Origin of the sequence: Leifsonia stereocauli, assembly GCF_038432415.1 — a bacterium.
Lineage (GTDB): Bacteria > Actinomycetota > Actinomycetes > Actinomycetales > Microbacteriaceae > Orlajensenia > Orlajensenia stereocauli.
The window spans coordinates 1,703,133-1,760,803 of the sequence record NZ_JBCAUN010000001.1 but is presented as its reverse complement, the minus strand read 5'-3'; the positions used below and the strand labels follow the sequence as shown (position 1 = coordinate 1,760,803).

Annotated in this window: 44 protein-coding genes (2 of these 44 cut by a window edge); 25 read left to right on the top strand and 19 right to left on the bottom strand. The window is 67.9% G+C overall.

The annotated features are described in order from the left end of the window. Window positions 1-142, bottom strand: partial view of a class I SAM-dependent methyltransferase gene (locus tag AADV74_RS08450; RefSeq protein WP_342113008.1) — the start only. It extends 620 nt beyond the left edge of the window; the window shows 142 of its 762 coding nt (coding positions 1-142); its start codon is at window positions 140-142; the stop codon falls past the left edge of the window. 158 nt (window positions 143-300) lie between these two features. Between AADV74_RS08450 and AADV74_RS08445 the strand changes: the two genes are divergently transcribed. Then, a complete protein-coding gene (locus AADV74_RS08445; RefSeq protein ID WP_342113118.1) occupies window positions 301-1,461 on the top strand; it encodes an acyltransferase family protein in 1,161 nt (386 codons plus the stop codon). A gap of 59 nt (window positions 1,462-1,520) precedes the next feature. Here the strand turns inward: AADV74_RS08445 and AADV74_RS08440 are convergent, their stop codons facing one another. After that, window positions 1,521-3,596 (bottom strand): acyltransferase family protein, encoded by a 2,076-nt coding sequence (locus tag AADV74_RS08440; RefSeq protein WP_342113007.1) that lies wholly within the window; start codon window positions 3,594-3,596, stop codon window positions 1,521-1,523. Between the two features lie 121 nt (window positions 3,597-3,717). Between AADV74_RS08440 and AADV74_RS08435 the strand changes: the two genes are divergently transcribed. From AADV74_RS08435 to AADV74_RS08405, 7 genes are all read left to right on the top strand, one after another. Then, window positions 3,718-4,632 carry a class I SAM-dependent methyltransferase gene (locus AADV74_RS08435; protein ID WP_342113006.1) on the top strand — a complete coding sequence of 305 codons (915 nt, stop codon included), beginning with the start codon at window positions 3,718-3,720 and terminating at the stop codon, window positions 4,630-4,632. A gap of 49 nt (window positions 4,633-4,681) precedes the next feature. Continuing rightward, window positions 4,682-5,290: a dTDP-4-dehydrorhamnose 3,5-epimerase family protein gene (locus tag AADV74_RS08430; RefSeq protein WP_342113005.1), complete on the top strand. Its 609-nt coding sequence runs from the start codon at window positions 4,682-4,684 to the stop codon at window positions 5,288-5,290. A 3-nt stretch (window positions 5,291-5,293) separates the two neighbouring features. Beyond that, window positions 5,294-6,154, top strand: a complete 861-nt coding sequence (rfbA, locus tag AADV74_RS08425; RefSeq protein ID WP_342113004.1) for a glucose-1-phosphate thymidylyltransferase RfbA — start codon at window positions 5,294-5,296, stop codon at window positions 6,152-6,154. Between the two features lie 173 nt (window positions 6,155-6,327). Beyond that, the gene (locus AADV74_RS08420; protein WP_342113003.1) at window positions 6,328-9,528 is read left to right on the top strand and encodes a glycosyltransferase; all 3,201 of its coding nucleotides are present in this window, start codon (window positions 6,328-6,330) and stop codon (window positions 9,526-9,528) included. Window positions 9,529-9,648: 120 nt separating this feature from the next. After that, the gene (locus AADV74_RS08415) at window positions 9,649-10,464 is read left to right on the top strand and encodes an ABC transporter permease (RefSeq protein ID WP_342113002.1); all 816 of its coding nucleotides are present in this window, start codon (window positions 9,649-9,651) and stop codon (window positions 10,462-10,464) included. Beyond that, complete coding sequence (locus AADV74_RS08410; protein WP_342113001.1) at window positions 10,461-11,189, top strand: ABC transporter ATP-binding protein; 729 nt, start codon at window positions 10,461-10,463, stop codon at window positions 11,187-11,189. The genes AADV74_RS08415 and AADV74_RS08410 overlap by 4 nt, the downstream gene beginning before the upstream one ends. After that, a complete protein-coding gene (locus tag AADV74_RS08405; RefSeq protein ID WP_342113000.1) occupies window positions 11,186-12,319 on the top strand; it encodes a glycosyltransferase in 1,134 nt (377 codons plus the stop codon). The genes AADV74_RS08410 and AADV74_RS08405 overlap by 4 nt, the downstream gene beginning before the upstream one ends. On the opposite strand, the gene AADV74_RS08400 is transcribed toward AADV74_RS08405, so the two are convergent. Then, window positions 12,251-13,177 carry a hypothetical protein gene (locus AADV74_RS08400; RefSeq protein ID WP_342112999.1) on the bottom strand — a complete coding sequence of 309 codons (927 nt, stop codon included), beginning with the start codon at window positions 13,175-13,177 and terminating at the stop codon, window positions 12,251-12,253. The genes AADV74_RS08405 and AADV74_RS08400 overlap by 69 nt on opposite strands. Next, window positions 13,167-14,108, bottom strand: coding sequence for a glycosyltransferase family 2 protein (locus AADV74_RS08395; protein ID WP_342112998.1), 942 nt, complete (start codon window positions 14,106-14,108; stop codon window positions 13,167-13,169). Before AADV74_RS08395 ends, AADV74_RS08400 begins: the two co-directional genes overlap by 11 nt. 132 nt (window positions 14,109-14,240) lie before the next feature. On the opposite strand from AADV74_RS08395, the gene AADV74_RS08390 reads away from it, so the two are divergent. Beyond that, complete coding sequence (locus AADV74_RS08390) at window positions 14,241-17,060, top strand: YfhO family protein (protein ID WP_342112997.1); 2,820 nt, start codon at window positions 14,241-14,243, stop codon at window positions 17,058-17,060. A gap of 8 nt (window positions 17,061-17,068) precedes the next feature. Here AADV74_RS08390 and AADV74_RS08385 read toward each other — a convergent pair whose 3' ends face one another. From AADV74_RS08385 to AADV74_RS08365, 5 genes are all read right to left on the bottom strand, one after another. Further along, entirely contained in the window at window positions 17,069-17,893 is an 825-nt protein-coding gene (locus AADV74_RS08385) for a glycosyltransferase (RefSeq protein ID WP_342112996.1), read from the bottom strand. A gap of 26 nt (window positions 17,894-17,919) precedes the next feature. After that, the gene (locus AADV74_RS08380; RefSeq protein ID WP_342112995.1) at window positions 17,920-19,155 is read right to left on the bottom strand and encodes an ABC transporter ATP-binding protein; all 1,236 of its coding nucleotides are present in this window, start codon (window positions 19,153-19,155) and stop codon (window positions 17,920-17,922) included. A 2-nt stretch (window positions 19,156-19,157) separates the two neighbouring features. Next, a complete protein-coding gene (locus AADV74_RS08375) occupies window positions 19,158-20,048 on the bottom strand; it encodes an ABC transporter permease (protein WP_342112994.1) in 891 nt (296 codons plus the stop codon). Between the two features lie 115 nt (window positions 20,049-20,163). Further along, window positions 20,164-21,132 carry a GDP-mannose 4,6-dehydratase gene (locus tag AADV74_RS08370; protein ID WP_342112993.1) on the bottom strand — a complete coding sequence of 323 codons (969 nt, stop codon included), beginning with the start codon at window positions 21,130-21,132 and terminating at the stop codon, window positions 20,164-20,166. A 7-nt stretch (window positions 21,133-21,139) separates the two neighbouring features. Continuing rightward, entirely contained in the window at window positions 21,140-22,123 is a 984-nt protein-coding gene (locus tag AADV74_RS08365) for a GDP-mannose 4,6-dehydratase (protein WP_342112992.1), read from the bottom strand. Window positions 22,124-22,323: 200 nt separating this feature from the next. Here AADV74_RS08365 and AADV74_RS08360 point away from each other — a divergent pair, with 200 nt between their 5' ends. Next, window positions 22,324-24,294: a glycosyltransferase gene (locus AADV74_RS08360; RefSeq protein WP_342112991.1), complete on the top strand. Its 1,971-nt coding sequence runs from the start codon at window positions 22,324-22,326 to the stop codon at window positions 24,292-24,294. A 17-nt stretch (window positions 24,295-24,311) separates the two neighbouring features. On the opposite strand, the gene AADV74_RS08355 is transcribed toward AADV74_RS08360, so the two are convergent. Further along, window positions 24,312-25,658, bottom strand: a complete 1,347-nt coding sequence (locus AADV74_RS08355) for a glycosyltransferase (RefSeq protein WP_342112990.1) — start codon at window positions 25,656-25,658, stop codon at window positions 24,312-24,314. 73 nt (window positions 25,659-25,731) lie between these two features. Between AADV74_RS08355 and AADV74_RS08350 the strand changes: the two genes are divergently transcribed. The 3 genes from AADV74_RS08350 (at window position 25,732) to AADV74_RS08340 (ending at window position 31,129) form a co-directional block, all read left to right on the top strand. Continuing rightward, window positions 25,732-27,555 (top strand): glycosyltransferase family 2 protein, encoded by a 1,824-nt coding sequence (locus AADV74_RS08350; protein WP_342112989.1) that lies wholly within the window; start codon window positions 25,732-25,734, stop codon window positions 27,553-27,555. Window positions 27,556-27,625: 70 nt separating this feature from the next. Then, on the top strand, window positions 27,626-29,026 hold the full coding sequence (locus tag AADV74_RS08345) for a glycosyltransferase family 4 protein (RefSeq protein WP_342112987.1): 1,401 nt from the start codon (window positions 27,626-27,628) through the stop codon (window positions 29,024-29,026). Between the two features lie 144 nt (window positions 29,027-29,170). Continuing rightward, window positions 29,171-31,129 (top strand): DUF7657 domain-containing protein, encoded by a 1,959-nt coding sequence (locus AADV74_RS08340; protein ID WP_342112986.1) that lies wholly within the window; start codon window positions 29,171-29,173, stop codon window positions 31,127-31,129. Between the two features lie 63 nt (window positions 31,130-31,192). On the opposite strand, the gene AADV74_RS08335 is transcribed toward AADV74_RS08340, so the two are convergent. Together AADV74_RS08335 and AADV74_RS08330 are read right to left on the bottom strand one after the other, a co-directional pair. Beyond that, entirely contained in the window at window positions 31,193-34,183 is a 2,991-nt protein-coding gene (locus AADV74_RS08335) for a hypothetical protein (protein WP_342112985.1), read from the bottom strand. Window positions 34,184-34,277: 94 nt separating this feature from the next. Further along, a complete protein-coding gene (locus AADV74_RS08330) occupies window positions 34,278-35,180 on the bottom strand; it encodes a glycosyltransferase family 2 protein (RefSeq protein WP_342112984.1) in 903 nt (300 codons plus the stop codon). 69 nt (window positions 35,181-35,249) lie between these two features. Here AADV74_RS08330 and AADV74_RS08325 point away from each other — a divergent pair, with 69 nt between their 5' ends. From AADV74_RS08325 to AADV74_RS08310, 4 genes are all read left to right on the top strand, one after another. Further along, entirely contained in the window at window positions 35,250-36,512 is a 1,263-nt protein-coding gene (locus AADV74_RS08325; RefSeq protein WP_342112983.1) for a lipopolysaccharide biosynthesis protein, read from the top strand. Window positions 36,513-36,545: 33 nt separating this feature from the next. Then, a complete protein-coding gene (locus tag AADV74_RS08320; protein WP_342112982.1) occupies window positions 36,546-37,715 on the top strand; it encodes a glycosyltransferase family 2 protein in 1,170 nt (389 codons plus the stop codon). A 7-nt stretch (window positions 37,716-37,722) separates the two neighbouring features. Continuing rightward, window positions 37,723-38,700 carry a glycosyltransferase family 2 protein gene (locus AADV74_RS08315; RefSeq protein ID WP_342112981.1) on the top strand — a complete coding sequence of 326 codons (978 nt, stop codon included), beginning with the start codon at window positions 37,723-37,725 and terminating at the stop codon, window positions 38,698-38,700. A 178-nt stretch (window positions 38,701-38,878) separates the two neighbouring features. Beyond that, window positions 38,879-39,634, top strand: a complete 756-nt coding sequence (locus AADV74_RS08310; RefSeq protein WP_342112980.1) for an HAD-IIB family hydrolase — start codon at window positions 38,879-38,881, stop codon at window positions 39,632-39,634. Window positions 39,635-39,681: 47 nt separating this feature from the next. On the opposite strand, the gene AADV74_RS08305 is transcribed toward AADV74_RS08310, so the two are convergent. The 3 genes from AADV74_RS08305 to AADV74_RS08295 all read right to left on the bottom strand — a co-directional run bounded on the left by AADV74_RS08305 (window position 39,682) and on the right by AADV74_RS08295 (window position 43,583). Further along, a complete protein-coding gene (locus AADV74_RS08305) occupies window positions 39,682-40,983 on the bottom strand; it encodes an O-antigen ligase family protein (protein ID WP_342112979.1) in 1,302 nt (433 codons plus the stop codon). A gap of 13 nt (window positions 40,984-40,996) precedes the next feature. Beyond that, complete coding sequence (locus tag AADV74_RS08300; RefSeq protein ID WP_342112978.1) at window positions 40,997-42,343, bottom strand: O-antigen ligase family protein; 1,347 nt, start codon at window positions 42,341-42,343, stop codon at window positions 40,997-40,999. Between the two features lie 61 nt (window positions 42,344-42,404). Further along, window positions 42,405-43,583 (bottom strand): acyl-CoA dehydrogenase family protein, encoded by a 1,179-nt coding sequence (locus AADV74_RS08295; RefSeq protein ID WP_342112977.1) that lies wholly within the window; start codon window positions 43,581-43,583, stop codon window positions 42,405-42,407. Window positions 43,584-43,713: 130 nt separating this feature from the next. On the opposite strand from AADV74_RS08295, the gene manA reads away from it, so the two are divergent. After that, window positions 43,714-44,946, top strand: a complete 1,233-nt coding sequence (gene manA, locus AADV74_RS08290; protein ID WP_342112976.1) for a mannose-6-phosphate isomerase, class I — start codon at window positions 43,714-43,716, stop codon at window positions 44,944-44,946. 8 nt (window positions 44,947-44,954) lie between these two features. Here the strand turns inward: manA and AADV74_RS08285 are convergent, their stop codons facing one another. Both AADV74_RS08285 and AADV74_RS08280 read right to left on the bottom strand, forming a co-directional pair. Then, entirely contained in the window at window positions 44,955-46,982 is a 2,028-nt protein-coding gene (locus AADV74_RS08285; RefSeq protein WP_342112975.1) for an acyltransferase family protein, read from the bottom strand. Between the two features lie 116 nt (window positions 46,983-47,098). Further along, window positions 47,099-48,058, bottom strand: coding sequence for a GlxA family transcriptional regulator (locus AADV74_RS08280; protein WP_342112974.1), 960 nt, complete (start codon window positions 48,056-48,058; stop codon window positions 47,099-47,101). Window positions 48,059-48,145: 87 nt separating this feature from the next. Between AADV74_RS08280 and AADV74_RS08275 the strand changes: the two genes are divergently transcribed. From AADV74_RS08275 to AADV74_RS08255, 5 genes are all read left to right on the top strand, one after another. Beyond that, a complete protein-coding gene (locus AADV74_RS08275; protein WP_167756905.1) occupies window positions 48,146-48,304 on the top strand; it encodes a hypothetical protein in 159 nt (52 codons plus the stop codon). A gap of 85 nt (window positions 48,305-48,389) precedes the next feature. After that, window positions 48,390-49,361, top strand: a complete 972-nt coding sequence (gene galE, locus AADV74_RS08270; RefSeq protein WP_342112973.1) for a UDP-glucose 4-epimerase GalE — start codon at window positions 48,390-48,392, stop codon at window positions 49,359-49,361. A gap of 301 nt (window positions 49,362-49,662) precedes the next feature. Then, the gene (locus AADV74_RS08265; RefSeq protein ID WP_082510074.1) at window positions 49,663-49,983 is read left to right on the top strand and encodes a WhiB family transcriptional regulator; all 321 of its coding nucleotides are present in this window, start codon (window positions 49,663-49,665) and stop codon (window positions 49,981-49,983) included. Between the two features lie 110 nt (window positions 49,984-50,093). Beyond that, complete coding sequence (locus tag AADV74_RS08260; protein ID WP_342112972.1) at window positions 50,094-53,267, top strand: glycosyltransferase; 3,174 nt, start codon at window positions 50,094-50,096, stop codon at window positions 53,265-53,267. Next, window positions 53,257-54,708 (top strand): DUF5719 family protein, encoded by a 1,452-nt coding sequence (locus AADV74_RS08255; RefSeq protein ID WP_342112971.1) that lies wholly within the window; start codon window positions 53,257-53,259, stop codon window positions 54,706-54,708. The genes AADV74_RS08260 and AADV74_RS08255 overlap by 11 nt, the downstream gene beginning before the upstream one ends. A gap of 62 nt (window positions 54,709-54,770) precedes the next feature. Here the strand turns inward: AADV74_RS08255 and AADV74_RS08250 are convergent, their stop codons facing one another. Then, window positions 54,771-55,214 carry a metallopeptidase family protein gene (locus AADV74_RS08250; RefSeq protein WP_056164491.1) on the bottom strand — a complete coding sequence of 148 codons (444 nt, stop codon included), beginning with the start codon at window positions 55,212-55,214 and terminating at the stop codon, window positions 54,771-54,773. A 46-nt stretch (window positions 55,215-55,260) separates the two neighbouring features. Here AADV74_RS08250 and AADV74_RS08245 point away from each other — a divergent pair, with 46 nt between their 5' ends. Further along, a complete protein-coding gene (locus tag AADV74_RS08245; protein ID WP_342112969.1) occupies window positions 55,261-55,479 on the top strand; it encodes a DUF3499 family protein in 219 nt (72 codons plus the stop codon). Between the two features lie 78 nt (window positions 55,480-55,557). After that, window positions 55,558-57,033, top strand: a complete 1,476-nt coding sequence (gene ahcY, locus AADV74_RS08240) for an adenosylhomocysteinase (RefSeq protein WP_425287265.1) — start codon at window positions 55,558-55,560, stop codon at window positions 57,031-57,033. A 117-nt stretch (window positions 57,034-57,150) separates the two neighbouring features. Here the strand turns inward: ahcY and AADV74_RS08235 are convergent, their stop codons facing one another. Then, window positions 57,151-57,671 carry the 3' portion of an RDD family protein gene (locus AADV74_RS08235; RefSeq protein ID WP_342112967.1) on the bottom strand. 331 nt of this gene lie beyond the right edge of the window, so the window shows 521 of its 852 coding nt (coding positions 332-852); its start codon lies beyond the right edge, outside the window; it ends in the stop codon at window positions 57,151-57,153.

Genomic DNA, 57,671 nt, shown 5'->3' with positions numbered 1-57,671 from the left:
CCTCGCCGATGCCCACTTCGACGATGGTCGCGGGTGCGAGGGCCTTCATCACACGCCGGACCACTCGCCAGCGCAACAGGGCTCTGGGTGCGAGCGGGGGAAGTGCGGATGCCGGTACTGCCGGGGCGTTGCTCTGCGTCACGGTATGCGCCTTTCCGAGGTCACTGCCATACTGCCCTGTCCTCCGGCCTCGCGCCATGGCGAGGCCGGCCCCGGGTGGGCGTCGACGGGCGGGAGTCGGTTATCCTGTCGCGACGGCACTGATCGTCGGCGCATCGCCAACGCGTCACCACCCTCCCACTGCATACCTCCGGACGGTTCCCCATCGACAATCCCCGCGGGCGATTCGCCTCCCTCGATGGACTCCGTGGTGTCGCGGCCGTCATCGTGCTCGTGCACCACTGCTTCCTCATGATCCCCGCCCTGGCGGGGCCGTACTACGGGAACCCGTCCGCTGCCGGTGCCCTGTCCTGGCTCGTGTACTCGCCGCTTCACGTGATCTGGGGCGGGACCGAGGCGGTCTATCTCTTCTTCGTGCTGTCGGGACTGGTACTCGGGCTGTCGGTCCGGTCGCGGAACTTCTCGTGGGCGGGGTACTTCCCGTCTCGCCTCGTGCGCCTGTACGTGCCCGTCGCTGCCGCCGTCGTCCTGGCACTCGTCAGCATCAGCCTGGTGTCACGTCTGCCAGTGGCGGACAGCGCGTGGTTGAACGCCCGGCCCGATGGCTACACTCCGGCGGGTCTCGTCCAGGACCTGACTCTCATCGGCGGGGTATCCCGCACGATCAGCCCTCTGTGGTCGTTGCAGTGGGAGATGTTGTTCTCCCTGCTCCTCCCGGTCTACGTCCTCATGGCGGCGCGAGCCCATCTGTGGGTGCAGCTCGCCGCCACTGCGGCACTCGTCACGGTGGGAGCGGTGATCGGCAGTGGAATCCTCGTGTATCTGCCGATGTTCGCTGTCGGCACCGCGCTCGCCGCGAGGTGGGACGAGATCGGGGCCTGGTGCAGGGGCCTGTCCACCGCGACCTGGATCGTCGCGCTGTGCGCGGCGCTGCCGGCGATGGTGTCGTATTGGCTGATCGTTCCCCTGCTGCCGTCCTCGCTGGCCAGATCGGTGTCCCTCCCGATCGCCCTGGCCGGAATCACAGCTCTCATCCTCGCCACGGCCTACTTCGAGCCGATTCGCAGCCTGCTCTCGACGGCGATCTTCCGTTGGTTCGGCATCATCTCCTTCAGCCTCTATCTCGTGCACGAACCCCTCGTCATCGCCTCGGGGTTCCTCTTCGCTCGTCCGGCTGTCGCCATCGTCATCGCCGTACCGGTGAGCATCGCGGTCGCGTACGTATTCCATCTGGCCGTCGAGCGACCCGCGCATCGACTGTCGCGGACCCTGCGGACCCGCTACGGCGCCGCAGCCGAGCCGGTGCCGGTGACGGCGCCTCGGCAGGATGCCGTCAGCTGATCACCATCTGCATGCCGCTCGGACCACCGCCGGCTTCAGGGCTGCAGGACCACTCGCCGTCAGCCCAGGGCGGCGGCGATCCGTTCGCCCAGGTACGGGGCGAGGGTGCGAGCGTAGGTCGCGGTGATGTGCTCGGGGTCGAGGTAGACGATGACGCCGCCGATCGCCATCGGGCACTCGGTGGCCGTGCAGTAGAAGTCGGTCATGTCGACCACCGACGCACCGGGCGTGCGCGCTGCAGCCTCGGCGTTTCCGTCGAAGGCGGCCAACGCGCTGGCACGATCGGTCACACATCCCGTCGCACCTGAAGCGGACTCCTGCTCGACGCAGAGATTGCCCTCGCGGGTGGCACGCGGATTGTCGCGGATGGCGATGATCGGCAGACCCCGTGCGGAGACGGGGGCCCAAGCCTCCGTGAGACCCTCGACCGTGGCGTCCTCGATGGACTCGCCATCGGCGAGGACGGGCGCGTTGGTCGTCGCCGAATGGGTCGTGATCACGCCGTCGAGGTCGGCGGTCTCGTTGATACGCTGCGACACCGCTGCACGCCAGGTCCGGCACGGCTCGATGTCGAAGTCCTTCGTCGCCTGTTCCCTCGTCGTCCAGTAGCATCCGGACTTCCCGGCGACATCGATGCGCCAATTGTGCGACTTCGCGATCTCGGCATACGCGGCGATGAGGGTGTTGTTGTGCGAGTCCCCGACGGCGAACAGGTGCCGGTCGTACCCGCGCTCGGGCCCGAGGGTGCACACGTGCAGTTGGGCGTCGCCGAGACGAGCCCAGCATTCCGGCCGATTGCTGTCATCGGCTGCGACGTTCGCGGGGTCAGGGGTCAGCCGCGTCGGAGCCGGAACTCCCGAGCAGTCGCGAGCCGGGTCCATGGACCGCGCTCCGAAGCACTCCGACCCGGTCGCGGAAGCCGCGACGTCGTAGTTCTCGACGTCGATCGCGTTCTTGATGCGGGGCACGGCGGAGAGCGCCAGCACGACGACCATCGCGACACCCAGCACGATCGCCACCGATCGAGGACGCCGCCTGCCCAGCAGGCGCGGTGAGAAACGCACGGGGTCCTCGATGAACCGGGTCGAGCCCCAGGCGAGCACGAGGGCGGCGATGAGCAGCGCGACCTTCTCGATGGTCGTGAGCGCGTGCCCTGTCGCGAACGGGAGCAGGACCAGGAGCGGCCAGTGCCAGAGATAGGCGCCGTAGGAGACTCGGCCGAGGAAGGCGACGGGCGCGAACCGACCGAGGGTCCCCATGAAGGTGCCGGAACCGGCCGCGATCACGGCCACGGTCGCCAGCACGGGGAGCATGGCCGCCCATCCGGGGAAGGCGGTGGAGCCACTGAACAGGAACGAGGCGGCGACGATCGATGCGAGGGCGATGATCGCCGCCGTCGAACCGATCCGACGACCGAGTTGCACGGATGTGAACGCCAGGAGCGCTCCGGCCCCGAACTCCCAAGCCCGGGTGAACGTCGAGAAGTAGGCGATGCTGGAGATCGCCGACGTCGCCCACAGCGAATAGACGAAGGATGCCGCCACGCAGGCGGCGACCGCCACCAGCAGCGTTCGCCGCGCCTCCCACCGTCTCCACCGGGCAAGAGCCACAGCGCCGATGATCACGAGCGGCAGCAGGATGTAGAACTGCTCCTCCGCCGAGAGGGTCCAGAAGTGCTGGACGGGGGACGGCAGATTCGACGATGCGAGGTAGTCCACTGAATTCGCAGCGAGAGCCCAGTTCTCCACATAGAGAGTGGACGCGGCGACTTCGCCCAGGAACTGGTTCCACAGGCTTCGCGGGACCAGGATGACGGTGGCAACGGCGACAGTCGACAGCACCAGGAGCGACGCGGGAAGCAGGCGTTTAGCACGCCGCGCCCAGAAGGCGCCGACCCCAACGCTGCCAGTCCGCGCGACCTCGGCGAGGAGGTGAGACGTGATGAGGAATCCGCTGATCACGAAGAAGATGTCGACGCCGATGTAGCCACCGGGAAGGCGCAACGGCCAGAGGTGGTACAGCAGGACGGACGCCACGGCGAGAGCCCTCAGGGCCTGGATCTCGGGGCGGAGAATGGTGGCGTGCGGCGTCGGATCGGGTCGGGCCACCGCTGGCTGGGTGGCCGTTTCGGTCATGCACCCATTGTAGGTTCCGGTCTCCGGGCGCACGACGCGCCGGTGATCCGAGCTCCACTGCGGGGTCCTCTCCGGTTCGGCCGATACGCTGGAGCACCGACACAGGGAGGTGGCACTCGTTTTGATACACACGTCCGAGACCCGCAACACCGTCAGCAGCACGCCGATCTCGATTACGAGTGCGGCGTCCTTCGCCAAGCCGGTCCACCTGGTGCCGTCGGCGTGGCATGAACACGCTCCCTTCGCGGCCTGGATCGTCGAAGCAGTCGCACCCGACCTGGTCGTCGAACTGGGAACGCACAACGGGTTCTCCTACTTCCAGTTCTGCGAGAGCATCGCCAGGAGCGGCCTGGACACCAGGGCCATCGCTGTCGACACCTGGGTGGGCGACGATCACGCGGGCTTCTACGGCGAAGACGTGTACGAATCCGTCAAGCGGATCAACGATGCCGACTACGCCCGCTTCTCCACGTTGTTCCGAGGCACCTTCGATGAGGCGCTGTCGGCGGTCGATGACGGTTCCGTCGACCTCCTCCACATCGACGGACGGCACGGCTATGCCGATGTGCGACACGACTTCGACTCCTGGCGGCCGAAGCTGTCGGCTCGCTCCGTCGTTCTGTTCCACGACATCGCCGAGTACGACAACGGATTCGCCGTCTGGCAGCTCTGGGAGGAGCTCACCGAGGAGTTCCCGGGCTTCGGATTCCGCCACGGGCACGGCCTCGGCGTGTTGGTCACGGGTGCGGAGCCGAGCCATGCGGTGCGCACCTTCCTCGAGGACGCCGCCATCCAGCCCGAACTCGTGCGCAGCATCTACGAGGGCCTCGGAGCGCGGGTCGAGCACGACTACGAGGACTCCCTGCGGGTCATCGAGGCGACCCGGCGTATCGCGCAGCTCGAGGGGGAGGTCCACGCGGGGAGGGCAGAGGTCATCGGCCTCCAGCAGCAGTTGGCGGATCTCCGGGGCAGCACGTCGTGGAAGGTGACCAAGCCTCTGCGCGCTGCCCGCTCGCTCGGCCGATCAGACGGGTAGCCCCGCGACCCGGACATCACCCGTTCGGTATCTTCGTTAGACTTCCGGAGTGCAGATCCGCGAATTGACGATCCCCGACAGCTATGAGATCACCCCGAAGCAGTTCGGCGACGACCGTGGAGTCTTCCTCGAGTGGTACCGCTTCGACCGCCTGGAGGAGACGATCGGGCACCCGCTCTCACTCGCACAGGGCAACACGTCGGTCTCGAAGCGTGGCGTGGTCCGCGGAATCCATTTCGCCGACGTGCCGCCGAGCCAGGCCAAGTACGTGACGGCGACGCACGGCGCCGTGATGGACTTCGTCATCGACATCCGCGTCGGATCGCCGACATTCGGCCAGTGGGATTCCGTACTTCTCGACGACACCGACCGCCGCGCCATCTACATCTCGGAGGGCCTGGGCCACTGCTTCATCGCACTCACCGATGACGCGACTGTCAGCTATCTCGTGACGTCCACCTTCAATGCTGGGCGTGAGCACGGGATCAACCCGCTCGACGGCGATGTCGCCCTCGACTTCGGCATGGACGCCGACCAGCTGTTGCTGTCCCCGAAGGACACGGATGCTCCGAGCCTCGCCGAGGCCTCCGCATCCTCACTGCTCCCGACCTGGGACGAGGCACGGGCTTACTACGACTCACTGAACAAGGGGAACTGACCGATGCGCGGCATCATTCTGGCTGGGGGATCCGGCACGCGGCTCTGGCCCATCACCAAGGGCATCTCGAAGCAGCTCATGCCCATCTACGACAAGCCGATGATCTACTACCCCTTGTCGACGTTGATGATGGCCGGCATCCGCGAGATCCTCATCATCACCACTCCCGAGTACAACGAGCAGTTCAAGTCCCTTCTCGGTGACGGCTCCGACCTGGGGATTCGGCTCGAGTACGCCGTGCAGCCTTCGCCCGACGGTCTCGCACAGGCGTTCATCATCGGCGAGGAGTTCATCGGCGATGACAGCGTCGCGCTCGTGCTGGGCGACAACATCTTCCACGGAACGGGTCTGGGCTCCTCGCTGCAGGCGAACACCGAGATCGACGGAGCCCTGATCTTCGCCTACCAGGTGAGCGACCCGACGGCCTATGGCGTCGTGGAGTTCGATGACGCGTTCACCGCCCTCTCCATCGAGGAGAAGCCGGCCGTGCCGAAGAGCAGCTACGCGGTACCCGGCCTCTACTTCTACGACAACACGATCGTCGAGATCGCCAAGACGATCGAGCCGAGCGACCGTGGCGAACTCGAGATCAGCACCGTGAACGAGCGGTATCTGCAGTCGGGCAGACTGCGCGTGCAGGTGCTCGATCGTGGGACGGCCTGGCTCGACACCGGAACCTTCGAGTCGATGATGCAGGCGTCGGAGTACGTGCGCGTCATCGAGGATCGGCAGGGATTCAAGATCGGCTGCATCGAGGAGATCGCGTGGCGCCAGGGATGGATCGATGACGAGCAGCTGGCCGCCCTCGCCCGCCCTCTCATCAAGAGCGGATACGGCTCCTACCTCGCCAGCCTCGCCGGCTGACGCCTTGAGCCATTGCCGTCCGCGACCTCGACGGCGCGTGCCGCTGGTAGAGTCTGTTGGATGTCCTCCGGGACGGTCATCGAGTAAGGAACCCATGAAAACCGCCGCGTCCACGAGCCAGAACGCACCTCTCGTCCCGACGTCGGATCCAGCCCGGCGTGTCTGGTAGCGGTATGGGCCTGCCCCCTGTTCTTCACGACGGTCTCCGACGGTCGCTGGAGACCGCCCACGGCGCCATGAATCGCCGGTTCCCGGAGAGCGCCCGGCGTGTCCGCGGCCGTCAGATCGAGTACGTCCTCCAACGCTCCGGCCTGTTCGATCAGGAGTACTACAGCGCCCAGCTGGGGCGCGAGTTCCCGAACCAGCGTGCGGCGATCCACCACTACGTGACGGCGGGTGCTGAGGCCGGCTTCTCCGTCTCGCCCCTCATCGAGGACGAGTGGTACGCGGCAGCCGCCAAGAAGGACGGGCCGGCGATCTACAGCGTCCTGTTCGACATCCCCTTCCCCCTGACGAGTTCCTCCCCGCTGTTCGACACCGTCGCCTACTGCGTGGAGTCGGGGATCACCCCGCCGTCCACTCTCGGGGCCCTGCAGCACTTCATCGCCACCGCCACCGACGACTCCCCGTTGCCCATCAGTGCATCCGAGCGGGCGCGACGGAGGACAGGCTCCTGGGGGGTCGAACGTCGCAAGGCCATCGAGCGGGCTCAGGCGTTCGCGTCCCAGTCCGCCGCCCAACGCACGCGGCAGCATCCACTGACGGCGGAGGATTCCCAGCTGTCGGTCGCGTGGGCGCAGGCCCACCGCTCGGCGGCGGTGGGTGCGCCCCCGGCGCCCGGAGCCCGCCCGAGTGTCTCGATCGTCATGCCGGCGCGCAACAGGGCCAGCATGATCGGGGACGCCATCAGCTCCGTGCAGGCGCAGACGCGCGGCGACTGGGAGCTGATCATCGTCGACGATGGGTCGGACGACGACACTCTCGCGGTCATCGAGAGCGAGGCGAGTCGCGATCCGCGCATCGTCGTGGTCAGCCAGCCTGCGCTCGGTGTGTCGGCGGCTCGCAACACCGCTGTCGCGCACGCCCACGCCGATGTTGTCGCCTTCCTCGACTCCGACAATTCGTGGATGCCGGACTTCCTCGATCTGGCCCTCGCCGGCATGCAGGAATCGGGATCGCGGTTCGTCTTCACGGCACTGACCCGGCACCAGCCGAACGGCGTGGTGTTCTATCAGGGCCTCCCGACCGATCACCAGCACCTCCTCGACGGCGGCAACTCCATCGACCTGAACATCATGGTCGTCGACGTCGAGCTCATCAAACAGGCCGGTGGATTCGATGTCGGCATCCGCCGCTGGGTCGACTACGACCTCATCCTCCGTCTCGCCGAGATCGAGGCGCCGCATTTCCTCCCGTTCATCGGCGCCGACTACAACGACGGCACGAACGCCCATGACCGCATCACCAGCCGAGAGCCGGAGGGCTGGGAGAAGGTCGTCATCGCGAAGAACCTGATCAGCTGGCCCACAGCCGAGCGGGTCCATGATCGGGTGTCGATCGCCATGCCCATCTTCGAGGACTGGGCGATGACCGATCGCGCCGTTCGGGCCGTTCTGGCCAACTCGGGAGAGACCGATCTCGAGTTGATCCTGGTGGACAACGGGTCCCGACGCTCCGTCGGTGCGATCCTGCAGGGTCTCTGGGGTGCCCACCCACAGGTCCGCTTCCATCGGCTTCCTCGGAACCACAACTTCGCCCTCGCCTCGAACTACGCCGCCGCCGCGTCGACCGGTGAGTTCATCGTGTTCCTCAACAACGACACCGAGGTCACGAGTGGCTGGCTCCAGCCGCTGCTGGAACGCCTGCGTGCGGATCCGGATGTCCTGGGTGTCCAACCCGTGCTGCTCTACCCCGACGACACCATCCAGGCAGCAGGCACCGTGTTCGGCGGGCCCCGGATGCTGCCATGGCACTTCCTGGCCGGGCATCCGCGGGAGGACGTAGACCGCGCGGGCGACCACGACTTCGCGGCCATCACCGCCGCCTGCATGGCCATGCGCGCCGATGACGTGATGCAGTCCCGAGGCTTCGACACCATCTTCGAGAACGGGTTCGAGGATGTCGACCTCTGCCTCCGGCTCGGGGAGACGCGCGGCGGCCACTTCGTCGTGGCGCGGGACGCGACCGTCTACCACCACGAGAGCAAGTCGCCCGGCCGGTTCCGCCGCGGCGAGCAGAACCGCAAGATCTTCCTCGAGCGCTGGGCCGACTCCCTCAGCATCGACGACAGGTGGCGCTACGCGTCGGCCGGATTCGACGTCGCGCACGTGGATCCCGGGCACTCCTACCAGACCGCGCGCGTGGCTGACTCCCGTCCCGTCGTCGTGCGCCCACCGCGCACGATCGAGAGCGGAGCACGAGCGGGGCAGCCGCAACTCCGTTGGGCGATCAAGACCGCAGCCCACGCGGGTCCGAGAGGTGATTTCTGGGGCGACACATTCTTCGCCGCCGATCTCGCGCGCGCGCTCGAGACCAGCGGGCAGGAGGTCGTCGTCGATCGACGGGACGCGCACGAGCGTGCAGCCCGCCATCTGGACGACGTGGTCGTCGTCCTCCGCGGACTCGACGTGGTCGTGCCCCAGCCCGGCGCCGTGAATGTGCTGTGGATCATCAGTCACCCCGAGCTCGTCACCGCCGAGGAGGTGAGGTCTTTCGACCTCGTCTATGCGGCGAGCGAGTTGTGGGCTGCACATGCTTCTGCCAAGTTCGGCAAACACGTCGCGCCCCTGCTGCAGGCCACCAACAGTTCGCGCTTCACCCCCGCTGTGGGCTCGCCCGACACGGGCCACGAGGTCGTCTTCGTCGGATCCACCAGAGGTGTCGAGCGTCCGATCGTCCAGTTCGCCGTGGACTCCGGCGTTGAGCCGGCGATCTACGGTCCGGGATGGGCCGGTCGCATCGACCCGGCCCTCGTGCACGCCGAGCGCGTCAGCCCCGACGAGGCCGCCAGGCTCTATCGCAGCTCCTCCTGGGTGCTGAACGACCACTGGCCTGACATGGCGGCACTCGGCTTCCTCTCCAATCGCGTGTTCGACGCGTTGGCAGCCGGCGCCCGGGTGATGTCGGACGAGATCAACGGGATGCCGGACGATCTGGCGGGATTCGTCACCGTCGTCCGCTCGGCCGATGACATCGCCGCCAACGTGGCCGAACGCACATCCTGGCCCTCCGCCGACGACGTCATGCTGGCCTCCGAGCACGTGCGCCTCCACCACAGTTTCGAAGCTCGGGCCGAGACGCTGCTCACCGACGTGCTCCTGGCCCGTTCGGCGCACCCCCGCGGCGTGCAGGCGGAACGAGTTCACCCGGCCTGAGTCCGGTACGACGGGGACCCGACCGGGATCCTGAACGTCGCGCGAAAGACTGTGGTCTAAACTATTGCGGCTCCAGTCACCCGAAGAGAGTAGAAAAAGCGATTGAGTGTTTTAGCCGATATGAGGAACTCGCGAGAGCTCTTCATCAACATGGCTCAGCGGGAGATCAAGGGAAAGTACAAGCGTACGATCCTCGGGCAGTTGTGGTCCCTCATCAACCCGCTGGCCGCGATGGTGATCTACACGATCGTCTTCGGATTCATCCTGCGGGTCAACCCGCTTCCCGGTGACCCGTCCGGTCTGGACGTCTTCCCGCTGTGGCTCCTGTCGGGTCTATTGCCGTGGACGTTCTTCACGGCCGTCGTCACCGGCGGTATGGGAACACTTCTCAGTCATGCCGGGCTGATCAAGAAGGTCTACTTCCCGCGTATGGTGCTGGTCTTCTCGACCGCGGCAGCAGCAGCGTACAACTGGGCGTTCGAGATGGTGGTGCTCGTCGTCGCCCTCATGATCTTCGGCTCCTTCGTGCTGCCGTGGCTGCCGCTCGTGATCGTCTTCATGGCCGTCCTCGCCGCCTTCGCCGTCGGGCTCGCCCTCATGTTATCGATCGCGAACGTGTTCTTCCGAGACACGCAGTACCTCATGAGCATCGTGCTTCAGATGTGGATGTACCTGACGCCGATCATCTACCCCATCCAGCTGGTGTCGTCGCAGTCCGACGCGATCGGTCCGCTCTTCGGAGACGTGACGATCCTCAGCCTCTATCGACTCAATCCCATGGAGCGTTTCGTCAGTGTCTTCCGCAATCTCCTCTACGACAACCGCATGCCGCTCGTGAACGACATGCTCTTCTGCGTGGTGGCGGCCATCATCTCGCTGGTCGTCGGCTACCTCGTCTTCTCGCGCCACTCCCGCAAGCTGGCGGAGCTCCTGTGAGCGAGGCTGTCGTCATCGACGACGTCTCCAAGAGCTTCCGCATGTACAAGGAGCGCAATCAGAGCCTGAAGTCCGCCATCATGCGGGGGCGCATCTCCTCGCACACCGACTTCTGGGCGCTGCGGAACGTGTCGCTCGAGATCCCGCACGGCTCGACCTTCGGACTGATCGGCGACAACGGATCCGGCAAGTCGACGCTGCTCAAGTGCGTGGCCAAGATCCTGCATCCGGAGACGGGCACCATCACGACGGACGGACGCCTGGCGGCGCTGCTGGAGGTCGGGTCGGGGTTCCACCCCGAACTGTCCGGTCGCGAGAACGTGTTCCTGAACGGGTCGATCCTGGGGATGAGCAAGAAGGAGATCACCCAGCGTTTCGATGAGATCGTCGACTTCTCGGGCGTTGAGGAGTTCATCGACCAGCCCGTGAAGAACTACTCCTCCGGCATGTACGTGCGGTTGGGGTTCTCGGTGGCCATCAACGTGGATCCCGACGTCCTGCTCGTCGATGAGGTTCTGGCCGTCGGGGACGAGGCGTTCCAGGCGAAGTGCCGCCAGAAGTTCGCGGATTTCAAGAAGCAGGGAAAGACGGTCGTGGTCGTGAGTCACAGCATGGGAACCATGCAACAGATGTGCGACAAGCTCGCCTGGCTGCACCACGGCGACCTCAAGGCCGTCGGAGACGCGCCGGATGTCATCGCGAAGTACCGCGCGCGCCAGCCGTGACGCCCGTGGCAGGTGACGGGAAGGGGCGGCCCTCCCTCGCGATCGTCACCTGCTACAGGCATCCGGACTACGTCAGGGCGATCACGCTCCGCGCGGCAGCTGAGCAGTCCGGTCGGTTCTCGACCGTGACCGTCGTCAAGAACAGCGCGCGGGGGCTGCGTCGCTACGGCCAGGTCGCCGCACAGCTGTGGCGCCTGCGCCGCGCGCGGCCCGACGCGTACCTCGTCACATTCCGCGGCTACGAGATCCTGCCGGTCGTACTGCTGCTCGCCGGACGACGGCCCGTCTACTACGACGAGTTCATCAACCCGGTCGAATGGTTCGTCCACGAGCACCACCACTTCGGGGAGCGGTCGCTCCCGGCCCGGCTGCTGAGGCAGGTCTTCCGGATGATGATGCGCCGCACCGCCGGCGTCCTGGCCGACACCGAGTCGCACGCCGCCTACTCCGCATCGCTCATGGGCCTGTCACGAGGGCTCTTCCATGCGATCCCCGTGTCGACGGACGAGGAGCACTTCTCTCCCGGGTCGACGACGGCGCGCAGCGCCGGGGTGTTCACGGTCCTCTACTACGGCTCGATGCTTCCCCTGCACGGCGTCGACGTGGTCCTGGACGCGGCGGTTCGCCTCGCGGCCGACGAGGGCATCAGGTTCCATCTCGTCGGAGGCGACGAGGAGACGATGGAGGCGATCCGGCGAGCGGTCGAGGCCGGCGCCAGGATCGACTACACGGAATGGGTGGACTACGCGGAGCTGCCAGCGCTGTTCTCGCGCAGCGATCTCATGCTCGGGGGGCCGTTCGGCGTCACAGTGCAATCGCGGTTCGTCATCACCGGCAAGACCTACCAGTTCCTCGCGAGCGCTCTCCCCACGGTCATCGGCGAGAACCTCGAGAGCCACGTGTTCTCGCATCGTGGTGACGCGCTCATCGTGCGACGCGGCGACGGGGCGGCACTGGCCGCGGAGATCGCCTGGGCGAGCGTCCATCGTGATGAGCTGACGGCCATCGGATCGTCCGGACGAGTCCTCTACGAGGAGCGGTTCAGCAACGCCGACGTCGCATCACTCCTCGGTCGCGTCATCCTTCCGGAAGATCCCGCGCAGGTGGAACAGGCTCGAGACGCCGAATAGCGCACCGAGGAAGACGGCGTAGAAGGCTCGATCGACGATCCCGGCGGCCACGATCGTGTCCAGCGGCACCTGGTGGAGCGAGTGGGCGAAGACCAGGAATCCCTCGCGGATGCCGATCGCGCCCGGCGTGACCGAGACGAACAACGACAGGTTCGCTGAGCCCGAGTACGACAGGGCCTGCGCGAAGGTGTAGCTCGCGTCGGAGACGGCGTTGATCTCGACGAAGTAGACGATGGTCATCAGGAGCACCTGCACCACCACGACGACGCCGAGGGCGGCCACCCAGACCCAGCGGTCCAGGATGCCGGCCTTCCACGCGGTTCCCCAGACGATCGCCGCCCCGACCACGAGTCCCGCGACGGTGATCCAGGGGGCGGTGTTGGCGAACAGCAGCGAGCCGTTGATGACGGCGAACGCGCCGAAGTAGTACAGCGTCGCATAGGTGTAGTCGCGGAACCGCATCCCGATGCGGCCTTTCAGGTACACCGCACGGATGCCGGGCCCGCTCTGCAGGGGGCCGAAGAAGTTCGACACCGTCGAGTACACGGTGAGGAGGAAGCCCTCACGGTAGGGGAGACGATTGCTGCTGAGCCTGATGGTGGTCTCCAGCACGCCGAAGTGCGTCGTCACGATCAGCAGGTAGAGCGCCAGCAGGATCGAGATGTTCAGCCAACCGATGGAGAAGGCCTGCACCAGCAGCCCGGGGTTGAGCGCCAGGTAGACGACCAGGAAGGCGAAGAAGGAGCTGAGCACGACGATCGCGAGCACGCGTCGGTGGGCGTTGACCCAGCGCACCGGCCTGGACGTGGTGAACGCCGTCGCCCGCGCCCGGAGGCGTTCGGCGAATCTACTGGCCATACCGCTGGGACTTGATGAGCTCGAGCGTGTCCTCGTGAAGCGAGCGGTTGATGCGCGTCAGGTCGGCGATCACGCCGAGCGCGAAGGCCAGGAGCGAGCCTGTGGCGAGAATGGCCCCGATGAGGAGGGATTGGATGTGGTCACCGGGCTCCTCGACGGACAGGAGCACCACGTACCGCACGAAGGGGATGAAAGCGGCGATCCCGAAGATGATCCCGAGCCCCGCGAAGATGACGTAGGGCCGGTACATGAGGTACGCCCGGACTATCGCCGAACCCGACATGACCATGTGCTGCCAGATGTTCTTGAAGAGTCGAGACTCGCGCGTCTTCGCGTTCGTCTCGACCGGGATGCTGGTGATGGCCAGCCGCTTGTACCCGGCCTGGATGATGGTCTCCATCGTGTAGCTGAAGCGGGTCACCACGTTGAGGCGGATCAACGAGTACTTCGAGTAGGCGCGGAACCCGCTCGGCGCATCCGGCAGGTCCGTGCCCGCGGCTCGGTTGACGACCCAGCTCCCGAAGCGCTGCATCAACTTCTTGAAGCCCGAGAAGTGCTCGATCTTGGCAGTCTGCCGGTCGGCGATGACGATCTCCGCCGTGCCCGCGAGGATGGGCTGGACGAGGTCGCCGATCCGAGCCTGCGGGTACTGGTTGTCGCCGTCGGTGTTCACGACGATGTCTGCACCGTGGCGGAGGGCGTAGTCGATGCCGTCGGCGAAGGACTGCGCCAGGCCCATGTTTCGGCGATGCCGCACGATGTGGGTCACGCCGTGCGCCCGCGCGACCTCGACCGTGCGGTCCGTCGAGCCGTCATCGATGATCATGATCTGGATGTCGTCGATGCCGTCGACCTGCCTCGGAATGGACTCGAGGACGAGCGGCAGCGTCCCCTCCTCGTTGAAGCAGGGGATCTGGACGAAGAGTTTCATGAAGGCTTTCGACGGGAGGAGAAACAGGCAAAGCACAAGGATATCTCGGCAGCCGCCGCGCTCGTGCCGGGTCTGCGGCCACGTGGGTGATAATCGACTGTCGGCCGGGGGACGTGGAAGAGGTGTGCAGTCGTGACGTCACTGCGTTCCCGTGCGCCAGGTGCCGCCACCCTGCGCCGACACGTTTCTGGCGCCGGCGTGGTGGGCGTGGTCTCCTGGGCGGCCCTGGTCGTCTTCACACTGGTGAGCATCGGCACGCCGCTGCTCGGCATCGGCTCGTTCCTGGACACGAGGATGTTCGCCTCGTTCGCTCCGTGGGCGTCGGCAACGGGCGACACCAATCCGCTGCTGGTTCCATTCTTCGGCGACACCGTCGACTCGGCGGCTCCGCAGGTGATGCTGCTGGTCGACACGGCACGGGCCGGGTCGCTCGCCGAGTGGAACCCGTTCGTCGCCGGAGGCAGCGAGCTCGGGGGACTGCCGAACTCCGGCGCGTACTCACCGCTCTCGCTTCCGTGGTGGGTTCTCCCCCCGATGATGGCGGCCGGCTACGTCAAGCTGCTCGAGATCGTCGCGCTCACGGCTGGGATGTGCCTCCTCCTCCGTCGGCTTGGCGTCCACCGGGCTGCGTGGCCTCTGGCCAGCCTCGTCTTCGCCTCGAGCGGTTTCATGATCGCCTGGACGAACTGGCCACAGACCCGCGTGGCCGCATTCATCCCGCTTCTGTTCTGGGCGGTGGACCGGGTGGCCGTGCGGCCCCGGGCCGTCGACCTTCTCATCATCGGGCCCATCGTGGCGGCCATGCTGCTCGGCGGTTTCCCCGCTATCACGGGCTACGCCCTCTACGCTGCCGGCGCCTGGTTCCTCGTGCGATCGATCACCACCCATCGACGCGTGCGACCGGTTCTCGCGGCCGCCGGCGTCGCCGTGGGCGGCATCGTGGTGGGTGGCCTTCTGGCGGCGTGGCAGATGATCCCGTTCGCGATCAATGCCCTGTCGGTTCTGGACTTCGACGTGCGCGAGCAGAATCCGATGAGGCATCTCGCCTGGTCGGAGCTCGCATCCGTGCTCATCCCCGATATCAACGGAGGACCGGAACCGGTCGGGATCTGGGTTCCGGAGCATCGTGTCGAGGCTTTCTCCTACCTCGGCGCTGCGACCCTCGTTCTGATGGCCGCGGCGATCCTGGTGCGACCGAGGACGCGGTCGCGCCTGAGCGGTCGCACCTACCTGGTCTGGGCCCTGCTCATCTCGATCGCGCTGACCTACGCCGGCGGGATCCTGCTGGCCATCGTTCAGGAACTCCCGATCTTCTCGAACAACTACATTGGCCGACTGCGGGTCATGATCGGCTTCTTCGCGGCCGTCCTGGCAGCGATGGGCCTGTCCGCGCTGCTCGATCCCGTGCCCCTCAGGGTGGAGGTGCGCCTCGCGCGACGGAGCCGAGCCGCTCTGGCGGCGGCGATCGTCCGCGTCGTCGTCGTCGCCGCGGTCGCGGTGGCCGCCGTGATCCTCGTGATCGGCGCCTATCGCGCAGTCCCAGTCGATCGGCTCGATCGGTTGCGGCCCGAGGTGGGTGCGATCGCGGCGTGCGCCGTCCTGGCCGTTGTGCTCGTTGCGCTGGTGTGGCTCACGGCGGCGCGATGGTCGGTGGTCGTCGCGGGCATCATGCTGCCGCTCCTCGTCGTGTCGCCGGCGCTCTACGTCACGTCCATCTGGTGGCCGACATCGCCGAGCGAGACCTTCTACCCGTCCACCAGCACGCACGACTTCCTGGAGGAGGAACTCGGCGACGATCGCTTCGCGACCGTGGACCAGGCGATGATGCCCGGGTCGAACACCGCGTACGGGTTGCGATCGGTCGACGGCCACGGCTTCCACACCGTCGCGTGGAAGGACCTCCTGACGGCTGTGGATCCCGACATCTTCAAGTCTGCGACCTACTCCACGATGACGAGTGAGGGGCTTCCGGTGAGTTCGCGATCGCCGATACTCGATCGACTCGGTGTTCGCTACCTCGTGGTGCCGCCTGCTGTCGCAGCGATCGGAGCGATGACCGAGCCGCTTCCCGCCGACGGCGCGGTCGCCGTCGATTCCGGCGCCGGAATCGAGTCCGCCGTGTACGCCGGCCCGATCCGCGGCCTGTCCTTCGACGCATCAGGGCTCGCCTCCGGCGACGCGGGGGTGGACGTGCGGGTCGACATCCTTGACGTCGATGGTGCCGTTCTGGCCTCGACGACCACGTGGGTGCCGCAGTTCACGGGTCCTCGAAACGTCGCCATCGCGGGAGACTCGATCCCCGCCGCGACCCGGTGGACGGCACGGCTCACGCTCGACGGCATCTCCGGCCCTGTGCCGGTCGCCACGTCGGCCGGCACCCTGGCCATCGGGGTCGTCCGTCCCGTGACCGGCGACGGGATCCGGACGGCGCAGGCGGGCGATGCCACCGTCTACGAACGAACGACGGCACTGGAACGGGTGCGCTGGGCGTCATCCTCGATCGTCATCGCCGACGCAGACGATCGTGTGGAAGCCCTCGCGGACGGAGCGGTCCCTGCCGACGCGGTCGTCCTCGACACCGAGGAGGATGTCCGACCGACCGATACCGCATCGACGGCGAGCATCGAGGAGGACGATTCCGACGACGACAGCATGCGATTCTCCGTGGATGCGACGGGATCCGGCTGGCTCCTCGTCGAGGATTCGCTGCGTCGCCCGGGTTGGACGGCGTCGGTCGACGGCGTCCGGGTCGACATCGTGGCGGCCGATCATGCTGCCGGCGCCGTCCATGTGCCCGCAGGAAGTCACACTGTCGAACTGACGTACCGCACACCGGGATTCAGCGAGGGAATCGCCGTGAGCGTGGTGGGAGCTGTCGGATCCCTGCTCGCCGTCGGCATCCTGGCGCTCGTCAGGCGGCGTCGGGAACCCCGGCAGACGTCGGTCAGCTGAGGATCAGGTCAGCGGCTCTTGGTCGCGACGGCGGCTCGCAGACGGAGACCGGCGAGGAGGACGAGCCTCACGGGCGCGAGCCACGGTGACGAGTAGCGCTTCGCGAGGAAGCGCTCGGCGCTGCGGTGGTGCGCTGTGATCATCGCCGCCGACTCCGTCGATGTCGATCGGGCGCCGTGGTGGGTCGCCGAGGTCGCCGGCTCGTAGACGTTGGTCCAGCCCGCACGGCCGAGACGGAACCCGAGGTCGACATCCTCGAAGTACATGAAGAACTCCTCGTCGAATCCGCGGATGCCCTCGAAAGCCGTTCGGCGCACGAGGAGGCATGCTCCGGAGAGCCATCCCGCCTCGCGGGAGATGCCGGCGGCGTCGGCCGCGTGGTAGCGCCGGGTCCACGGGTTGCCGGCCCACACTCGCGAGAACAGCGCATGACCGATGCCGAACCTGATCGACGGGATCGCCCTGGCCGACGGATAGATCGTGCCGTCCTCGTTCAGGATGCGCGGACCGACGCTTCCGATCCGGCGATCGCCTGCCGCCCGGGCGATGAGCACGTCGAGCGCTCCGGGTTCCAGAACGACGTCGGGGTTGCTGATCAGGATCCACTCGACGGAGTCGGGGAGGGTGTCGGCCGCCGCGTTGATAGCGCCGCCGTATCCGAGGTTCGCGGTCATCGGGAGGTAGGTCGCTCCATGACCTGCTGCGATCCGGGCGGCGCCGCCCACTGACGGCAGGTTGTCGGCGACGACCATCAGGACCGGATCGAGCGAGGCCGCAGCGGCACTCTCGAGGAACTCGCCGAGTTCTCCGTCCGATCGGTAGGCGACCGTCACCACGGCACGGGAAGGACTGTCGTGACTCACCCTGACGGCACCGATTCGGCGTTGACGACGGCGTCGACATCGAACTGGACGACGCCGGCACCGGCCGGGTCCTCCTCGAAGTCGAGGTATGCGGCTGGGTTCAAGAGATCGATCGTCGTTCCGTCGATCGTCGTGGCTCCGGCGCTGAGGATGAGACGCTCGCGGCCGAAGTTGGTGTCGCGGACGTGGAAGTCGATGCGGTACTCGCCGGGCGCGGACGGCAGGTCCATCTCCAGTCCTTCGGTGTTCAGTCTGTACACGGTCTGGCCCAGCGTCGATTCGAGGGTGAACCCCGTGATCCACTCGACGCTCCTCACCACCGTCGCGTGGATGGAGATGACGAGGTCGGTGCCCCTGGCGACGGGCATGGTGCCGACCTTCGCGCCGTCGGCCGTGTGGACCGTGACGTCGTCGATCGTGACAGCCCCGTTCGCTCCAGTGTCCTCGCCGCCGTTGCGGGCCGCGGACTCCTCCTGCGCGATCACCCTGTCGCGTTCGTACCCCTCGCGCAGGACGCGGATCCCCTCGCCGACGCCCCCGTCGTGAACGATGCGCCCACCGTCGAGGACGATGGTGCGGCTGCACACGTCGGCGACCTGCTCGGCGGAATGGCTCACGAGCAGGATCGTGCGGCCCTCGCGCTGGAACTGGCGGATCTTGGTCATGCACTTCTGCTGGAAGGGTTCGTCGCCGACGGCGAGCACCTCATCGACCAGGAGGAGGTCGGGATCCGAGTGCACGGCGACAGCGAAGGCGAGTCGCACGTACATGCCGGACGAGTAGAACTTCACCTGGGTGTCGATGAACTCCCCGATGCCTGAGAATTCCACGATGTCATCGAAGACCGCATCCGTCTCCTCCGTCGACATGCCGAGGATCGAGGCGTTCAGGTAGACGTTGTCGCGACCGGACAGGTCGGAGTGGAACCCCGCCCCGAGTTCGAGCAGGGCGGCTACACGACCTCGGCGGAACACCCTGCCGTCCGAGGCGTCGATGATGCCGCCGATCACCTTGAGAAGCGTGCTCTTGCCCGAGCCGTTGTGGCCGATCAGGCCGACGGACTCACCCAGCCCGACCTCGAGGGAGATGTCGGAGAGGGCGGCGAACTCCTCCCGCGACCGCTTCCTGTTGCGGAAGTAGAGGATGCGTTCCTTGATGGACTTGTCCTTGTGCAGGACGAAGCGCTTCGAGACGCGCTCGACCCTGACGAGAGGTTCGACTGAGGCGGGCATCGTCACAACTCCTGGGCGAAATTGCTCTGCAGGCGGGAGAAGATCGACTGCGCCACGAAGAACAGCACGATGCTCGCCACGAGGGCGATCGCCATCCGCAGGGCGAGGTGGCTCGGCCAGTACTGCGTGGGGTCCTCGGCACCGGCCATCCACATGGCCTTCTGCATGCCGATCACCGCCAGCGTGACCGGGTTGGCGAGGTAGAGCTCTTCGAGCAGGGAGCCGTGCAGCGCATCGTTGACGAATCTCATCGAGTAGGTGATGGGGGAGGCCCAGAAGAAGATCAACAGCATGATCTCGACGAGGTGCTGCACGTCGCGCAGATACACGTTCAGGGCGGACAGGACCAGGGCCAGGGCGGTGCCCAGGACGACGACGATGGCGATTGACCCGACCGCGTAGAGCAGATCCCAGTGCAGCGGCGCACGGCCCAGCACGACGGTGGCCACCACGAGGATGAAGAACTGCACGAGGAAGTTGAACATCGCGCCGCCCACGGCGGCGAGGGGGAAGATCTCGCGCGGCACGTAGACCTTCTTGACCAGACCGGCATTGCCGACGATCGAGGTCGTCCCGGCGCTCACGATCTCGCTGTACAGGCCCCAGACCGTGAGGCCCGTGAAGACGAAGATGGCGAAGTCGGGGATCGCCCGGGCGGCACCCAGGAACTGGCCGATCGCGATGTAGTAGATGAGCAGCTGGGCGAGGGGCCGAACGAGCGACCAGAGGATACCGAGGCTGCTGTTCTTGTACTTGGCCCGCAACTCACGCTGGACCAGGCGACGAAGCAGCTGGCGGTACCCGTAGATCTCCCGGAACGAGGCCGCGAATCCCCGGTTGCCGCCGGATCTCCCCACTTCACGGAGCGGCTCGTCGACGGTCCGTGTGGACACGCTGACGACACGAGAACCCATGGAGCTTCCTTCCAGCTGCAAACACTGCATTCTAGCTTCCGGAGGGCCGCGGATCCTGACAGGCAGAGGACGCCGCGCGGCGTCGAACCGACCCTCAACCGGCCGAGAGATCCCTGAGATCGGACGCGACCATCTCGGCGACGATGGCAGCGAACCCCGTCGTCGGGATCCAGCCGAGCACCTCGCGTGCGCGCCGGGCGTCGCCGATCTGCGCGATGGCATCCGTCGGTCGCACGAAGGCGGGATCGGTCTGCACCAGAGGGCTCCAGTCGTCGATCCCGACGGCATCGAACGCCGCGGCGACGAAGTCACGCACGGAGTGGGGGACACCGGTGGCGACGACGTAGTCGCCCGCGGTGGTCGTGCCGGCAAGACCGATCGCGCGGGCGTAGTCGGGCGCGTGACCCCAGTCGCGGACGGCGTCGAGATTGCCGAGCGTGATGCCGTCGGAGAGGCCGAGGCTGATCCGTGCCACCCCTCGGGTGATCTTGCGCGTGACGAACGTCTCCGGGCGCCGCGGTGATTCGTGGTTGAAGAGGATGCAGCTCGACGCCTCGAGCCCGAGGCCCCGGTACACGCCGACCAGGTGGTGACCGTAGGCCTTCGCGGCTCCGTAGGGATTCGTCGGACGGACCGGCGTCTGCTCGTTCTGCGGAGAGGTCTCGGCGGCTCCGAAGATCTCCGCGCTCGACGCCTGCACGAAGCCGACCCGGCGCCCGGTGCGCTCCCGCAGGCGCCACGCGGCGTCGAGGAGTGTGGCGACCGGCAGGCCGGTCACCTCGGCCGTGTCCACCGGATGAGTCCAGGAGGCCGCCACCGAACTCAGGCCGCCCAGATTGAAGATCACATCGGGTTCGAGCAGGTCGACCAGGGCTCGCAGGGCATCCGTGTCCGTCAGGTCCCCGTCATGCAGGGTGGCCTGCGGCAGCAGGCCGGCCAGCGCGGTCCTCTGGGCGTCGTTCGAGCGGACGAGGCCGTGCACCTCCCACCCGTCTCCCACGAGCTGTTGACCCAGGTAGCTGCCGGTCTGGCCGGTGATCCCGGTGATCAGCGCGGTGGGCATGCGCGCCTCAGACCAGTCCACGCGCGACGCGGTCGACATCGGCGTCGACCATGAGGTCGACGAGCTCGGGGAAGGAGACGCTCGGGCGCCAGTCGAGTGCGGCTCTGGCCTTCGTCGAGTCTCCGATCAACAGGTCGACCTCCGCCGGGCGGAAGAAAGCGGGGTCCTGGGTGACGTGGCGCTCCCAGTCGCTGATCCCGACGCGGGCGAAGGCGCGTTCGACGAATTCGCGGACGCTGTGAGTCGCCTCCGTGGAGATGACGTAGTCGTCGGCATGCGGCTGCTGCAGCATGCGCCACATCGCATCCACGTAGTCGCCGGCGAATCCCCAGTCCCGCCGGGCCTCGAGATTGCCCATGACGAGCTCGTCCTGGAGCCCGGCCGCGATACGGGCGACGGCGAGGCTGATCTTGCGCGTGACGAACTCGGGCCCGCGCAGCGGGGATTCGTGATTGAACAGGATGCCGCTCGACGCGTGCATTCCATACGACTCGCGGTAGTTGATGGTCATGTGGTGTCCGAACGCCTTGGCGACACCGTAGGGCGACCGTGGCCACAGCAGGGTCGCCTCGGTCTGGGGGATGTGCTGCACCTTTCCGAACATCTCGGAACTGGATGCCTGGTAGAAGCGGATGCGGCCGAGATCGTCGCCGGCGTGCAGGCGAGTCGCCTCGAGCATGTTCAGCACGCCCTTGCCCGTGACGTCACTGGTGAGATGCACGTTCTCCCAGGAGTACGCGACGAAGGAGATCGCGCCCAGGTTGTAGATCTCGTCGGGGTCGGCCGATCCGATCGCGCGGATGAGGCTGGACAGATCGAGCAGGTCTCCGGTGAGGATCTTCACCTCGGGGAGCTCGGCGCGCAGGAACTCGACCTTGGGGTTGTTCTGACCACGAACGAGCCCGAAGACCTCGTAGCCCTTCGAGAGGAGCAGTCTGCTCAGGTAGTAGCCGTCCTGGCCGGTGACACCGGTGATGAGGGCTCGGGGCATGCTGTTCCAATCGCTCGACTGTCGATTCGTCGACGCCTCACGACGAGGCAGGAGTCTTTCCTGAGAGTACCGGTGTCCACTCCGGGGCGGCGGTGAGCGACAGGCCGCAACCGGGCTCACCGGGTCGGGGTCGCATAGAATGGCAACTCAGTGACGCATCCGTCCTGGGTCGGATTCGGGCGAGTGGAGGAGGGGTCACCGTGCTGAAGAAGGTGCTCCGAACGGGCGCGGGAGCCTTCGCTCGCGGCTCGGATGCCGTCGCAGCCGGAGCCACGGGGCTCTCGAGCCTGCTGCGCATCGGTCCACGCACCTATCTCGCGCAGCGCAAGCTCTACGCGGATCTCGCGCAGGAGGCCGCCGGACGCAGCGACACCTTCGCCAATGGAGTGACGACCGCCCTCACCGAGGCGCGCGCGTTCGGCTGGCATCGCACCCACTCCCACCCGACCGTGCTCGCCCTGATCGGCGTCGAGACGGGCGCGGACTCCGTCGACTGGATTCGGACGCTGCATTCGACGGTTCGTTGCCACGTCCTGGTGTCGCCGGCACAGGCCCAGAGGCTGAGCGGGCTCGACCCCGCCCTGTTCACGGTGTGCGATTTCCTCGACGCCCATGCCAGTGCTGACCTCGTCGGCATCCTGGATCACGTTCAGCGCTACTGGCGACGCTGCGACGTCGTGATCATCGATCTGGCGGAGGCGCGGGTGACCGCGACGCAGATCGTGCGCCTGCAGCACGCCGCCTACGAGTACCACCCCGACGGCGAGGTGGGCTTCGCGACGCCTGCGCACAGGGTCGACGGTTCGATCGTCGCAGGCATCGAGTACGACCGGCGTTCGTCTCGCTGGACCGCGGCGACGGGCCAGGCTGTCGACGTCGGTCAGAATCTGATCCCCCGCTACGCGCTCGCTGCGGTGGCGCACGGCTTCTACGTCACCAGCAGCGCTGTGGACAGGGTCGCCACGCCCCGTCGTGAGATCGCCTCGCTTCCGATCGACGACCAGGTCGCGGCGTTGATCGCGAGCGGCTGGCGCGCCAATGTACGTACGCTCGTCTTCCCGGCCGTGGTGCTCGACGTCGCGGTCTTCCCGCTCCCCTCCGACTCCGACGACCGCCGGGCGTGGCTCGAGGGGCGCATCGTCGACGGCACCGACGGACGCCGCCGGGTGATCTTCGTGCTCAACGCGACCTCCATCAGCGGCGGCATCCGCGCGGTCTTCGAGATCGCGAACGGCCTGGCAGCCCGCGGCCTGGACGTCGCCATCTGGTCCCTCGAGGGGGAGCCGACATGGTTCGAGCTGCAGGTTCCGGTGCGCTCATTCCGCAGCTACGAGGACCTCATGCTCTCGCTGCGGAACGAGGATGCGGTGAAGGTGGCGACCTGGTGGGAGACCGCTGACGTCGTCTGGCTCGCCAGCGTCAATCGAGGCATCCCCGTCAACTTCGTCCAGGAGTTCGAGACCTGGTTCTACCCTGACAACGCGGTGGCGCGAGCGGCAGTGGTGGCGAGCTATCGACACGAGATGGTGACGATCACCGAAGCGCGGTACCAGCAGCAGGAGCTCGCCGGGATCGGTGTCGTCGCTGAGCTCATCCCGCACGGCTTCAACCCCGAGGTGTTCCACCCGCTCCCTGACGTGGAGCGTCGCAGTGACACCGTGCTGGCCGTCGGGCGATCGTTCTTCCAGAAGAACTTCGCCATGACCCTGGCAGCGTGGAAGTCGCTCGGCGACCGCCGCCCGCGTCTCCTTTTGTTCGGCACGGAGCCCGACCTCGTGGACGACCAGCGAGCCGACTACGTCGAGCGTCCGAGCGATGCCGGCGTCAACGAGCTGTACAACACGGCCACGGTCTTCGTGCAGACGTCACGCCACGAGGGTTACTGTCTCCCCATCCTCGAGGCCATGGCGGCCGGATGCCCGGTGATCACCACGGATTCGCATGGGAACCGGGACTTCTGCGTCGCAGACGAGAACTGCATCATGGTCGGCCAGGACGACGCGGCCGGCTTGGCCGAGGCGATCGAGCGACTCCTCGCCGATCCGGCCGAGCAGGAGCGCCTGCGCGCGGCCGGGCTCGAGACCGCCGCGCGGTTCACCTGGCCGATCATCCTGGACCGGGTGCGGAGTTTCTACGACTCGTTGTCGCCCAGCGACGGACGCGACGCCTGACCGCTCACCGCTGACGCTCAGCGCCGTCGGATCGATCTGTAGGCACCGCCCAGGCGACTGCCCGACACGCGTTCCCGGAAGGCGGACCGTCGCTGGGAGACGAGCGGCATCTCGACGCCTGCGTCATCCGCCGGCACTCGGCCGGGCTGCAGCGCGCCCCAGCCGTCAGTCAGTGCATGCACCAGGCTCGCCGTCGTCGCGTCCCACCGCCAGCCGTCGCGCACGGCGTCGATGCGCTCAACGGTGGCTGAACGCAGGGCAGCGTCCGACGCCATCCGGCCGATGGCATCAGCCATGGCATCGACGTCAGAGCACGGGACGACCAGTCCCAAGCCCTCATCCCGGATGTACTCGGCGAACCAGTCGCCCTCGCTGACGACGCTCGGAAGGCGGGCCCAGAAGTGGTCGAGGATGCGCGTGCGGAACGCGAACCGGGTTTCGAGGGACGGATGGTGAGCCGACACGGCCACGTCGGCGTCGAGCAGGTAGTCCGCCCGTTCTGCAGCCGGGACCCAGGCGTCCAGGAAGATCACCTGCGTCCCCAGGACGCCCAGCTCCTGGGCGAGGGAGCGGGCACGATCGACGGCCTTGGGGCGGCCGATCACGGCGTTCGGGTGCTCGGTGCCGTAGAAGACGAGCTTGATCCGCGGGTCGTCCTGGGACAGTGCGGCAACGGCACGAATCGGCGTCTCGGCGTCGAACCAGTCCCAGATCCCTCCGGCCCAGATCAGCACGAAGTCGTCCTCGGAGATGCCGTGAGAACCCCGGAGGCCGGCGCGCGAGCGCACAGGCTCGTGATTCTCCATGCCGAAGGGCAGGAGCGGGAGGATGTCCTTCTCATCGCGCGCGTCCAGCGTGCTCGGGATCAGCCCTCCCGACGCCATCATGAAGCCGAGCCAGAAGTCTCGCTGGCGCTCGTTGGAGGTGACGAAGAGGCTGCCCGTGATGCAGCAGAAGCGGAAGTAGCGCAGCAGCTCGGCGAACTCGCGGTCCTTGTCCGGGGCGGTGTCGAAGCCGCTGATGCGCTCGGCGCCGATCGTCTCGATGGGGAGGGCGTTGTAGAAGTCGTAGATGATCCGGGTACCGGATTCGACGGCATGCCGTGCCACGTTGGTGTCGATGAACTGGCAGAAGATGGCGTCAGTGCGCTCGACGAGTACTTCGAGCTCCTCCCGCGACGAGTACTCGACAGCGGTGACGTCCGATCCGTCGAAGTCGACGACCCCGCTCCCCGCAACGCCGCTCGCGAACGTCACGTCGACGTGGGGTGCCAGCGCGCGGGCGATAGCCACGAAACGCAATCCGGGACCGGCCATGCGCGCTCCGACGACATCGGGGGCGATCACCAGCAGGCGTCGTCGCACCGGTTCGTGATCGACTTCTTCGCTCGGTAGCATGGTCTCCTGTTTCCTATGGTTCCCGGGGTGGCTCACGTTCATGGTTAGAAATCTGCCGATCGCGCTCGCGCGCCGCGTCTACAGGGTCATCCCTCCGCGTTTCCAGCAGACGGCCAAGAACCTCTCCTCCGGGTGGTTCTATCCTCTCAACACCCGCGGCCTCGGCGCGAACGCCGAGATGGTCGCGTGGTCGGCGGTGCATCGGCGGCCGGTGAGCATCGTCATTCCGAGCTACAACGACCTCCCGCTCCTCACAGAGTGCCTGAAGAGCATCGAGGAGACCTGCGGTGGGTTCGACTACGAGGTCATCATCGTCGATGACTACTGCCAGCCGGAGAACGCCGCCGAGCTGAAGAAGCTGGAGAACGATCGCATCACCGTCGTGCTGAAGGACGAGCGGCTCGGTTTCGCCGGCACGGTCAATGTCGGGATGCGTCTCGCCCGCCACGACATCGTGCTCCTCAACAGTGACATCGTCGCGAAGGCCGGCTGGCTGGAGGCGCTCCAGTACAGCGCGTACGAGATCGACGAGAACATCGGGATGGTCAGTCCGAAGCTCGTCTACCCCGACGGTCGGATCCAGTACGGCGGCACGTATTACGCCCGCGTGCTCGCGCCGCAGTGGTTCGGCCACCTGCACGTCGGCGCGCCCGCGACGAAGCCCTCGGCGAACGTGCCCGGGTACAACAGGTCGGTCTCCGGTGCCTGCGTCTACATCACCCGGTCCGCCTTCGAGCGGGTGGGGGTGCTCGACGACGAGTACTGGCTCGGGTTCGAGGATGTCGACTACGGGCTCCAGGCGTGGCGCCACGGCGTTCGCTGCTACTACCAGCCCGCCGCCATGCTGGTCCATCATGAGTCCGCGTCGCGTGGCTACAGCCAGGGATGGCGCGAACTGGCATCGATGCGGAAGTTCTGGCGACAGTGGGCGGATTCGTTCCTGACCCGCACGGTCGCGCAGCCCGTCGACGTCGACGTCGTGGTGTCCGACGCCACCGATGGACTCTGGCGGCACTACGTCGAGCAGCAGGTCGAGGCCCTCCGAGCGAGCGGGCACGCCGCCGTGATCCACGAGCTGCACTCGGATTCCGCGCCGGACGAGGACGTCATCGCCCGTCTCCAGCAGCGCGATTCGATTGCCGTGGCGGCCGACTGGAAGGCTGGAGTCACCGTCTGGCTCTCGACCGTCGATGCTGGGAAGCCCGCGTACCTCCTGCCGACCGTCGAGAGCATCTTCCACCCGACCGACCCCGGGCTCCAGGCCAGGATCATCTCGCAGTACCGCCCGGAATTCGAGTACGTCGCGCCGAACCGCTGGACCCAGCGACAGCTGCAGGCGGAGACCGCGTGGGAGGTGCCCCACAGGGTCGTACCTGCCCTCCGACCGGCACCACTCCCTGCAGCCTCCCCGGCAGGCGTCGTTGTGACCATCGGCGCCGACGCCACCGTGCGCTCCACTGTCGACCGGCTCGCGGCCGAGGTCGGTGCCACCGTCGAGCACAGGGCGGAGGCGCCGGACAGTGCAGAGGCGCTCGCGGAGCTCCGGCTGGTCGGGGCGCGGGCGATCGTCTCGCTCGGTGAACCGGTCAACAGCCTCGTGCCCATCGCCCTCATGTCGCTGGGAGCCGCTTACATAGGCCGACAGGACGAGCGGACCGGCTACGAAGTACTCGACGGCTACAACGCCCTCCTCCTCCCGGCGGACGGATCGGGACTGGAGGACGCGCTGCGCTCAGTCCTGACCATCGATGCGGTGCACGTCGAACTGCGGGAGAACGGGCATGCCACCGCCGTGCACTACGCGGAACTCTCCGGCCGCTCGCTGTCCCGAGCGTTCGCATCCATAGCGGACACGAGCGTCTGAGGCTCCGGATGCAGCACCACCACCCCCAGGGTGCGGGATCGCTCCGCCACCCCACGACAGGAGACAACCAGTGAGCACCGTCACGCCGAGCCGTTCTCGAGTGGTCGTCATCACCGGGGATCCCGTCGGGGAGAAGATGGCGGGTCCGGCGATCAGGGCCTGGCACATCGCGCGGGAACTGGCTGAGGAGCACGAAGTCCGCCTGCTGAGCATGAACCGCGTCTCCATCCAGCACCCGAACTTCGAGATCCTGGAGATCTCGCACCATCGACCGTCGTCGATCAACGAGCACGAGGCCTGGGCCGACGTCATCATCCTGCAGGGTCACGCTCTCGCCCTGTTCCCGGCGCTCGAGCGCACGGAGAAGGTGCTGGTCGTCGACATCTACGATCCGCTCCACCTGGAGCAGCTCGAGCAGGGACGTGAGCTCCCCACGCAGCAATGGGTCGATCAGGTGAGGGATGCGACCGCCTCGCTCAACCACCAACTCCAGCTGGGCGACTACTTCCTCTGCGCCAGCGAGCTGCAGCGCAATTTCTGGCTCGGACAGCTCGCTGGAGTCGGGCGCGTCAACCCGTACACCTACCAGCAGGACAATGACCTCGATCGCCTCATCGGCATCGCGCCGTTCGGTATCGCCGCCGTCGAGCCTGAGCGCACCCGCCCCGCGATCAAAGGCGTCGTCCCAGGGATCGGCGTGAATGACACGGTGATCATCTGGGCCGGAGGCATCTACAACTGGTTCGACCCCGAGACGCTCATCCGTGCCGTCGGGCTCCTCGCCGACTCGAGGCCTGATCTGCGGCTGTTCTTCATGGGGGTCAAGCACCCCAACCCCGACGTGCCCGAGATGGACATCGTGGCCAGGTGCCGCCGCCTGGCCGACGAACTCGGGCTGACCGGGCGCAACGTGTTCTTCAACGAGTCCTGGGTCGACTTCGACGACCGCCAGAACTACCTCCTCGATGCCGACCTCGGGGTGTCGACGCACTTCCAGCACATCGAGACCACCTTCTCCTTCCGCACACGCATCCTCGACTACCTGTGGGCCGGACTGCCCATCGTCAGTACCGACGGCGACTCGTTCGCGTCTCTCGTCTCGGCGAACGGTCTCGGCCGTGTCGTCCAGGAGCGCGATGAGGCCGGCCTGGCCGCTGCCCTCGAGGACGTGCTGTACGACGACGTGCTGCGCGCGGACATCGTGGCCAATGTCGGCAGGATACGGGAGGACTTCCGTTGGAGCCGGACGCTCCGGCCTCTCGTCGAGTTCTGCCGCGCACCCTCACACGCGGCCGACAGGCTGCCCCCGAACCGGCATCACCGGGGCGCGCACGGTGTCGTCGGTCCGCGCGTCATCAGGGCCGGGTGGCGTCGCGACGTGGGGCGCACGATCCACTACCTCCGAGCCGGCGGGGTGAGGGCCGTCTACGGCAAGGTCGCTCAGCGGGTTCGCAAGCGGTCTGCGGAATAATCCCATCGGGTGCACATCAGGCCGCACCCGACGACGCGCGTCCGAGGACGCAGAGAGAACGAGTGCATGAGCGACCAGCATCCGCGCGCCCGAGCAACACGAGGAGATCGTGTCCGGGCGGTTCGACGCCGGTACGACGGCTGGGTGGCACCCCGGGCTGACGGGCTCCCCAGCCTGCGCGTGCTCCTCGTCGTTCCAGCACTCCTCCTGATCGCGGGGACGATCCTCGTAGCCCTGACGATCAACGGGTCGTCCTCGGGGGCGTTCTACGGTTCACTCCACGATGGAGCCGACCCCGACCTCATCGCAGGCCAGCCCGAGATGATCCGCACCGACGAGTGGAACGTGCAGACCGTCTGGGCGATCAGTCAGGCCCAGCAGGGTCTGCCGGTCGTCAACGAGACGTTCCCCGGCGGCATGGACGCCACCCTGCCGCAGGACCTTCCGCGTGCTGACTGGTCCGTGGCCTTCAGGCCTCACCTCCTCGGGTTCCTCTTCCTCGACGTCGACCACGCGCTCACACTCAAATGGTGGCTCCCGGCGCTGGCCCTGATAGCCGCCGTCTACTGCTTCGTCGTGACCGTGCTCCCACGGCGGCCGATCCTGGCCGCCGGACTGGCTGTGGGGTTCTACTTCAGTCCGTTCTTCCAGTGGTGGTTCCTGCAGACCACGTTCTGGCCGGTGGTGTGGGGTCTCGCCACCATGACGGCGGTGTGGTGGGCTCTGCGCTCGAGGAGCTGGGGCGGGCCGGTGGCCTGGGCGGCGGTCGTGGCCTATCTCACCGTTGTGATGGCCATGGGAATCTACGTTCCGTTCATCGTTCCCGTCGCAATCGTCGTCGTCTTCTTCGCGATCGGCATGGTCATCAGCGTCCTGCGCGAGAGGATGCCCGTGCGCTTCATCCTCGCCCGTGCGACGCTGGTGATCGGGGCCGGCCTCGTCGGCTCCGCCATCGTCGGCATCTGGCTGTATTCGAAGCAGCAGACCGTCGCCGCCTTCCTCAACACGGCATACCCCGGGGAACGACTGCAGTCGACGGGGGCGAGCGATCTCGGCGCACTGGCGTCAGCCGTCGGTTCGTCATTCACCCGGGCGCTCAAGACGGGCGGCTTCCTCGGCCTCAACTCATCCGAGGCATCGACCTTCTTCTTCGTCGGAGCCTTCCTCATCCCCGTCGTCGGCTGGCTCATCGTGCGGGCGGCGCGTGCTCGGCGGCGACTGCCATGGGAGCTCATCGCGCTGACAGCGGCGATCGTCGTCTTCCTCGCCTTCCTCTTCGTGCCCGGCTGGGACGCGATCGCCCACCTGCTGCTGCTCGACCGCACGACTCCGAACCGCGTGCGCATCGGGGTGGGACTGGCCTCGATCGTCATGGTCGTCTTCATCGTCAAGGAGTTGAGCACCGAGTTCCGGCCAGGGCGGGTGTTCTCCGCCGGGACGGCCGCCCTGTTCCTGTTGTCGCAGCTGGGGATTGCGGCGGCCGTGTACGCGGCATCGCCTCCGGCTCTCGCGCTCGCGGGGGCCTGGTGGCTGCTCGCGCTCGGCGGAGCGGTGGCCATCTACCTCATCGCCCGAGCTCGGCCCGCGGCCGGGGTCGCGGTGTTCGTGGCCATGTCGCTGTTCGGCTCGGTGACAGTGAACCCGATCTACCGCGGAGTCCTCGACCTGCGTGAGACACCGACAGCTCAGGCCATCATGAAGCTGGATGCGGACTCCGACACGACCTGGGTGGGCATCGGAGGTCGCCTCACGACAGCCATGCTCCTCGAATCGGGAGTCGAGGCCTACAACGGGTTCCAGGGCGCGCCGTCACGCGAGATGTGGGACTCGGTCGATCCGTCCGGGCAGTTCGAGTTCCAGTGGAACAGGCTGGCGGGCGTCGGCTGGACCCCCGGTATCGGCGAGCCGGTCGTGTCCAACCCCGCGCCCGACCAGATCCTGAGCACCTTCGACGCATGCTCGAACTTCGCGCAGGAGAACGTCGACTTCGTGCTGTCCGACGACTCAGTCCACCTCGATTCGCCCTGCCTCGAGGAAGAGAGCGATCGGCCCATCGCCGGGGGCGACAGCCTCACGATCTGGCAGGTCGTGCCGGCGCGCTGATCGGAGGTGCGGGCAGGCGGACGCCCGCGCCGCTGCGAACGGTTCGCCGGGCGGAAGCTCGGCTCAGGGGAGGTCGGCTCCGTTCGGGAAGAGCGACAGGCTGTAATCCGATGCGGCGATCCTGTTGGTGCTCGTCCCGCCGAGGGCGGTGAACGTCGCAGCCGTCAGGATCCGGCGCTTCGTCCCCTTGTCGATCTGATAGTCGACTCCTGCATCCGATCGCAGGAACCGGCTCAGCGGTTTCGTCGCCGCCGGGAGGCTGGCGCAGGTGGTGGGATCGACCGCGAGATATGGACCGGGGAAGTTCACGGTGTCCGTCACGGGGTAGAGGACTCCTCCGAGGCCGATCATGCGATTCGCACCGCACTGGAGCATCGTGGTGAGCGTCGCACCCCTTGGGTACGCCGCCGGGGTGGACGGACTGACGATCGTCGTCACAGGAGCTCCGAGCGCTCTCGGGACATCCATACGATCGATGTACAGCCGCTGCTTGGTGCCATCGACCATCGAGATCTCCGGTCCGGCGGCCGTGCGGATGACGCTGCCGGCGCGCACGTAGTCGGGGCCCGTGGTGAATCCGGAGACTGTCGCCGCAGCAACGCTGTAGATGGTGGGATCCGCCTTCGTCGCCGCGGCAGCGAGGTAGTCGGCCCAGGTGCGCAGTACTCGCACGGACGACCCTTCGATGAGGTAGACGGCCGGCGCGGAACCTATCCGAAGGAACGCCGGGACGACGGCGAGGTTCGCCGAGACGATCGGAGGGGCCGTCGTCAAGGATCCGACGAGGAGGTCGTCACCCAGGATCGTGTTCGCGTTCGAGCCTCCGACAGCCGTGTAGATCGAGGAGGACACGATGTGCCGCTTGGTGCCCGCGGCGACGCGGAAGACCAGACCGTTCGCGTCACGCACGAAGCGGTCGACCGCGATGCTCGAGCGCTTGAGGTTCGCGCAGGTCGGGGCTCCGACCGTCGAGGTCGCGCGGATGCCGTACTCGGCCGACATCGTCGTGGACAGCGGATGCAGCACGCCGGCCGCGGACAGGTACGTCCCGGCGGGACAGACGAGCACATTCGTCATGGACGCGCCGACAGTCAGAGACCCGACCTGGGCGGACGTCAGTACGCGGACGGGCTGCGAAGTCAGGGCCTGCAGCAGCTTGGGTGACCCGACCGGCCGCAGGGTGGTGCCATCCACGAGACTCACACGATCGGAATCAGGACTCTTCACGAGGGATCCCGGCTTGATGGCCGCCGGTCCCGCTGTGAGGGAATCGATGATCGGCGTGGCCACGATGATGATCGTCGGGTTCGCGAGCGAGCCCTGGAAGGCCTCGAGGTCGGTCCGCGAGGGGATGGCGCGCTTGGTCGAGCCGCCGACCAGGTAGGCCTGGGTCGCGGCGGGGCTCCGCAGTACTGCAGGGTCGTTGACGACTCCTGCCGAGACGGGCAGCTTGGAGAGGACTGCAGGCGGGAGCACCTGGGCGGTGAGGCCCAGCTTGACGCCCGATTTGGTGCCGATACGGCCCGACGGGGTGAGCAGGTAGGTCTTTCCGGCGGCATCCTGGACCAGCCCTGTCATGGCGGTCGTCTTCTTCATCATGTCGAAGCTGCCCGGATCGAGCGACTTGATGCCCAGCCGTGCTCCCAGCGCCGTGCTCGTGTGCATGGCAGCGCTGACCGGGGCGCCGGCCCCGGAGTACCAGAGTGCATAGCTCGAGGTCGTCCCGCGCTGCACGTACACGTTCTCGCGCATGACCGGCGCGGCGTACGGGAATGCGGAGATCGCCGGAGAGCTCAGCCGTGTCGGCCCGCCGCTCATGCCGGCCAGGCTGAGTGCCGTGGAATCGATCGCCTCTGCGCGTTTTCCGCCGGAGATCCGGTACCACTTGCCCGTCGTGCTGAGCACGTTGCTCGTGATGTCCCCACCGTTCGCGAGCTTCGCGATCTGCGACGCCGTCAGCGTGACATACGACGGGCAGCTCAGCCCGAAGTCGGCCACCCGAGCACAGGTGTCGAAGTGATACTTCTTCCCCGCATCTGCGAAGTAGAGCTTCCCGCCGGAATCGCCGATCAGTCGGCTCATCGCGGGTCCGGCCTGGAGGCTGTCGATGTAGCTCTGCGAGACGATGGCGACGGGGCCCAGGGGAGAGAGGCTCGTGAACAGGTTGTAGTCGTTGATGGCGTGGCGGACGGTGCCCACGACCAGGTAGACGGTCGCCGACGAAGCGGTGCGCACCAGGTTGTTCCCGTACTGGGTCGAACCGAACCAGTCGTTGAAGATCCGCCAGAAATTGCGGTTGCCGTATGCCGAGCAGCCGTCGCCGGTGCCGTAGAGGTTGTTGAGGGCGGCGGCGTTCGGGCGATAAGGCGTGTAGATGTAGAGCCCAGCCGTCGCCTGGTTCTCGATGTAGACGGTCGAGGAGCCGCAGGCGGCATTCGGACTCCACTGGATGACGTTGTTTCGCCCCGCCTGATAGCCGCGGATCGACGGGTTGTAGCGGTACTTCTTGAACTGCCAGGCCGCGTTGTAGACCTGATTGAAGAAACCGTAGAAGTTGGCGTCACAATCCGCGGTGTCGGGGCATCCGTAGCCCATGGCCTTGCGGTAGATGCCGCTGGTCGGCCAGGTGTCCGAGACCAGACCCTGCTCCTTCTCGAGCAGCACGATGAGGCTCTGCGGGTTGATGCCGCAGGCGACAGCCACTGAGTAGATGATCGAGGCCGCGGACTGGTTCGCGCGTCCGGTGTATGCGGAACAGCCCTCGACCTTCGCGGACTGCGACGTGGTGTTCTGGGTGTAGCTCTTCAAGCAGGTGTAACCGGTGCGGCAGGTGGGCACCCGGGCATTGAGGAACGACTGGACCTGAGCCTCGGTCATCGCCGACGAATTGTAGAAGACGGCGTCGCTGATGATGTTGCCGGCATTGAACTGCGAGCCCGTGACCGCTTCAGCCGGTTCGGCGCTCCGGGTGAGGCTGAGTCCGACGAGGAGTGACGCGACCAAGGTCGTGCACAGCGAGAGGACCACGAGGGCACGGGGGCGTAGCAACGTCAAGAGGGAGTCCTTCCACGATCATCCACTGTCCACGGTACGTGGCAGGAGGCCCCAGTGGGGGAGAATGTGCGGAGTGGCTACTTCCCGGCCCCGTCTAGGGGGTGCCCGACGAACGGATGCCGACGCTGTGGCGCGCCAGGATCCCGGCCCCGGCGAGATCGCGGTGGGCCAGCGCACCCGGCAGCTGCGTCGCCGCGTTGATGCGACTGGACAGGTGCAGCCGCGCCGCCCGCGCGGCCCTTCTCCATCCGCGCTCATCGAAGCGTGCGGCGGAGGCGCGGAAGTAGCCCTGCTCCTCCACGAAGCGGCTCCCGTCGACGGCGCGCCACGATGAGACGCTCCCGGCATGCCTGCGGTAGTCGAAGACGACCTGGTGGTCGACGACGAGACTCCCGCCCTGCTCGGCGATGTCGACCACCAGTGCCAGGTCCTGCACCACCTGGTAGCCGGGCCGGAAGCCGATCGGGCGAACGACATCCCCACGCCAGGCGACCGCGGGGAAGTTCATCCAGTTGCCGCGGACGACGCTCACTGCGAGGGCCTCGCCCGTGAGGGTCACCGTCTCGGGGCCGCTCGGTCGGTAGAAGGCCTTCGCGGCGTCGACCAGCGTGCGGGCGGGGCGGCCGTCCTCGTCGATGATCCCGACGCCCGGATGGATCATCGACGCTCCGGGGTTCGCGGATGCGAGGCGCGCGATCGTGGCGACGTACTCCGGCCGCATCACGTCGTCGCATCCGAAGATCGTGAACCACTCGGCCCGGGAGTCGTCGACGCACTCCTGGAAGGTGCGGTTGATGCCGTGATTCTCAGCGTGACGGCGATACTCGATGCGAGCGTCGCCGATCCCGGTCACCCACCGCGCGGCCGCCTCGTCCGGATAGTGATCGTCGATGATCACGAGCCGCCAGTCGGGGTCCGTCTGCCCGAGCACGCTGGTGACGGCGTCGCGGAAGTGGTCGACCCGGCCGTAGAAGGGGAGCATGATGTCGAGGGTCATCGTGTGGGCGAGTCCTCTCGAGGTGATCGACAGCCGATTCGGTGCTGCGCGGCGGGATAACATTTCCGGGTGCCTCAATCCTCCCTCATCCGTGCGTCGATCCTGTCCACGGTGGGGGTGCTCGTGCAGGGCGTCGCCCGCTTCATCTACACGGTGCTGGTGGCGCGCTTCTTCGGGCCGGAGCAGCTCGCCGTCGTCAACACGTTGCTCTCGCTCTCGATCATCGCGTCACTGTTCTGGCCGACGGCGGCCGGCAATGCCGCCGGGACGTTCCTGGCTCGTGTCATCGCCAACGGGGTGCGCCCGCAACGCGTCCTGAGCCTGCTGTGGAGATCGTTCTTCGTCTCGGCCGGCGTCCTCGTGCTGGTGTCAGTGCCCATCGCCGTCCTGGTCGTCGGCGCTGACGCCATCGAGGCGACGGTGTTCGCGTTCCTCGTGGTCGGGTGGTCGGGCTACATCTTCACGCGCGGCATCCGCATGGGGCTCGGCCAGGTCGGGGGCGCAGCGATCTGGGATGCCGTCAGCGCCGTCATCACGCTGGCGCTGCTCGCTCTCGTGATCGCCGGAGGAGTGTCGCCGCTCATCCTCGCCCCGCTCGCCATCGGCTACCTGTCGTTCACCGTCGCCGCCTGGCGCTCGACCCGCCTGGTTCGCGCAGACGACCCGGAGGACGCCGTCACGCGCCCCACCGAGATGTGGCACCTCATCGGGTGGAACTCGGCGGGACTCATCGCGACGAACGGCCTCATCCAGTTCTCGATGGTGTTCGCCTTCATCACGTCCGATGCATCGGATGCCGGGCAGTACGCAGCCGCCATCGCCCTGGCGACACCGGCCTCGATGCTCGCCCAGGCGGTGAGCCAGGTGCTCATCCCGCGGTTCGCCACCTGGCTTCACGTCGACGTCGTCGACGCGCGCCGCCGGTACCTGGTGGTGCTCGCGGTGATGACGGCGATGCTCGCCGTGGCGTTCGGGGCCGTCGCGCTCATCGCGCCATGGCTCGTCCCGTTCCTCTACGGCCCCGGCTACACCGAGGCTGTCGGGCTCGTCGAGATCCTCATCGCGGGCGTGTTCCTGTTCTCCGTCGGCCTGATCGCGAGCTCGTTCCTCATCACCTCCGGGCGGACGGTGCGCTCCACGTGGGCGGCCGTCGCCGGTCTCGTCACCGGACTGATCGTCATGACGGCGACAGCGCCGTCGATCGGCGGTGCGCTCGCCGCAAGCGTCGGGGTGCTCGTCGGCTGTGCCGTCGTCGCCGTGATCGCCGTCGCCGCATCCGTCCCGATCCCGCGGGCCATGCCCGTCGCCGTCGGCGGGAGCCGTCCGGATTAGACTGGACCGTCTGCCCGCCCCATGAAGGAATCCATGTCGCTCGCTCCAGAGATCGAACTGTCCATCGTCATGCCCTGCCTCAACGAGGCTGAGACGCTGGCGACCTGCATCCGGAAGGCCCTCGGATACCTCGAGCGCTCGGGCGTCGCCGGAGAGATCGTGATCGCCGACAACGGCAGCACCGACGGATCGCAGAAGATCGCCCTCGATCTCGGCGCCCGTGTGGTGGATGTCGAGGCGAAGGGCTACGGCAGTGCTCTGATGGGCGGCATCCAGGCCGCCCGCGGGATCTACGTCATCATGGGCGACGCGGACGACAGCTACGACTTCTCCAACCTCGACCCGTTCGTCGAGCGACTGCGCGCCGGTGACGACCTGGTCATGGGCAACAGGTTCCGGGGTGGCATCGAGCCCGGCGCCATGCCGCCCCTGCACAAGTACCTCGGCAACCCTGTGCTGTCCTTCATCGGCCGACTGTTCTTCCCCTCGGAGATCCGTGACTTCCACTGCGGCCTGCGTGGCTTCCGTCGGGACTCGATCCTCGAGATCGGTCTCATCACGACGGGGATGGAGTTCGCCTCCGAGGTCGTCGTCAAGTCCACCCTGCTCGGCCTGAAGATCAGCGAGGTGCCGACGACGCTGAAGAAGGACGGCCGCTCACGCCCGCCGCACCTCCGCAGCTGGCGCGACGGATGGCGGCACCTCCGCTTCCTGCTCCTGTTCAGCCCGCGCTGGCTCTTCCTCTATCCCGGAGTCGTCGGATTCCTGGTGGGACTCGTCGGCAGCATCGCGCTGGCCTTCGGCCCCATCGAGATCGGCCCGGTGGGCTTCGACGTCTCGACCCAGGTCTATCTGTCGGCTCTCACCGTGGTCGGATACCAAGGACTCCTCTTCGCACTGCTGACCAAGCTGTACGCGCAGCACGAGGGGTTCTTCATCCCGCGCAGCAGGCGCTTCCAGGCTGTTGCCGAACGAGCGACCCTCGAGTCCGGGGCCATCGTCGGCGTCCTGCTCTTCGTGGCGGGTCTCGCCATCGGTGTCGTGCAGTTCAGCGTGTGGGCGGCGTCGGGGTTCGGCCCGCAGGACGTGTCCGACACGGTGCGCCTCGCCGTTCCGGCCGCCCTCCTGATGATGCTCGGTTTCCAGACCGTGATGGCTGGAATGTTCCTCGGCATCCTCTCGATCCCCGTCCAGCGCCGATGACCACGACGTGACCATCTCGGTCGCGCTGTGCACCTACAACGGTGCACAGTTCATCGCGGATCAGATCGCGAGCATCCTGAGCCAGGACCGGCCCGTCGATGAGCTCGTCATCGCCGACGACGGCTCGGCCGACGACACCGTGGCGATCGCGATCGCCGCGATCGCCGCGCATCCCCGCGGACCCGGTGTGAGCGTGCGCGTTCTCGAGAGCTCGACGCGGCTCGGCGTCACCGCGAACTTCGCACGCGCCCTCGACGCGTGCTCCGGTGACCTGCTCGTGCTCTCCGACCAGGACGACGTCTGGCATGCCGACAGGGTGTCGCGCATGGTCCGCATGTTCGATGACCGACCGACCCTGCTCCTGGCACACGGCGACGCACGCATCGTCGACGGCGATGGCGAGCCGACGGGCGAGCTTCTGTTCCAGACCCTCGGGGTGACGGATGCCGAGAAAGGCGACGTGCACGCCGGTCGCGCCCTGCAGGTGCTGTTGCGACGCAACATCGTCACCGGGGCGACAACCATGCTCCGGCGGGAGCTGGTCGCGAGCGCGGCTCCGTTCCCGGCGTCCTGGGTGCACGACGAGTGGCTCGCGGTCATCGCAGCGGTGTCCGGAGGGGTCGACCTGCTGGAGGCTCCGCTCATCGATTATCGAATTCACGGCGGCAACCAGATCGGCGCCTCGAGCCTCACCGCCTCGGGTCGCGTTCAGCGCCTGAGGGCCCCGCGCACCGAACGGAACGCCCGCCTGCTTGCCCGTGCGGAAGCCCTCGCGGAGAGGCTTCCCCTGCTGAGCGGACCGGCCAGCGGGGCGGTCATCGAGATGGGGCGGCAGAAGCTCGAACACGAGCGTGCTCGGAGTTCTCTGCCCGCCCGTCGGTTGCCGCGAATCGGTCCGGTCCTGCGGGAGTGGCGAACCGGCCGCTACGCTTCAGCCGGCCTCGGGGCACAAGACGTCCTCCGCGACCTCGTGCAGCCGGTCTGACCGGTGGCCCGTTCCTTCTGCCGGACCGAGACGGTGAAGTAGGCTGCAGACGCGAAGGAATGCCGGCGTTCCGTGGATGAAGCCGCTCCCGCACTCCTCGGATCGTGCGTGCCTCCAGTCCGCGATGTCCAGCTCCCGACACCCCGACCACGGGTTCCACGATTGAAAGAGACCACCTGTGACCTCACTGCCGCAGCTCATCGCCTTCGACCTCGATGACACCCTCGCCCCGTCGAAGTCGCCCCTCGACCCGCGCATGGCGAGCCTCATCCTCCGCCTCCTCGATCGCACGAAGGTCTGCGTCATCTCCGGCGGGCAGATCTCCCAGTTCCGCGCCCAGGTGATCGAGCGGCTCGACGGAGCGACGGCCGAGCAGCTCTCCCGCCTGTACCTGATGCCGACCTGCGGAACCCAGCACTATCGCTACGTCGACGGAGACTGGCGGCAGATCTACGCCCAGAACCTCACGCCGGAGGAGCGCGACTCCGCCCTCGCCGTCGTCGAGGCCGTGGCGAGGGAACTGGGCTACTGGGAGACCGAGACCTGGGGCCCGATCCTCGAGGATCGCGGGTCGCAGGTCACGTTCTCCGCCCTCGGGCAGGCCGCGCCAGTCGATGCCAAGACCGCCTGGGACCCCACCGGTGCGAAGAAGAGCGCCCTCCGCGAAGCGGCCCAGGCCAGGCTCCCCGAGCTCGAGGTCAGGTCCGGTGGTTCGACGTCGATCGACATCACCCGGCGCGGCATCGACAAGGCATACGGGATGAGGCGCCTCGTCGAGCAGGCAGGCGTTCCGCTCGACGAGATGCTCTTCATCGGCGACAGGCTCGACGAGGACGGCAACGACTACCCGGTCAAGGCACTCGGCGTTGAGTGCCGCGCCGTGACCGGATGGCCTGACACGGCCGAGGTGCTCGAGGAGATGCTCGCCGCCTGACCGGGGACGGCTGCCGCCGGCACTGATCGGTGCCGACGCATCGAGCCTCAGCCGTCGCGGCGCGAGGTGCTGCCCGCGGACGGAAGCGACGCCGGGTCGTGACGCCCCAGCGCATCACGCCAGCTCATGCTCCTCGAAGCCTTGACCGAGCACACGATCAGCAGCATCCAGCCCGATTCGGTGAGGGCGCTGCTCTCGGCGAACGACACCGTGGCGAGGGCGACGAGTACGAGAGCAGGCCACACGTAGACGACGCTGCGTCTGTCGGAGGCGAGGATCCAGGATCGCACCAGTGCGAGGCCGAGGAGGGCGACGAAGGCGAAGAAGCCCACGAGCCCGAGTTGGAAGTACACGTCGATGTAGGCGTTCAAGCCCGCGGCGTTGGTCTTGCCCGTTGTGATGTTGAGCCACAGGTACGGCAGCGTCGTCGGCCACGAGCCCACCCACCCCCAACCCTGCAGCGAGTTGTCGGCGGCATACTGCGACATCGCCTGCCAGAGGTGCAGCCGCGTCTCGAACTCGCTTCCCGCGTTGAGGAGGTCGATGACGCGCAGTCGCGCGAGCCAGACGACCACGCCGGCGATGATGACGCCCGCGAGGAGCACGAGTTGCCACACCCAGCGCGATGCGGCCGGCGCCCGCCGCACGGCGAACAGCGCGAGCGCGGCCAGGACGACGACGCTCAGCACGCCGATCATCACGGGCGATCGCGACAGCAGCACGCTCACGGCCGCGAGCACGATGGAGAAGCGCGCCATGCCGCGTGGGATGGACCGCGTGGCCATCTCGATACTGAACGAGATGAGGGCGATGAGGGCGAGGAACCCGAGTTGATTGCGGGTGCCGAAGACGCCCTGCAGCGGCCCGAGCTGGACCAGATTGCCCTGGATGCCGAGGAAGGCGATCGGCTGGTCGATGAGGATGCCGGACAGGATCTCCAGACCGATCGACAGCCCGAGCAGCACCCGCAAGGCGTCGCCGACGGCCCGCACGACCTGGATGGTGTCGCGCAGCACGGCCACGTAGAACCCGAGGAAGCCGAACGCGAGCAGGTAGGCCAGGCGCAGACCCGAGACTGTGGGCGTGTTGCTCCAGAAGATCGACAGGATGGCCCAGCCGACGAACACGATCACCGAGATCGGCAGGGTTCCGTGCCACTCCAGGTGGGAGCGGCGGAACCAGAGTGAGACCAGGCACAGTGCGATGAGCCCGAGGATGATCGCCAGGAGTCCAGGCCATCCGATGAGCGCGCGAGTGAGGTGCGTTCCGAAGCCGGCGAGGAAGATCGATGTCGTGATGGCGGATGCGAACGAGGCCGAGCCGAGGTAGGTTCGGGCCCATTCGGGCACGACGTGCCCTCGCTCAGCCACGCGGCACCGACTGCTGCAGCCTCGGGTCGACGGATGCCGCGACGGTGATCGGGGCATGGATGCCTCTGCTCTTCGTCATCAGGCTGATGGCGATGAGGCAGAGCCAGCCCCCCTCGATCAGGATCCGGCTCTCCGCCAGCGACTGCGCGATCAGGGCGGCCAGAAGGAGGATCGGCAGGAGGGTGTGCGCCGAGAACGGCTCCACAGGATCAAGCCCGTGGCGGGGACGGTCGACGGCGAGGAACCAGGATCGCCACACCGTCGAGACGACGAGGGCTGCGAAGAGCACGAGGCCCAGGATGCCGAGCTGGAACCGGACGTCGAGCCAGGCATTGTGCGCCTGCAGGTACACGACGCCCTTGCGCACGGCGAGGTCGTCGAATGGCGGCACCCACGGAATCCAGTACCCGACCCAGCCCCAGCCGAACACCGGGCGTTGCTGGGCGAGCCCAGTGACCGCAGCCCAGATGTCGGCTCGCCCGGTGAGATCGCCGCTCTTTCCGAGTACACCGAGGAGCGCGCCCCCGAGCGTCATGATCCCGGCCGTCACGACCACCACGAGCCCCGCCGCTGCGGCGTAGACGGTTCGGCGCCGGTCGGGATCACGAGACCGTGTCCACAGGACGAAGGCGAGCACGACGGCCACGAGAGCGCCGGCCAGCACGACGGTGGCCGACCGGGTGAGAAGGAGCACGGCGCCGGCCACGACCAGCCACGCGACGCCCCACCCTCGGCGCACCGTCCGATCGGCGAGTTGCAGTGCGAACACGATGAGAGCGAGCAGCGCGATGAAGCCGAGGAGATTGCGATTGGCGACGATGCCCTCGATGGGGCCGCCGTCGAGCAGGAGACCGCGCGACCAGTAGAAGGCCTGGGGGATCCTTCCCTCGTAGTGCACGAAGAACGGCAGCACAGGACCGCCGACCACGACCGCGACCCACGCCTCGAAGACGAGTGACAGGGCGAGGATCCAGCGGAACGCGTTGCTCAGGGCCTTGAGAAGCTGCTGGAGGCTCAGGCAGAGCCCGAGGAAGACGGCCGCCACGCTGCTCAACAGCTGGATGCCGACGCCGATGGCTGACGCCCCCGGGTAGAAGGACCACGCGAGCGACAGCGTCGACAGGCCGACGAAGGCGAGGGCACTCTTCGGCACTTCGCGCCAGCCGAGCGATGGACGCAGCATCATCAGCGCGACCGCGCTGAGGACGATCACGACTCCGGCGATGATGCCGAAGCCCCACCAGCCGAGCAGATTGCGCCAGAACTGCCCGGCGAATGCAGTGAAGATGACGAGGGTGGCCAGCAGGGGCACGGGAAGCCGGCTGGTATCGGTCGTCATGGACTCAAGATTAGTCGGGCAGCTCCTGGTTGCCCGACGGTTCGCGTGTCAGCGCCGGGTCTCAGACGAACGCGGCCTTGCCCGTGATGGCTCGACCGACGATGAGGGTGTTCATCTCGCGGGTGCCCTCGTAAGAGTAGATGGCCTCGGCGTCCGCGAAGAAGCGGGCCACGTCGTAGTCGACGACGATGCCGTTGCCTCCGAGCGACTCGCGCGCCCAGGCCACGGTCTCGCGCATCCGTGCCGTCGTGTATGCCTTGGCGAGGGCGGAGTGCTCGTCGCGCTGCTCGCCGCGGTCGAGCATCTCCGACACCCGAACGACCATGCCGATGGAGGCCGTGATGTTGCCGAGGCACTTCACCAGCAGGTCCTGGATGAGCTGGTGCGACCCGATGGTCTTGCCGAACTGCACGCGCTCGCCGGCGTACTTCACGGCAGCCTCGTAGGCGCCGACGGCGGTTCCGACGGCGGCCCAGGCCACCTCGGCGCGCGTGAGACGCAGCACCTTGGCCGTGTCCTTGAAGGAGTTGGCGTTCTGCAGGCGCAGGCTCTCGGGAACGACCACGTTCTCGAGGGTGATGTCGGCGTTCTGCACCGAGCGCAGGCTGATCTTGTTCTCGATCTTGGTGGCGCTGTAGCCGGGAGTCGTCGTCGGGACGATGAAGCCCTTCACCTGGCCGTCGGCCGTGTCCTTCGCCCAGACGACGGTGATGTCGGAGAAGGTGGCATTTCCGATCCAGCGCTTGGATCCGTTGATGGTCCAGGTGTCGCCGTCGCGAGTGGCCGTCGTGCGCAGTCCCTGGGCGCTGTCGCTGCCCGAGAGCGGCTCGGTGAGGGCGAAGGCGCCGATGACCTCGCCGCTGGCCAGCTTCGGAATCCACTCGTCCTTCTGCTCCTGCGAGCCGCCGACCGAGATGGCGCCGGTCGTGAGGCCGTTCTGCACACCCACGAAGGTGGCGACGGATGCGTCGATACGAGCGAGCTCGAGGGCCACGAAGCCACGGAACACGGCCGAGTTCTCGAACGGCTTCGTCTCGGCCCAGCCGAAGCGGAAGGTGTTCAGCTCAGCCAGGGGCTTCACGATCTGCATGGGGAACTCTGCACGGTTCCAGTAGTCGCCGACGATGGGCTTCACCTCGGACTCGAGGTAGGCGCGGATGGCGGCGAGCGCCTCCTGCTCCTGCGGGCTCAGAAGGCTCTCGTAGCTGTAGAAGTCGCTGGCGAGGATGTCGAACGTCATGTCTGCTCCAGTGCATACGGCGACCCCCGCGGGACGGGGGTCTGGAATCCTCGGGCCACGATACGCCCGGCATCCGAGCGTCCAAACCCGTTGGTAGTTTTGAGGCAACCGCCACGGAGAAGGACGCCGCATGTTTGTAGCCATCAGCAACACCCCGCGCGATTACGCCTGGGGTTCGACGACGGCCATCGCGGGCCTGCTCGGAACTCCGGCATCCGGGGCGCCGGAGGCGGAACTGTGGCTCGGCGCCCACTCCGGATCACCCAGCCGCATCGACGAACCGGACAGGACCGGAGGAGCCGACGACCTCGCCGAGTGGATCGAGACGGATGCGGCCACGGCACTGGGCGCCGGAAACGCCGCAGAGCACGGGGCCAGGCTGCCGTTCCTGCTGAAGGTGCTCGCCGCCGGGGGACCGCTGTCGCTGCAGGCGCATCCGTCGCCGGAACAGGCTCAGGCCGGGTTCGCACGGGAGAACGCGGCAGGCATCCCTCTCGACGCCGCGAACCGCAACTACAAGGACGCCTTCCACAAGCCGGAGCTCGTCGTCGCCGTGAGCCCCACGTTCGACGCCCTCTGCGGCTTCCGGCCGATCGCAGAGGCGCGCGACATCGTCAAGGAGCTCACCGTCCTCGGGCGTGCGGACGCTCCGGACCCGACGGTCTTCGACCCGTTCTGGGAGCGACTCTCGGATGCCGACCCGGTACGGAGCGCCGTGGAGTGGCTGCTGCGTTCCGGCCGGGAGAGCGGCGCCGTCGACGCCCTGGTGGAACGCGTCGTGCAGATCGCCGGCTCCGCGCCCGAGACCAGCCGATTCGCGGTCGAGTACGCGACAGTGCGCTCTCTGGCGGCCAGCTACCCGGGCGACCCCGGCATCGTGCTGTCGCTGCTGCTGAACCACGTGACATTGCGCGCGGGGGAGGCGCTGTACCTTCCGGCCGGAAACATCCACGCCTACCTCTCCGGTCTCGGCATCGAGCTGATGGCCGCATCGGACAACGTGCTGCGCGGCGGCCTCACGCCCAAGCACATCGACGTCGAGGAGCTGCTCGACGTGCTCGACTTCACCCCTGTCGACGAGCCGCTGCTCGCCCCCGAGACGCCCTCGGCCGGCGTGCGCGTGTTCAGGCCCGACGTACCCGACTTCGTGCTCTACGACGTCGACGCCTCGGCGGGGACGTCGGCCTCCATTCCCCTCCGTGGAGCGGCGATAGCGCTCTGCACCGCGGGGACCGTCACGATCGCCGGTGCGGGGTCCTCCGTCACCATCGCGCGCGGTGACGCCGTCTACGTGACCCCCGACGAGGGAACCCTGGCCGTGACCGGAGCCGGCAGGCTCTACCTGGCGACGGTCGGGGCGTAGCAGCTCGGTCAGCGGTCGCCGTCTCGGTCGCGGTCGCGGTCGCCGTCGCGAGACCCCAGGTCGAGCTTCGCTGCGAGCAGCTCGGACAGGGCGCGGGAGTAGGTGGCCGTGAGATGGTCCCTGTCGCGGTAGACGAGGTAGGAGCCGATGACGGCCGGACACTTCTCGGGTCCGCAGACGTAGTCGTTCATGTCGATCCAGCCGATGCCGTCGACTGTGCGCTCCTGCTCCTGCAGCGCCATGTCGATGGCGTCGTCCCGATCGACGGCGCAGGCGTCGGCATCGTCGAGGTGAGCAGACAGGCAGATCGACGGCGTCGACTCCTGGTGCGGGGTGTCGGTGATCCAGTCCACGGGCACGGCGGGCAGTGCTGCAACGGTCTTCTCGAGCGCAGCGTGCCACTGCTCGCCGTAGCTCTCGGCCGAGGTGGCCGGTGGTCGATAGTGCCCGGAGTAGCTGGCGAGCACGATGAGCGCAGGAGGGGCGGCGTTCAGTCTCTCGATCACGTCGCTCCGCCAGCTCTCGCACTGCGGATAGGGCTCGACCGTCTCGGGGTCGACGAGCACTGACGGGCAGTCGCTCTTGGTGTCGGTCTCGAGCAGGATGGCACCAGTCTCGGCCAGCGGCAGCAGCGCCGGGAACCACTGGGCGCCGTGGGAATCTCCGAACAGCACGACTCTCGGCGCATCGGGGTCGCTGCCGAAGGTGCAGGCACTCGCGTCGGTGCTCGGGATGTCGCGGTGGCATCCGTCGTCGTAGATCGAGGGGTTGTCGTCGGAGGTGAGGCGCAGAGCCGGCCTGATGTTCGACGCGACGAACGCCGTGCCGACGGGGTGCGCGCGCGGCGCGATCACGGGCGCGGCCGTTCCCGAGTCGAGACGCTGCGCCGAGATCGCCTGGGCCGCCGTGGCCGAGAACACCACGATGACGACGGATGCCGCTCCTGCCAGCAGCAGGCTGCGGCGCGGCCTGGCCGCGACCAGCGCCGGCGGATTGCGGAACGGGGTCTCGACGAAGCGGTACAGCAGGGCTCCGAGCGGGACGCTGGCTGCTCCGAGCGCCAGCAGCGCCCCCGGCGGCAGCGGTGCCGACGGTGAGGCCGCCTGCTGCGGGATGACGATGAGCGGCCAGTGCACGAGGTAGACCGAGTAGGAGATGAGGCCGAGCAGCTGCAGGGGCTTCAGGCTCATGGCGCGCCCGGGTGACCAGGACGTCCCAACGTCGCCGCCGGCGATCATGAGCACCGCGCCGAGCACCGGGAGCAGGGCCGCGTAGCCGGGGAACAGCGTGGTCTCGTCGAACAGCAGCGAGGCGCCGACGATGGCCGCGAGGCCGAGCCAGGCCGCCGCGCCAGCCGCCCGAGAGCGCACCCAGGCCGGATCCGTGCGCATCACCATCGCCAGGAGCCCTCCGGCGCCCAGTTCCCACGCACGGGTCGGCAGCGAGAAGAACGCCCAGGGCGGGTTCGTGAAGGTCAGGACCAGGCCGCCGACGAACGAGGCGGCCACGATCACGGCGATCACCGCGAACAGGCCACGCGTCGAACGTCGGCACAGGTGGAAGGCGAGCGCGAGCACGGCCGGCCAGACGAGGTAGAACTGCTCCTCCACGCCGAGCGACCAGTAGTGCTGGAACACCGAGGGAGTCGTCTCGGCGAGGTAGTCGGTGCCCTGGACGGCGAAGAGCACGTTCGGCACGTAGAGCGCCGTGGCGATGGCCGCGTTGAACATCTGGCGCAGCATGAGCGGCGGCACCCAGAGGATGGACGCGAGAACCGTGAGCGCGACCACCACGAGCGACGCCGGCAGGATGCGCCGTGCGCGTCTGGCGTAGAAGTCCGCGAAGCTGATGCCGCCCGCACCCGTGAGCGAGCTCAGCAGGTGGGTGGTGATGAGGAACCCCGAGATGACGAAGAACACGTCGACGCCCACGTATCCTCCGGGCAGCCACGGTACGCCGCAGTGGAACAGCACGACGATGCCCACAGCCAGGGCACGCATGCCCTGGATGTCAGTGCGCTGCCCCCGACCTGCCATGCCTCAACGCTAGGGAGCCGGTGTTTCCTCCCCGTGTCCGTCGCGTGAGCATCGGGTGTCACTCGTTCGGGGGTCAGGTGTCGCTCCGTGGCCGACGTGCGCGACGAGCGGATGCCTCAGGCCAGCTGGCGGGCCCCGAAGGTGCGCCGGTACGCGGTCGGCGTGGTCTGCAGCACCTTCACGAAGTGGTGTCGCATGACGGCCGCCCCGCCGAAGCCGCAGTCGCCGGCGATCTCCTCGAGGCTGAGGTCGCTCTCCTCGAGCAGCTGCTGCGCTCGCAGCAGGCGCTGGCGGTTCAGCCAGGCAGTCGGGGTCGTGCCCAGCTCGGCGCGGAAGCGGCGGGCGAAGGTGCGGCTCGACATCAGCGACTTGCGGGCGAGCTGGTCGACGGTGAGGTCCTGGTCGAGGTTCTCCAGCATCCACTCGGTCACGAGGGCGAAGGAGTCGCTGCGGCACTCGACGACGGGTGTCTGGATGAACTGCGACTGGCCGCCGTCGCGCTGCGGTGGCACGACCATGCGCCGGGCGACGACGTTGGCGGCCGATGCGCCGAGTTCCTTGCGCACGATGTGCAGGGCGGCGTCGATGCCTGCGGCGGTTCCCGCCCCGGTCACGACGCGGCGGTCCTCGACGAACAGCACGTCGGGGTCGACATCCGTCAGCGGATACTCGGCGGAGAGCCTGTCGGTGTACATCCAGTGCGTCGTGGACCTGCGACCGTCGAGGATGCCGGCCTCGCCGAGCAGGAACGCGCCGCTGCACACGCTCATCACCCAAGCGCCGCGGGCCTCGGCCTCGCGGAGGACCCTGACGATCTCGGGGTGGGCGCTGCCGTCTCCGAGGTAGGCGGGCACGGCGATCAGGTCGGCATCGGCTGCAGCGCTGAGATCCTCGTGCACGACGATGTCGAAACCCATCTTCATGGGGATGGCCCCGGGCTCCGCCGCCACGATGTGGAAGTCGAAGGTGGGGCCGCCGTGTTCGCGTCGATCGATGCCGAACACCTCGCAGATCACGCCGAATTCGAACGGCGCCATCCCGGGGATGGTGAGGCAGACGATCTTCTTGAGGGCCATGATGAATCTCTCGATTGGCAGGAATGTATCGAACACTGTCCATTCTGCCACTCGTGGCGGTAACGCGCAAACCCTAGATTTACTGCCATGTCCATCATTCTTCTCATCGCACTGGTCGCACTCGTGTTCTGGGGCGCGCTGGCCACCATCCTCGGTCTCGACAACGACGGCTACGGCCGACCCGAGATCCGCGACCGCACCCGGCACGCCGGCCACGGCGACAGTTGGGACGCCCGCTGGGAGTGACGTCCGTCGACGCTCGGGCGCCCGTGCGCCGATAGTCTGGGGATCCCGGTCGGATGCACCGGAACTCAGACGAGGGAGGCGCCCCATGGCGTGGTTGGTCACGGGTGGAGCGGGCTACATCGGGTCGCACGTGGTGCGGGCGTTCACGGATGCCGGCACCGACGTCGTCGTGATCGACGACCTGTCGAGCGGTCACCGGAGCTTCGTCTCCGACTCGGTGCCGTCATACGAGGGCACCATCCTCGACGGGGAACTCCTCGCCCGCATCTTCGCCGAGAACGACATCTCCGGCGTCGTGCACGTGGCCGGCTTCAAGTACGCCGGGGTCTCGGTACAGCGCCCTCTGCACACGTACGAGCAGAACGTCACGGCGACTGCCGTGCTCCTGGGGGCGATGGCCGATGCCGGCGTCGGTCGCATCGTGTTCTCGTCGAGCGCGGCCGTCTACGGCACTCCGGACACCGACCTCGTGACCGAGGACACGCCGAAGGACCCGCAGTCGCCCTATGGCGAGTCCAAGCTCATCGGCGAGTGGCTGCTGCGTGACCAGGAGGTCGCGACGGGCCTGGCGCACACCTCCCTCCGCTACTTCAACGTCGTGGGATCGGGTGCGAGCGACCTCTACGACTCGAGCCCGCACAACCTGTTCCCCATGGTCTTCGAGGCCCTCCTCGACGGTCGCGCCCCCCGCATCAACGGCACCGATTATCCGACGCCCGATGGCACCTGCGTGCGCGACTACATCCACGTCGCCGACCTCGCGCAGGCCCACGTCGTCGCGGCCCAGCGCCTCGACGCCGGCGAGGCCATCGAGGCCGTCTACAACCTGGGCAGTGGCGACGGCGTCTCGGTCGGCGAGATCATGAGCACGATCGCCACTGTCACGGGCATCGACTTCGAGCCGGAGCGCGCACCGCGCCGGCCCGGCGACCCCGCCCGAATCGTGGCCTCGGGGGAGAGGGCCGCCCGTGATCTCGACTGGCGGATGCGCCACACCCTCGAGGAGATGGTGCAGAGCGCGTGGGACTCGCGGCGGAGGGCCGCATCCGGAGTCTGAGCGACTTCGGAGCTCCGACGATCTCGAGGTGGTATGCAGCACGATCCGCCTCCGTGCGACCCGCCGCGACGCGCCCGGCGAGCCGCAGCGGCGCTCCGCAACGGAATTGACCCCTCAACGGGGATAACCCCCTCTGGGGAGTTGTGGCGCGAGCGAGGACGCGGAGTTTTCCGCGGCGCGTCGCAACTCTCGAGGATTCGTTGAGGGTTTACGATTTGCGACTTGACTCCTGAGAGTTACACCGGTGTAATTACTTCAGACACGCGGTTCGCAGGTCGGAAGAAATAAGGCGGGTGACGATATGGCAGCCAATGACTATCGTGCTGGGGTACCCGACGACTGGTTCGTCGATCCGATCACGCTGGGGGTTCCCGGTGTTCGGCAGAATGTCGACGACGACAACCCACTGGCGTGGCAGTCCGACTCGCTCTGCGCCCAGACCGACCCTGAGGCCTTCTTCCCGGAGAAGGGCGGATCGACGCGCGACGCGAAGAAGATCTGCACCTCCTGCGAGGTTCGCACCCAGTGCCTGGAGTATGCGCTGTCGAACGACGAGCGGTTCGGCATCTGGGGCGGCCTGTCCGAGCGCGAGCGCCGGAAGCTGCGCAAGCGCGCCGTCTGATCGCTGACGTGTGCCACCCCAACGGGCCACACGATCCGGTCGATCGGATATCGGCCACGCCCGGCGGCACTCCGTGCGAGTCGGCGAGGGCAACTTAGGCTTTCCCCGATATGTCACCCAGAGTCACCGCCATCATCGTCGCCCGAAACGGCGCGGAGCACCTTCCGCGGACTCTCGAGGCTCTCGCCGCCCAGACCATGGCCCCCGACGCCATCATCGCCGTCGACTGCGGGTCGACGGACGACACAGGCGCACTGCTGGCCGAGTTCGGCCCGACGCACCTGATCGCCGCAGACTCCGACCTCACCTTCGGCGGGGCGATCGCCACCGCCGTGCGCGTGACCACCCCGCCCACGGCCCCGAACGAGCTCCTCTGGCTGATCGCCCAGGACACGGCGCCTGAGCCGACGGCGCTGGCCGAGCTCGTCGCGGCGCTCGAGACCGCTCCTTCCGTCGCCATCGCCGGTCCGAAGCTGCTCGACTGGGAGCGCGGCGAATTCATCCGCTCGCTCGGCGAATCACTGACGACGCAGGGAGCGACCGTCGCCCTCGTCTCCGACGAACTCGACCAGGGACAGCGCGACGTGCTGAGCGACGTGCTCGCCGTCGTGGCCAGCGGCATGCTCGTGCGCCACACCGTCTGGGAGACCCTCGGAGGGTTCGACCCGGGGCTGCCCGTCGTCGACGACGCTCTCGATTTCTGCGTGCGCGCCCGTCTGGCCGGGCACAGGGTGTCCGTCGCGCCGGCAGCGCGGGTCGCTACGGCCGGTGACGGCGTCGCCGGGGCCAACACCTCGCACAAGGGCCGCATCCGTCGACGTCGCGCCCGTCAGCAGCGCACGGCGCAGTTGCACAGACGACTGGCCTACGCGCCAGCGGTGCTCGTCCCCGTGCACTGGCTCTCGCTCGTGCCACTGGCCATCCTGCGCTCGATCATCGCGCTGCTCGGCAAGCAGCCCGGACGGATCGGCGGAGAGTTCGCAGCGGCGTTCACAGCGGCGTTCTCGGGCATCAGAACGACGGCGGCCCGCCGCAATATCGCGCGCACCCGCAGTAATCCCTGGTCGGTCCTGGGGTCGCTGCGAGTCACGCCGGCCGAGATGCGCCGTCGCCGTGCCCTCGCCAGGGAGGCCCGCATCGCGAGGGCCCGCGGAGCCAGGCACGAGATCGGCTTCCTCACTTCGGGCGGCGCCTGGACCGTGCTCGCCGCCGTCGTGGTCGGCCTCGTCGTCGCCGCTCCGCTCGTGGGGTCTGCCGCCGTCGGCGGAGGCGGCCTGCTGCCGTTGAGCTCGACTCCGGCCGAGCTCTGGCAGAACATCGGCTACGGATGGCGTGACCTGGGACCCGGCTTCGTCGGAGCTGCCGACCCGTTCGCCGCCGTGCTCGCGGTGCTCGGGTCGCTCGCCTTCTGGTCTCCGTCGGCCGCCATGCTCGCGCTCTGGGTGGCAGCCGTGCCGCTCGCGGCCCTCGGCGCCTGGTTCGCCGCCACCCGTCTCACCGACCGCGGAGGCCTCCGGGCCATCGCCGCGGTGCTCTGGATGCTGGCGCCGACCTTCATGACTGCCATCGCCGATGGTCGCCCGGCCGCCGTACTCACCCACCTCCTGCTGCCGTGGCTCGTGTTCGCAGGCTTCGCCGCGGCCAGATCCTGGTCGGCATCCGCCACAACGGCCCTGCTGTTCGCGGCGATCGTGGCCTGCGCCCCATCCCTGACCCCGGCGCTGCTCGTCATCTGGCTCGTGCTGCTCGTGATCAGCGGGCGCGGCTTCTTCCGCATCATCGGCATCCCGATCCCGGCCGTAGCCCTCCTCGCCCCGCTGGTGTTCGACCAGGCGTTGCGTGCGAACTGGATCGCCCTGGTGGCCGACCCCGGGGTGCCGCTGGCAGGCACGCCGGCATCGGTCTGGCAACTCCTGCTCGGCTTCCCCGGCGGTGGATTCGGCGGCTGGGACCAGGCTCTCGGCCTGATCCCGATCGACGGCCTGCTGCCCCAGGTCGTGGTTCCGATCCTTCTCGCGCCCCTGGCCGTGCTCGGCCTGCTCGCCCTGTTCCTGCCCGGCTTCCGCAGTGCGGCCTTCGCACTCGGAGTCTCGCTGCTCGGCTTCGCCACGGCCCTCGCCGCCACTCTCATCGTCGTGGCCACGACGGGTTCGCAGCTCGTGCCCGTGTGGGCGGGAACGGGTCTCAGCCTGTACTGGCTCGGCATCGTCGGAGCGGTCACCATCGGCCTCAACGCGATTCCGCGCTACTCGATCATTCCGGCGATCGTGGCTGCCGCGTGCTTCGTGGCCGTCGCGGCTCCGCTCGCCCTCGCTGTTCCGCTCGGGCAGTCGGCCGTCGACGCGACGTCGAATCGCATCCTGCCGGCATTCGTGTCGGCAGAGTCGGCGGGCGACCCCCGTGCGGGAACGCTGGCCATCGTGCCGCAGCCGGACGGCGGCATCCTCGCCGACCTCCAGCGTGGTTCTGGAACGACCCTCGACGACCAGTCGGTCCTCGCGTCGACGGATCGGGAGGTGAGTGCTGCGCAGAAGGAGATCGCCACGATCGCCGGCAACCTGACGTCGCGCAGCGCGTTCGACGCCGCCGCCGCGCTCGACGCCAACCGCATCCGCTTCGTGCTGCTCGAGCCTGCCGTGCGCGCCGATGGCGCTGCGCCGTCTGCCGCCGCCGTGCAGGTGACCCGTCGCGCCACCGCAGCCCTGGACGGCAACTCCACCCTCGTCCCCGTCGGGCGTACCGACTACGGCATGCTCTGGCGTGTCGACACCAACGAGGACGGCGCTGCGTCGGCCGCTGTCCCCGCGAACGCCGGCGGGTGGATCGGAACGGCATCCCTGATCGTCGCCGCCGTCGTGTTCGGGGCCACACTGCTGCTCTCCATCCCCACAGGTGTCGGCCGTGAACTCCCGCCGGAATCGGCACGGCGCCGCGCGGCCAGGGAGCGTCGCGAGCGGCGTGCCGGCCGTTCGCCCCGTCGGGCCGCCGCGGGGGTCGTGATCGCCGACGAGGATCTCCCGGAGGACGGCGTGACCGAGGAGTCGACGGGAGATGCGGGAGCGGCAGCCGAAGCTGTCGAAGCCGGTGAAGCCGACGCCGATGCGGCGACGTCGGGGACCGACGGTACGACAGCGTCGCCAGCCGACAGCGGTGCTGTGGAGGGCGATGCCGAGCCGGATCCGGTGCCCGATCCCGAGGCGGAGGCACGATCGGACTCCGATCCAGAACCGTCCGACCTGACCGAACCGACGGAATCGACCGAGGAGAAGCGCGATGTCGAGTAAGCGCAGGCTCGCCGTGGTCGGCGGCCGTTCGATAGCCGGCCTCGCCGGGATCGCCATCGCCGTGGGAGCCGTGACGGCTGCCGTCCTGGTGCCATGGCCCAGCTATTCGGTCACGCCGGTCGCCCAGAAGGTCGTGCCGGTCCCGACCGACGCCCAACGCGTCTGCCCCGGCCCTATCCTCGCCCTGGCGGAGGATGCGACCCAGGCGACGGCGGCCTCGTCCATCGGCAGCGCGAGCGTCACTGCTGCTGCGGCATCCGGCGAGCCCGCTCCCGAGGAAACCGGCCTGGACGCGCCGGACAACGCCGCCGCCGACTCCGATGGTGGACCGACGCTGGTGACGGTGCCCGCCGCTGCGGATGCGGCCGAGCCGCCCCTGGTCGCGGCCAGCCAGGCGCAGGTCGCCTCGACAGACACCCAGTCCGGCCTCGCCGTCGCAGCGTGCACCGAGGCGGTTCCCGACGCCTGGCTCGTGGGCGGTTCCACCGAGATCGGCCGCACCACCCTCGTCCTGCTGACGAACCCGTCGAGCGTCCTCGCCACTGTCGACCTCGCCGTCTACGGAGAGTCCGGCCCGATCGATGCGCCGGGGTCGACGGGCATCCTCGTTCAGCCGAAGTCGCAGCGCGTCGTGTCGCTCGCCGGTCTCGCGCCCGATGTCACATCCCCTGTCGTGCACGTCACGGCCAGCGGTGGCGAGGTGGCGGCATCCCTGCAGCAGAGCACGGTGCGTGGCCTCGAGCCCGGCGGTGTCGACATCGTGGGACCCACGGCCGACCCTGACACCACGGCCCTCATCGCGGGCCTGACGGTCTCGTCGTCGACCGCAGCAGATCCCGCCGCCCAGCCAGGAGCCGAGGAGGGCTACTCCGACGAGCAGCCCGGCCTGCGCCTGCTCGTCCCCGGTGACACCGGCACGCAGGCGACAGTCAGCGTCGTGGGGGAGGAGGGCACGCCCGGCACCTCGTTCACGGTCGACCTCGAGCCCGGCGTGAGTGTCGAGGCTCCGCTGACCGAGCTCGGCTCCGGTGCCTACACCGTCCGCGTCGAAGCCGACCAGCCCGTCGTGGCAGCGGCCCGCTCCGCCGTCAGCGGGAACAGCGGTCGAGACTTCGGGTGGTTCACAGCGTCGTCACCGCTCACCGACGAGCCCACCCTCGTCGCGGCGGCAGCCGGCGCCTCACCGGTGCTGCACGCCTGGAATCCGAGCGGAGAGGACGCGACGGTCGTGCTCACCTCGACGCGCGGCACGACGCGGGAGCTCGACCTGCCGGCCGCGACGGCCCTGTCCTTCGGGATCGACGCCGGCGCAGGCTACGAGATCAGCGATGCCGCAGGGATCGTAGCCTCGATCGGTTACGAGGCCTCGACGCGCCTGGCATCGTTCGCCGTCAACCCCGTCGGCGGCCTCGCGGCGCCGGTGACCGTCTACACGCGCTGAGACCGCCTCGCACGGGGTCCTGTCCTGCGGGCGCTGTGGGAGCTTTCAGCGTCGGGCTGGCATCAGAGGCCGCGGTAGCGGTCGGGATCCAGATCCCAGGGATCCTTGCCGATGAGGTCGGCTACCGCCCTGAACACGCAGCTCTCGACCATCATGCGCTGGTGCAGGTCGTCGTTCCGGTGCAGCTTCGCCATCCGTTGGATGGGGATGCGGTAGAGCACCACCCGGCGCTCCTCGAGGTTCACGTGCCACCGGTCGACGTGATCGCCGTGCAGAGCCTCGGCCGGGGCGGCCGCGATCTCGAATCTCACGTCGTCGAGCTCCGGCCAGATGCCGCGGAGGTACTCGGCGGTCGATGCGACAGTCGACTCGAACAGGTCGATGCGGCCGCGGATCATCGGCAGGTACGGCCCGGTCACCGCCGAGCGCAGACCCCGACCGTGGCGGTCGATGATGCCCCGCCGCGCCGAGGGCGCCGTGCGCGGTGTGCGTCGTGATCGGGGCATGTCGCCATCCTAGTTCGCGCGGGCGCGCGGGTAATCTGATGGTGACATGAACAGATCCTGCTCGCGGGTGGCGTGCACCGCGGACGCGGTGGCAACGCTCACCTACGTGTATGCCGACTCGATGGCCGTGCTCGGCCCCCTCTCGATGAGCCACGAGCCGCACAGCTACGACCTCTGCGTTCGCCATGCCGAGCGCCTCTCCGCGCCGCAGGGCTGGCAGGTCATCAGGCACGCCGTGCTCGGCGAGGCTGGATACGGCGCCTGAACCCCGCCGTGACGAGCTCAGCTCGCCCCGCGCGAACTGGAGCGGCATCCGAGCGCCGTGAATGACAGAATGTCTCTCATGACCTCCACTGCCACCGCACTCCCGTTCAAGGTCCGTGACCTCGGCCTCGCCGAAGCCGGCCGTCACCAGCTGCGTCTCGCCGAGAACGAGATGCCCGGCCTCATGGCCCTTCGCGAGGAGTTCGGCGCGACGCAGCCTCTCGCCGGCGCCCGCATCGCAGGCTCACTGCACATGACGGTCCAGACCGCCGTTCTGATCGAGACGCTGACCGCTCTCGGTGCCCAGGTGCGCTGGGCGAGCTGCAACATCTTCTCGACCCAGGACGAGGCCGCTGCCGCGATCGCCGTCGGACCGACGGGAACCCCGGATGCCCCGGCCGGCGTTCCGGTCTTCGCCTGGAAGGGCGAGAGCCTCGAGGAGTACTGGTGGTGCACCGATCGCATCTTCGACTGGAGCGCCGAGGCCGCCGAGGCCGGTGCCGACTGGGTCGGACCGAACCTCATCCTCGACGACGGTGGTGACGCCACCATGCTCGTGCACAAGGGGCTCGAGTTCGAGAAGGCCGGTGCTGTTCCCGCGGCGACGGATGCCGACAACCACGAGTACCGTGTCGTGCTCGACACCCTGCGCACCTCGCTCGGGCTCCCCTCCGACAGATTCACCCGCATCGCAGCCGAGCTGCAGGGAGTGACCGAGGAGACCACCACCGGCGTGCACCGCCTGTACGAGCTGCACTCCGCCGGCCAGCTGCTGTTCCCGGCCATCAACGTGAACGACTCGGTCACCAAGAGCAAGTTCGACAACAAGTACGGCATCCGTCACTCGCTCCCGGACGGCCTGAACCGTGCCACGGACGTACTCATGGGCGGCAAGGTCGCCCTCGTCGCCGGCTATGGAGACGTCGGAAAGGGTGCTGCCGAGGCTCTGCGCGGCCAAGGCGCCCGCGTGATCGTCACCGAGGTCGACCCGATCTGCGCCCTGCAGGCCGCGATGGACGGATACCAGGTCTCGCGCATCGAGTCCGTCGTCGGGGAGGTCGACATCTTCGTCTCGGGCACGGGCAACATGAACGTGATCACCCTCGAGCACATGCTCGCGATGAAGCACCTCGCCATCGTCTCCAACGTCGGCCACTTCGACAACGAGATCGACATGGCCGGCCTCGAGTCGCTCGCCGACGCCGAGAGGATCGAGATCAAGCCGCAGGTGCACGAGTGGCGCCTGCCGACGGGTCGGTCGATCCTCGTCCTCTCCGAGGGACGCCTGATGAACCTCGGCAACGCGACGGGACACCCGTCCTTCGTGATGAGCAACTCGTTCACGAACCAGGTGCTCGCTCAGATCGAGCTCTGGGTCCGCCCGGAGGAGTACCCGATCGGCGTCTACGTGCTGCCGAAGCACCTCGACGAGAAGGTCGCCCGCCTGCACCTCGACGCTCTCGGCGTCGAGCTCACCGAGCTGACCCCCGAGCAGGCCGGCTACATCGGCGTGCCCGTCGATGGGCCGTACAAGGTGGATCACTACCGCTACTGAGCGGTCCACCGTCCGCTGAGTCCCGACGCCGTCGCGGTCGGAGCGCCATCGCAGGCGCGCTTCGACCGCGGGCGTAGCCCGGTCCTCGGCGAGCCGATCGCTCGAGCGGCAGGAGCCTCAGCGCTCCGGGAAGCCGTGCGGCAGGCCCGCGAGCACCGGTTCCAGGGCGTCGAGGCGTTGCTGCTCGAGGCGCAGCGCCGTGGCCTCGCGTTCCCGACGCAGCGCCGCGACGCCCCAGAGGAAGGTCTCGGCGGCCACCTCGGGCAGCGGTGACACATAGGCGGATGCCTCGCGCGCCAACTGCTCCGCCGTGCGTGCGCGGGTAGCCGGCACCAGAGCGTCGACCTGCGACAGGAACTGCGCGATGCGGCGGGACAGCGGCTCGGGCAGGCGGGCGACGTCGGCCACCAGGGCCCACTGGGTGAGCATGGGCGGCATGCCCTGGCGAGGGGGCACGTAGCGCGGCACGCGTTCGATCTGGCTGTGGGTTCCTGCGAGCAGATCCCCGAGGCGCTTCGAACGCTCGTTGAGCAGGCCGGTCATGGCGGCGACCGCGCCGAAGGTCAGGTAGATCTCGATGACGCCGGTGAGCGCACGCACGAAGGAGTGGCGGAGCGCGATCGCACCGCCGTCGTCGC

Coding starts and splice junctions, on each gene's coding strand:
- AADV74_RS08440 (WP_342113007.1), bottom strand. CDS start 3,596: ATGACCGAAACGGCCACCCAGCCAGCGGTGGCCCGACCCGATCCGACG.
- rfbA (WP_342113004.1), top strand. CDS start 5,294: ATGCGCGGCATCATTCTGGCTGGGGGATCCGGCACGCGGCTCTGGCCC.
- AADV74_RS08420 (WP_342113003.1), top strand. CDS start 6,328: ATGGGCCTGCCCCCTGTTCTTCACGACGGTCTCCGACGGTCGCTGGAG.
- AADV74_RS08415 (WP_342113002.1), top strand. CDS start 9,649: ATGAGGAACTCGCGAGAGCTCTTCATCAACATGGCTCAGCGGGAGATC.
- AADV74_RS08400 (WP_342112999.1), bottom strand. CDS start 13,177: ATGGCCAGTAGATTCGCCGAACGCCTCCGGGCGCGGGCGACGGCGTTC.
- AADV74_RS08395 (WP_342112998.1), bottom strand. CDS start 14,108: ATGAAACTCTTCGTCCAGATCCCCTGCTTCAACGAGGAGGGGACGCTG.
- AADV74_RS08380 (WP_342112995.1), bottom strand. CDS start 19,155: ATGCCCGCCTCAGTCGAACCTCTCGTCAGGGTCGAGCGCGTCTCGAAG.
- AADV74_RS08370 (WP_342112993.1), bottom strand. CDS start 21,132: ATGCCCACCGCGCTGATCACCGGGATCACCGGCCAGACCGGCAGCTAC.
- AADV74_RS08365 (WP_342112992.1), bottom strand. CDS start 22,123: ATGCCCCGAGCCCTCATCACCGGTGTCACCGGCCAGGACGGCTACTAC.
- AADV74_RS08350 (WP_342112989.1), top strand. CDS start 25,732: ATGGTTAGAAATCTGCCGATCGCGCTCGCGCGCCGCGTCTACAGGGTC.
- AADV74_RS08330 (WP_342112984.1), bottom strand. CDS start 35,180: ATGACCCTCGACATCATGCTCCCCTTCTACGGCCGGGTCGACCACTTC.
- AADV74_RS08320 (WP_342112982.1), top strand. CDS start 36,546: ATGTCGCTCGCTCCAGAGATCGAACTGTCCATCGTCATGCCCTGCCTC.
- AADV74_RS08300 (WP_342112978.1), bottom strand. CDS start 42,343: ATGACGACCGATACCAGCCGGCTTCCCGTGCCCCTGCTGGCCACCCTC.
- AADV74_RS08295 (WP_342112977.1), bottom strand. CDS start 43,583: ATGACGTTCGACATCCTCGCCAGCGACTTCTACAGCTACGAGAGCCTT.
- manA (WP_342112976.1), top strand. CDS start 43,714: ATGTTTGTAGCCATCAGCAACACCCCGCGCGATTACGCCTGGGGTTCG.
- AADV74_RS08285 (WP_342112975.1), bottom strand. CDS start 46,982: ATGGCAGGTCGGGGGCAGCGCACTGACATCCAGGGCATGCGTGCCCTG.
- AADV74_RS08280 (WP_342112974.1), bottom strand. CDS start 48,058: ATGGCCCTCAAGAAGATCGTCTGCCTCACCATCCCCGGGATGGCGCCG.
- AADV74_RS08275 (WP_167756905.1), top strand. CDS start 48,146: ATGTCCATCATTCTTCTCATCGCACTGGTCGCACTCGTGTTCTGGGGC.
- galE (WP_342112973.1), top strand. CDS start 48,390: ATGGCGTGGTTGGTCACGGGTGGAGCGGGCTACATCGGGTCGCACGTG.
- AADV74_RS08265 (WP_082510074.1), top strand. CDS start 49,663: ATGGCAGCCAATGACTATCGTGCTGGGGTACCCGACGACTGGTTCGTC.
- AADV74_RS08260 (WP_342112972.1), top strand. CDS start 50,094: ATGTCACCCAGAGTCACCGCCATCATCGTCGCCCGAAACGGCGCGGAG.
- AADV74_RS08255 (WP_342112971.1), top strand. CDS start 53,257: ATGTCGAGTAAGCGCAGGCTCGCCGTGGTCGGCGGCCGTTCGATAGCC.
- AADV74_RS08250 (WP_056164491.1), bottom strand. CDS start 55,214: ATGCCCCGATCACGACGCACACCGCGCACGGCGCCCTCGGCGCGGCGG.
- AADV74_RS08245 (WP_342112969.1), top strand. CDS start 55,261: ATGAACAGATCCTGCTCGCGGGTGGCGTGCACCGCGGACGCGGTGGCA.
- ahcY (WP_425287265.1), top strand. CDS start 55,558: ATGACCTCCACTGCCACCGCACTCCCGTTCAAGGTCCGTGACCTCGGC.